The sequence below is a fragment of the Streptomyces sp. NPDC028907 genome, from assembly GCF_055564995.1.
The window spans coordinates 505535-563205 of sequence record NZ_JBVHVE010000005.1; the positions used below are offsets into that span (position 1 = coordinate 505535).

At 70.2% G+C, this 57671-nt stretch carries 46 protein-coding genes (2 of these 46 running past the window's edge); 19 read left to right on the plus strand and 27 right to left on the minus strand.

Translation table 11 applies throughout. From position 1 onward, the window contains the following. The 7 genes from ACZ4UU_RS18300 to ACZ4UU_RS18330 form a co-directional block, all read left to right on the plus strand. On the plus strand, positions 1 to 840 hold the 3' portion of the coding sequence (locus ACZ4UU_RS18300; protein ID WP_391200447.1) for a carbohydrate ABC transporter permease. The gene continues 114 nt to the left of window position 1, outside the view; the window shows 840 of its 954 coding nt (coding positions 115–954); the start codon falls outside the window, past its left edge; it ends in the stop codon at positions 838 to 840. Then, a complete protein-coding gene (locus ACZ4UU_RS18305; protein WP_468040926.1) occupies positions 837 to 1703 on the plus strand; it encodes a carbohydrate ABC transporter permease in 867 nt (288 codons plus the stop codon). The genes ACZ4UU_RS18300 and ACZ4UU_RS18305 overlap by 4 nt, the downstream gene beginning before the upstream one ends. A 10-nt stretch (positions 1704 to 1713) precedes the next feature. Continuing rightward, positions 1714 to 5127 (plus strand): Tat pathway signal sequence domain protein, encoded by a 3414-nt coding sequence (locus ACZ4UU_RS18310; protein ID WP_468040927.1) that lies wholly within the window; start codon positions 1714 to 1716, stop codon positions 5125 to 5127. An 87-nt stretch (positions 5128 to 5214) separates the two neighbouring features. Then, positions 5215 to 6363: an alginate lyase family protein gene (locus ACZ4UU_RS18315; protein ID WP_468040929.1), complete on the plus strand. Its 1149-nt coding sequence runs from the start codon at positions 5215 to 5217 to the stop codon at positions 6361 to 6363. A gap of 11 nt (positions 6364 to 6374) precedes the next feature. After that, positions 6375 to 7967 (plus strand): glycoside hydrolase family 43 protein, encoded by a 1593-nt coding sequence (locus ACZ4UU_RS18320; RefSeq protein WP_468040930.1) that lies wholly within the window; start codon positions 6375 to 6377, stop codon positions 7965 to 7967. Continuing rightward, the gene (locus tag ACZ4UU_RS18325; RefSeq protein ID WP_468040932.1) at positions 7964 to 8752 is read left to right on the plus strand and encodes an alpha/beta fold hydrolase; all 789 of its coding nucleotides are present in this window, start codon (positions 7964 to 7966) and stop codon (positions 8750 to 8752) included. Before ACZ4UU_RS18320 ends, ACZ4UU_RS18325 begins: the two co-directional genes overlap by 4 nt. Before the next feature lie 73 nt (positions 8753 to 8825). Next, entirely contained in the window at positions 8826 to 9398 is a 573-nt protein-coding gene (locus ACZ4UU_RS18330) for a TetR/AcrR family transcriptional regulator (protein WP_392000407.1), read from the plus strand. 338 nt (positions 9399 to 9736) lie between these two features. Here the strand turns inward: ACZ4UU_RS18330 and ACZ4UU_RS18335 are convergent, their stop codons facing one another. The 6 genes from ACZ4UU_RS18335 to ACZ4UU_RS18360 form a co-directional block, all read right to left on the minus strand. Continuing rightward, positions 9737 to 10984, minus strand: a complete 1248-nt coding sequence (locus ACZ4UU_RS18335) for an NADH:flavin oxidoreductase/NADH oxidase family protein (protein WP_468040933.1) — start codon at positions 10982 to 10984, stop codon at positions 9737 to 9739. An 86-nt stretch (positions 10985 to 11070) separates the two neighbouring features. Next, a complete protein-coding gene (locus ACZ4UU_RS18340; protein WP_468040935.1) occupies positions 11071 to 12540 on the minus strand; it encodes an amidase in 1470 nt (489 codons plus the stop codon). A gap of 242 nt (positions 12541 to 12782) precedes the next feature. Further along, positions 12783 to 13643 carry an SDR family NAD(P)-dependent oxidoreductase gene (locus ACZ4UU_RS18345; protein ID WP_392000411.1) on the minus strand — a complete coding sequence of 287 codons (861 nt, stop codon included), beginning with the start codon at positions 13641 to 13643 and terminating at the stop codon, positions 12783 to 12785. Between the two features lie 196 nt (positions 13644 to 13839). Continuing rightward, complete coding sequence (locus ACZ4UU_RS18350) at positions 13840 to 15138, minus strand: sensor histidine kinase (RefSeq protein ID WP_468040936.1); 1299 nt, start codon at positions 15136 to 15138, stop codon at positions 13840 to 13842. A gap of 111 nt (positions 15139 to 15249) precedes the next feature. After that, entirely contained in the window at positions 15250 to 17307 is a 2058-nt protein-coding gene (locus tag ACZ4UU_RS18355; protein ID WP_468040938.1) for an RICIN domain-containing protein, read from the minus strand. Positions 17308 to 17573: 266 nt separating this feature from the next. Further along, complete coding sequence (locus ACZ4UU_RS18360; protein WP_468040940.1) at positions 17574 to 18638, minus strand: LacI family DNA-binding transcriptional regulator; 1065 nt, start codon at positions 18636 to 18638, stop codon at positions 17574 to 17576. Positions 18639 to 19132: 494 nt separating this feature from the next. Here ACZ4UU_RS18360 and ACZ4UU_RS18365 point away from each other — a divergent pair, with 494 nt between their 5' ends. From ACZ4UU_RS18365 to ACZ4UU_RS18385, 5 genes are all read left to right on the plus strand, one after another. After that, positions 19133 to 20443: an ABC transporter substrate-binding protein gene (locus ACZ4UU_RS18365; RefSeq protein ID WP_468040941.1), complete on the plus strand. Its 1311-nt coding sequence runs from the start codon at positions 19133 to 19135 to the stop codon at positions 20441 to 20443. Continuing rightward, positions 20440 to 21462 carry a carbohydrate ABC transporter permease gene (locus tag ACZ4UU_RS18370; protein WP_468040942.1) on the plus strand — a complete coding sequence of 341 codons (1023 nt, stop codon included), beginning with the start codon at positions 20440 to 20442 and terminating at the stop codon, positions 21460 to 21462. The genes ACZ4UU_RS18365 and ACZ4UU_RS18370 overlap by 4 nt, the downstream gene beginning before the upstream one ends. After that, positions 21459 to 22346, plus strand: a complete 888-nt coding sequence (locus tag ACZ4UU_RS18375) for a carbohydrate ABC transporter permease (RefSeq protein WP_468040944.1) — start codon at positions 21459 to 21461, stop codon at positions 22344 to 22346. Before ACZ4UU_RS18370 ends, ACZ4UU_RS18375 begins: the two co-directional genes overlap by 4 nt. A 44-nt stretch (positions 22347 to 22390) precedes the next feature. Then, positions 22391 to 24427: a beta-galactosidase gene (locus tag ACZ4UU_RS18380; RefSeq protein ID WP_468040945.1), complete on the plus strand. Its 2037-nt coding sequence runs from the start codon at positions 22391 to 22393 to the stop codon at positions 24425 to 24427. A 163-nt stretch (positions 24428 to 24590) separates the two neighbouring features. Next, positions 24591 to 26717 (plus strand): glycoside hydrolase family 2 protein, encoded by a 2127-nt coding sequence (locus ACZ4UU_RS18385; protein ID WP_468040947.1) that lies wholly within the window; start codon positions 24591 to 24593, stop codon positions 26715 to 26717. A gap of 93 nt (positions 26718 to 26810) precedes the next feature. Here ACZ4UU_RS18385 and ACZ4UU_RS18390 read toward each other — a convergent pair whose 3' ends face one another. The 4 genes from ACZ4UU_RS18390 to ACZ4UU_RS18405 form a co-directional block, all read right to left on the minus strand. Continuing rightward, the gene (locus tag ACZ4UU_RS18390) at positions 26811 to 27809 is read right to left on the minus strand and encodes a sugar phosphate isomerase/epimerase family protein (RefSeq protein ID WP_468040948.1); all 999 of its coding nucleotides are present in this window, start codon (positions 27807 to 27809) and stop codon (positions 26811 to 26813) included. 26 nt (positions 27810 to 27835) lie between these two features. Continuing rightward, positions 27836 to 29032 (minus strand): Gfo/Idh/MocA family protein, encoded by a 1197-nt coding sequence (locus ACZ4UU_RS18395; RefSeq protein ID WP_468040950.1) that lies wholly within the window; start codon positions 29030 to 29032, stop codon positions 27836 to 27838. Positions 29033 to 29164: 132 nt separating this feature from the next. Beyond that, positions 29165 to 30025: a sugar phosphate isomerase/epimerase family protein gene (locus ACZ4UU_RS18400; RefSeq protein ID WP_468040951.1), complete on the minus strand. Its 861-nt coding sequence runs from the start codon at positions 30023 to 30025 to the stop codon at positions 29165 to 29167. 4 nt (positions 30026 to 30029) lie between these two features. After that, positions 30030 to 31043 (minus strand): sugar ABC transporter substrate-binding protein, encoded by a 1014-nt coding sequence (locus ACZ4UU_RS18405; protein ID WP_468040953.1) that lies wholly within the window; start codon positions 31041 to 31043, stop codon positions 30030 to 30032. 170 nt (positions 31044 to 31213) lie between these two features. Between ACZ4UU_RS18405 and ACZ4UU_RS18410 the strand changes: the two genes are divergently transcribed. Beyond that, entirely contained in the window at positions 31214 to 32251 is a 1038-nt protein-coding gene (locus ACZ4UU_RS18410) for a LacI family DNA-binding transcriptional regulator (protein WP_468040954.1), read from the plus strand. Between the two features lie 54 nt (positions 32252 to 32305). Here ACZ4UU_RS18410 and ACZ4UU_RS18415 read toward each other — a convergent pair whose 3' ends face one another. Further along, on the minus strand, positions 32306 to 32881 hold the full coding sequence (locus ACZ4UU_RS18415) for a hypothetical protein (protein WP_468040955.1): 576 nt from the start codon (positions 32879 to 32881) through the stop codon (positions 32306 to 32308). Between the two features lie 19 nt (positions 32882 to 32900). Next, positions 32901 to 34199, minus strand: coding sequence for an MFS transporter (locus tag ACZ4UU_RS18420; RefSeq protein ID WP_468040957.1), 1299 nt, complete (start codon positions 34197 to 34199; stop codon positions 32901 to 32903). A gap of 162 nt (positions 34200 to 34361) precedes the next feature. Between ACZ4UU_RS18420 and ACZ4UU_RS18425 the strand changes: the two genes are divergently transcribed. Then, on the plus strand, positions 34362 to 36413 hold the full coding sequence (locus tag ACZ4UU_RS18425) for a phosphocholine-specific phospholipase C (RefSeq protein ID WP_468040958.1): 2052 nt from the start codon (positions 34362 to 34364) through the stop codon (positions 36411 to 36413). A gap of 30 nt (positions 36414 to 36443) precedes the next feature. Here ACZ4UU_RS18425 and ACZ4UU_RS18430 read toward each other — a convergent pair whose 3' ends face one another. Continuing rightward, positions 36444 to 37454, minus strand: coding sequence for a DMT family transporter (locus tag ACZ4UU_RS18430; protein ID WP_468040960.1), 1011 nt, complete (start codon positions 37452 to 37454; stop codon positions 36444 to 36446). Continuing rightward, entirely contained in the window at positions 37451 to 38257 is an 807-nt protein-coding gene (locus tag ACZ4UU_RS18435; protein WP_468040961.1) for a phosphatase PAP2 family protein, read from the minus strand. The genes ACZ4UU_RS18430 and ACZ4UU_RS18435 overlap by 4 nt, the downstream gene beginning before the upstream one ends. Positions 38258 to 38463: 206 nt before the next feature. Between ACZ4UU_RS18435 and ACZ4UU_RS18440 the strand changes: the two genes are divergently transcribed. After that, positions 38464 to 39078 carry a TetR/AcrR family transcriptional regulator gene (locus ACZ4UU_RS18440; protein WP_468040963.1) on the plus strand — a complete coding sequence of 205 codons (615 nt, stop codon included), beginning with the start codon at positions 38464 to 38466 and terminating at the stop codon, positions 39076 to 39078. Between the two features lie 161 nt (positions 39079 to 39239). Here the strand turns inward: ACZ4UU_RS18440 and ACZ4UU_RS18445 are convergent, their stop codons facing one another. From ACZ4UU_RS18445 to ACZ4UU_RS18455, 3 genes are all read right to left on the minus strand, one after another. Continuing rightward, positions 39240 to 40229, minus strand: a complete 990-nt coding sequence (locus ACZ4UU_RS18445) for a DUF2510 domain-containing protein (protein ID WP_468040964.1) — start codon at positions 40227 to 40229, stop codon at positions 39240 to 39242. Positions 40230 to 40316: 87 nt separating this feature from the next. Beyond that, entirely contained in the window at positions 40317 to 41471 is a 1155-nt protein-coding gene (locus ACZ4UU_RS18450) for an anhydro-N-acetylmuramic acid kinase (protein WP_468040966.1), read from the minus strand. Positions 41472 to 41475: 4 nt separating this feature from the next. Continuing rightward, positions 41476 to 42798: an MFS transporter gene (locus ACZ4UU_RS18455; protein WP_468040967.1), complete on the minus strand. Its 1323-nt coding sequence runs from the start codon at positions 42796 to 42798 to the stop codon at positions 41476 to 41478. Positions 42799 to 43012: 214 nt separating this feature from the next. Here ACZ4UU_RS18455 and ACZ4UU_RS18460 point away from each other — a divergent pair, with 214 nt between their 5' ends. Further along, complete coding sequence (locus ACZ4UU_RS18460; RefSeq protein WP_468040968.1) at positions 43013 to 45688, plus strand: ATP-binding protein; 2676 nt, start codon at positions 43013 to 43015, stop codon at positions 45686 to 45688. Positions 45689 to 45712: 24 nt separating this feature from the next. Here ACZ4UU_RS18460 and ACZ4UU_RS18465 read toward each other — a convergent pair whose 3' ends face one another. The 8 genes from ACZ4UU_RS18465 to ACZ4UU_RS18500 all read right to left on the minus strand — a co-directional run bounded on the left by ACZ4UU_RS18465 (position 45713) and on the right by ACZ4UU_RS18500 (position 53005). After that, on the minus strand, positions 45713 to 46504 hold the full coding sequence (locus ACZ4UU_RS18465) for an SDR family NAD(P)-dependent oxidoreductase (protein ID WP_468040970.1): 792 nt from the start codon (positions 46502 to 46504) through the stop codon (positions 45713 to 45715). Between the two features lie 64 nt (positions 46505 to 46568). Next, the gene (gene pcaDC / locus ACZ4UU_RS18470; protein WP_468040972.1) at positions 46569 to 47687 is read right to left on the minus strand and encodes a bifunctional 3-oxoadipate enol-lactonase/4-carboxymuconolactone decarboxylase PcaDC; all 1119 of its coding nucleotides are present in this window, start codon (positions 47685 to 47687) and stop codon (positions 46569 to 46571) included. Further along, the gene (gene pcaB, locus ACZ4UU_RS18475) at positions 47684 to 48979 is read right to left on the minus strand and encodes a 3-carboxy-cis,cis-muconate cycloisomerase (protein WP_468040973.1); all 1296 of its coding nucleotides are present in this window, start codon (positions 48977 to 48979) and stop codon (positions 47684 to 47686) included. Before pcaB ends, pcaDC begins: the two co-directional genes overlap by 4 nt. Continuing rightward, positions 48976 to 49581: a protocatechuate 3,4-dioxygenase subunit alpha gene (gene pcaG / locus ACZ4UU_RS18480; RefSeq protein WP_468040974.1), complete on the minus strand. Its 606-nt coding sequence runs from the start codon at positions 49579 to 49581 to the stop codon at positions 48976 to 48978. The genes pcaB and pcaG overlap by 4 nt, the downstream gene beginning before the upstream one ends. Positions 49582 to 49587: 6 nt before the next feature. Then, a complete protein-coding gene (pcaH, locus tag ACZ4UU_RS18485; RefSeq protein ID WP_468040976.1) occupies positions 49588 to 50361 on the minus strand; it encodes a protocatechuate 3,4-dioxygenase subunit beta in 774 nt (257 codons plus the stop codon). An 18-nt stretch (positions 50362 to 50379) separates the two neighbouring features. After that, positions 50380 to 51582, minus strand: a complete 1203-nt coding sequence (locus tag ACZ4UU_RS18490; protein ID WP_468040977.1) for a thiolase family protein — start codon at positions 51580 to 51582, stop codon at positions 50380 to 50382. Further along, the gene (locus ACZ4UU_RS18495; protein WP_468040978.1) at positions 51579 to 52223 is read right to left on the minus strand and encodes a CoA transferase subunit B; all 645 of its coding nucleotides are present in this window, start codon (positions 52221 to 52223) and stop codon (positions 51579 to 51581) included. The genes ACZ4UU_RS18490 and ACZ4UU_RS18495 overlap by 4 nt, the downstream gene beginning before the upstream one ends. After that, positions 52223 to 53005, minus strand: a complete 783-nt coding sequence (locus ACZ4UU_RS18500) for a CoA transferase subunit A (RefSeq protein WP_468040980.1) — start codon at positions 53003 to 53005, stop codon at positions 52223 to 52225. Before ACZ4UU_RS18500 ends, ACZ4UU_RS18495 begins: the two co-directional genes overlap by 1 nt. Positions 53006 to 53214: 209 nt before the next feature. Between ACZ4UU_RS18500 and ACZ4UU_RS18505 the strand changes: the two genes are divergently transcribed. Next, the gene (locus ACZ4UU_RS18505) at positions 53215 to 53679 is read left to right on the plus strand and encodes a MarR family winged helix-turn-helix transcriptional regulator (protein ID WP_468040981.1); all 465 of its coding nucleotides are present in this window, start codon (positions 53215 to 53217) and stop codon (positions 53677 to 53679) included. A gap of 25 nt (positions 53680 to 53704) precedes the next feature. On the opposite strand, the gene ACZ4UU_RS18510 is transcribed toward ACZ4UU_RS18505, so the two are convergent. Continuing rightward, positions 53705 to 54664, minus strand: a complete 960-nt coding sequence (locus ACZ4UU_RS18510; RefSeq protein ID WP_468041139.1) for a DUF3048 domain-containing protein — start codon at positions 54662 to 54664, stop codon at positions 53705 to 53707. A 250-nt stretch (positions 54665 to 54914) separates the two neighbouring features. Between ACZ4UU_RS18510 and ACZ4UU_RS18515 the strand changes: the two genes are divergently transcribed. Then, complete coding sequence (locus ACZ4UU_RS18515; RefSeq protein WP_468040982.1) at positions 54915 to 56105, plus strand: zinc-dependent alcohol dehydrogenase; 1191 nt, start codon at positions 54915 to 54917, stop codon at positions 56103 to 56105. Positions 56106 to 56181: 76 nt separating this feature from the next. On the opposite strand, the gene ACZ4UU_RS18520 is transcribed toward ACZ4UU_RS18515, so the two are convergent. Next, positions 56182 to 57252: an ATP-dependent DNA ligase gene (locus ACZ4UU_RS18520; RefSeq protein ID WP_468040983.1), complete on the minus strand. Its 1071-nt coding sequence runs from the start codon at positions 57250 to 57252 to the stop codon at positions 56182 to 56184. A gap of 74 nt (positions 57253 to 57326) precedes the next feature. Between ACZ4UU_RS18520 and ligD the strand changes: the two genes are divergently transcribed. After that, a protein-coding gene (gene ligD / locus ACZ4UU_RS18525) for a non-homologous end-joining DNA ligase (RefSeq protein WP_468040984.1) crosses the window boundary here: on the plus strand, positions 57327 to 57671 show its 5' portion. 681 nt of this gene lie beyond the right edge of the window; only the first 345 of its 1026 coding nucleotides appear in the window; its start codon is at positions 57327 to 57329; the stop codon falls past the right edge of the window.

Sequence of the window (57671 nt, forward strand, 5' to 3'; positions counted from 1 at the left end):
TTCCTGCTCGGCTTCCTGGCCACGTACGTCGTGCCGATCGGCTACGCCTTCAGCCAGAGCCTGCGGGAGAAGAAGAGCAGCGGTCTCGGCTTCGGCCCGACCCGGGTCGTCTTCACCGGCTTCTCCAACTTCGCCTCCATCCTCGGTGACGGCGACTTCTGGTCGAGCATGCTGCGGACCCTGCTGTTCGGCGCGGCGCAGATCACGGTGATGCTGGGCCTCGCGCTGTTGCTCGCCCTGCTCCTGGACGGGGTGGCCGCCCGCGCGGTGCGGTTCTTCCGCGCGGCGCTGCTCATCCCGTACGTGGTGCCCGCCGTGGTGTCCACCGTGATCTGGCTGTTCCTCTACAGCCCGACGGGCTCTCCGCTGCTCGACCTCGCGCACGGCGCCGGCACGGACATCACCTTCTTCGGCGGCCTCAACACCTACCTCTCCCTGGGCAATCTGCTGACCTGGCAGGGGATCGGGTTCAACATGATCCTGATCTCCGCCTCGCTGCAGGCGCTGCCCCGCGAGCTGTACGAGGCGGCCAGGCTGGACGGGGCCCGGGAATGGCGGATCGCCTGGTCGGTCAAGATTCCCAACATCACCGGGATCCTGGTGCTGACCGGCATGTTCTCCCTCATCGGGCGGCTGCAGCTGTTCGCCGAACCGCTCCTGCTGCGGCAGATCGCGCCGGAGTCGATCAACACCGACTTCACTCCGATGATGGAGATCTACGACAAGGCGTTCAAGACCGGTGACTACCAGTACGCCGCCGCCGAGTCCCTGGTCCTGGCCGTGGTCACCGGCATTCTCGCCTTCGTCTTCTACCGGGTCACGAACAGGAAGATGTCATGAGCGCTGTCGCATCCGGGGGCGGCGTGCGCCCCACCCGCCGCGCGGTGGCGCTCACCACCGGCCTGCTGGTCCTCTTCCTGATCTACTCACTCGCCCCGACGTGGTTCCTGATCGTCTCCGCGACCAAGAACCAGACGGACCTGTACTCCACCTTCGGGCTGTGGTTCTCCTCCAACCACCTGGCGGACAACCTCCAGGAGATCTGGACCTACCACGACGGGGTGTTCACCCGCTGGATCGGCAACTCGATCCTCTACTCCACACTCGGCGCGGCCGGTTCCACCCTGGTCTCGCTCGCCGCCGGGTACGGGCTGTCGCGGTTCGACTTCCGGGGCCGGGGCGCGTTCTTCGCGGTCATCGTCGGTGCCTCGCTGCTGCCGAGCACCCTGCTGGCCTTCCCGCTCTATCTCGTCTTCGCCGAGGTCGGGCTGACCAACACCATCTGGTCCGTACTCATCCCTTACTTCATCAATCCGTTCGGGGTCTACCTGGGCAAGGTGTACGCGGACAGCTCCATCCCCACCGAACTGATGGAAGCGGCCCGTCTCGACGGCGCCGGGGAGCTGCGGATCTTCTGGTCGGTCGCGCTGCGGCTGATGCGGACCGGCGGCATCACCATCTTCATGCTCGAGTTCATCAACATCTGGAACAACTTCTTCCTGCCCCTGTTCATGCTCACCGGTGAGCGCACGTTCCCTGTGAGCCTCGGGCTGTACTCCTGGCTCCAGCAGGCGCAGACCGCCCGCGACATGAACACCCTCGTCCTCACCGGGTCCCTGTTGTCCATCGTTCCGCTCGCGGTCTTCATGTTCGCGCTCCAGAAGTACTGGCGCAGCGGAATCCTCATGGGCAGCCTCAAGTAAAGGATCAGCCGTGCCCAACGCACCCAGAAGACGTGATGTCCTCAAGTACGCCGGCACGACCGGCGTCGCCGCGGCCGGCCTCGGCCTGCTGAACTCCCCGTCCGCCGCCGCGGCCCCGGCCCTGGACGCCGCCTTCGAGCCGGCCGTCTGCAAGCCCCTGGACATCGTCGTCTTCGGCAACGAGAGATCCGAGTCGGCGCACGGTCTCACCGCCACGCTCTCCGACACGGTCACCGGAGGCCTCGGCCAGAAGGCCCGTGTCCTCAACCCCACCGAGCCGGCCACGTACTGGGGCGGCACGCTCGAGTTCGACGTAGTCGTCAGCCCGACCGACACCACCTACGTCACCGTTCGCCTGTGGGGCGACGACTACGACCCCACCTCGCAGCAGGCGGGTTCCGGCACGAACATGTGGCGGCTGCAGCTGTTCTGCGACGGCAAGCAGGTCGGCTACCAGGACGAGGGAGCCGTCGACAGCCTCGACATCCTGGACACCGCGCCGCGTACCCCGGGCCGGTTCTTCTTCCACACCCTGCCGCTTCCGGAGAGGCTCACCCGGGGCAGGAAGAAGGTGAAGCTGGAGATCCGCTCGATGGGCCGCATCTGGTCCTACGGCCAGAACGTCGACCAGCTGTACTACAAGATGACCACGCCGTCGCGGGGCATCTACCGCCTTTACACCCACACCGAGCCGTACTTCGTCCCGCCCAAGGGCGAGGTGCAGGGCCCCGCGCCGGTGCCGAAGGCCCGTACCGTCGAGGGCCCCGAGACCCTGGAGGCGGTGCGTCAACGCGTCGCCAAGGACCAGAAGCACTACCTGACCGGCGCCAACCCCGCCGGCATGGACGCCTTCGCCTTCCAGTCGCTCGCCGAGGGCTACCTCTGGTCCGGCAGCCCCGCGTACCACAGCCCGGCGGCGCTGGACCGCGTCCTGCGCGCGCTCGACGGCCGGTACATGGCGTGGAAGAACGACGCGACCGTGATGACCGGCTCCGACCAGCAGTGGCAGGGCTTCGGCCGGGTCGGGCTGGTGCTGGCGCTGCTCTGGGAGCATCTGGGCGACCGCCTGGACGAGAAGGTGACCGGCTCGCCGTACGAGATCTCCAACCCCGGTTTCGAGGAGGGCGGCGACACCCCCATGGGTTGGGAGGTGCCGGGCTGGGGGAAGACCGCCGACGCCTCCTGGTCCCGGGACACCACCGCCTCCCGGTCGGGCTCCGCCTCGCTCAAGGTGACGGCGAGCGCGGAGAACGGCTTCATCACCGTGTACAACTCGCCCAAGACCCGCGTGGGCAAGGGGAAGTACACCTACGGCGCCTGGATCCGGACCGACGGCGTCACCGGCACGGGCGCCCACATCGACGCGCTGTTCTTCGACGCGAGCGGCAAGCTCGTCGGCGGCGACCACCGGCAGTACGCCACCACCGGCACCCACGGCTGGGAGTACGTCTCCATCGACCTGGAGACGCCTGCCGGCGCCACCCAGATGGAGATGCACCTGCGCCTGTCCGGCCCCGGCACGGCCTGGTTCGACTCCGTCGACCTGATCAAGCCCACCGAGCTGCGCAACCCCGGCTTCGAGCAGGGCGCCGCCACTCCCGCCGGCTGGGAGGTGCCGGGCTGGGGGAAGACCGCCGACGCCTCCTGGTCCCGGGACACCACCGTCAACCGGTCCGGATCCGCGTCGCTGAAGCTGGCGGCCACCGCGGCGAACGGTTTCGTCACGGCGTACAACACGGCGAAGCTCCAGGTCGGCAAGGGGAAGTACACCTACGGCGCGTGGATCAGGACGGACGGCGTCACCGGCACGGGCGCCCACATCGACGCGCTGTTCTTCGACGCGAGCGGCAAGCTCGTCGGCGGCGACCACCGGCAGTACGCCACCACCGGCACGCATGACTGGGAGCAGGTCTCCATCGACCTGGAGACGCCTGCCGGCGCCACCCAGGTGGAGTTCCATCTCCGGCTGAGCGGCCCGGGCACCGCCTGGTTCGACGACCTGACCGTCACCCCGCCCGCGGACACCGGCACCCCCGAGCAGCCGGTGCGGCGCGCCGCGTACATCGACATGCTGAAGTCGAGCCGGGACTACTGGCGTCAGCACTTCCCGCACTACACCAACCAGTCGCAGATCTGCGCCATCGGCATCTACCAGGCCAACCGCGGCCTCGGCCTGCTCGCCCCGGAGCTCGCCCTGCCGGAGGAGAAGGCCCGCGACTACATGTACCAGTCGCTCGGCATGAAGCCCTACCTCGGCAAGGAGGACGAGGACGGCAACCCCACCAAGCCGCTCGGCGACAGCTACCACCAGGTCAGCCGGGCCGGTCTGACCCGCGAACTGGGGTACGTGGGCAGCTACGGCGAGGTCCACGACTGGCTGGTCATGATGTACGAGTCGGTCACGCGCGGATACCGGGGCAAGGAGGCGCCGGAGCTGCGCGAGCAGATGGTGAAGATCATCAAGGCCCGGGGGCGGTTCCGGGTGGTCGACGTCGACGAGACGGGCGCCCGCGTGTCCCGCATCGAGACGGTCGTCGGCTGGCGCAACGAGGTCTACCCCGGTGAGGTCGCCTACGCCTCCCGCACGGCCTGGGACTCGCACCCGCTGATGTCGGCGGTGGTGTTCAAGGACCCGGACATCGTCGGCTGGACCCAGGAGATGGTCGACGACGGGCAGTTCTACCGGCAGCTCGATCTGCTCGTCCACCACACCTGGACCCGCGTCGGCCTCGCCGCGCTGCGCCTGGTCTCCCGCGACTGGGACGCCTTCCAGGCACTCCCGGCCCGCCCGGGGCGCATCCCCACCGCCTGGGACCGGCCGGACTTCGTCTTCACCGACGAGGAGAACGGCGTCCTGGCCGTGAAGAACGGCACGGAACTCCTCTTCGCCTCCCTGTACTGGCGCGCCCGGCAGGGCGTCAACGACTACGCCCGCATCCACCACCTCACCCCCACCGACCAGCGCTCCGCGACGATCCGCCAGCGTTCGGCGGGCGCCACCGACGACACGTACACGGTCAACGACTGGATCCTGTGGGACTACGCGATCAACGACCCCGGGGCCGGGCACATCCCGCCCGGCGGCTTCCCGCCGCCCGGCGACACCCTGCACCAGTCGCTGGCCGGTGACGTCCACCACCTGGCCCCGGTCCCCGCGGACGTCCCGGACCCGGCGCTCGGTGTCCACTTCGAGGGCGTGGAGACCATGCTCGTCGGACGCGCGCCGTTCTATCTGTGCGAGTACGGCGACTACCTGATCGCCATGAACACCAGCACCGACCGGACGTACACCCTGCCCGCCCGCCAGGACTTCGGCCCCGCCCGCGACCTCGCCACCGGCGAGAACATCGGCGCCGGACAGCGTCCCAAGGTCGGCCCGCGCAGCACGCTCGTGCTGTACCGGGGCCGGCGCGCGGCCGGCTGACCGCCCCGGGGGAGCCGGGCCGACGCCCGGCTCCCCCCTCATCTGCCACCCCCCTAACACTCAACGTCGAGTGAAAGAGGAAGACGCATGTCCGAGTCACAGCCCACCACGCCCGCGTCCCCGAGCCGCCGCCGATTCCTGCAGATCACCGCCGTCGGTACCACGGCGGCCGCCACCGGGATCGCCGCGATCCCGACCGCGGACGCACTGACCTCCTTCATCCACCCCGGGGTGCTGCACAAGCTCTCCGACATCCAGCGGATGAAGACCCGGATCGCGGCCGGCACCGAGCCCTGGCTCAGCGGCTGGAACGTGTTCAGGACGAACGGGTACTCGCAGTCGAACTACGCCATGATGGGCCCGCTCACGACCATCGACCGCGGCACCACCGAGATCGGCAACTGGGAGTTCTGGAACGACTGCAACGCGGCCTACCAGAACGCCCTGATGTGGACCCTGACGGGCACCACCGCCCACGCCACCAAGGCATTGCAGATCATCAAGGCCTGGTCCGCCACCCTCACCTCGATCACCGGCAAGGACGCCCAGCTCGCGGCCTCCATCTACGGTTTCAAACTCGCGGCGGCGGCCGAGCTGATGCGGTACACCGCCCCCGCGGGGAGCTGGTCCGCGGCCGAGATCACCCAGACCGAGAACCTCTTCAAGAACGTCTTCGTGCCCCTGGTGAGGACGTTCGGCGACGCGGGCTGGGGCACCAACTGCATCAAGGCGATGATGGCGTTCGGAGTGTTCTGCAACGACACCTCCCTCTACAACGCCGCCGTCGACGCCTTCCACCTGCACGACTGCTGCAGGATCAGCCGGGTGATCAGGGACTCCGGCCAGTGCGTGGACAGCGGCCGCGACCAGGCCCACACCCAGCTCATCCTGGGCAGCATGGCCGAGGCCTGCGAGATCGCCTGGGTCCAGGGCCAGGACCTGTACTCCGCCTCCTCCAACCGGCTGCTGGCCGGCTTCGAGTACACGGCGAAGTACAACACCGGCAACGACGTCCCGTACACCGTCTGGGGCTCCTGCCAACTCACGTTCAACTCCATCTCCACCATCGAGCGCGGCAACCTGCGCCCGATCTACGAGATGGCCTTCAACCACTACGTCAAGCGCCGCAGCCTGCCCGCCCCCTGGACGTACGCGGCCATCGGGAACATCAGCCCGGAGGGCGCGGCGTTCCAGTGTGACCACGTGGGCTTCGGCACCCTGCTGTTCACCCTCTGAGCGGAGCTTTCGTGATCCACAACCCCGTCCTGCGCGGCTTCGAACCCGACCCCGTGATCCTCCGCGTCGGCGCCGACTTCTACATCGCCACCTCGACCTTCGAGTGGTACCCGGGCGTCCGGATCCACCACTCCAGGGACCTGGTCGACTGGCGGTCGCTGGGCGGGGTTCTGGACAGCAGGCGCCTGCTCGACCTCACCGGCGTCCCCGACTCCGGCGGCATCTGGGCGCCCGGACTGTCGTACGCGGACGGCCTGTTCCACCTCGTCTTCACCGTCGTCGACACCTACGCCGAGGGCTGGAAGGACCTCCCCAACTACGTCACCACGGCCGCCTCGATCGAAGGACCGTGGTCCGACCCGGTGCCGCTGCACGGCCGGGGCTTCGACGTGTCCCTGTTCCACGACGACGACGGCCGCAGCTGGCTGCTGAACATGCGGTTCGACTGGCGTCCGGACCGCGAGGGATTCGCCGGGATCGAGATCCAGGAGTACGACCGCCAGACCCGGGCTCTGCTCGGCGAACCCCGCACCCTCACCACCGGAACCTCCGTCGGTGTCGCCGAGGGCCCGCATCTCTACCGGCGCGACGGCTGGTACTACCTGGTGCACGCGGAGGGCGGCACCGGATACGAACACGGCGCGGCCGTGGCCCGCTCCCGCGACCTGCTCGGACCGTACGAAGCCGATCCGGCCGGCCCCCTGCTCACGTCCCGGCACGACCCGGCCCTTGAGTTGCAGAAGGCCGGGCACTGCTCCCTCGTCGAGACGGCGACGGGACAGTGGTACGCCGCCCACATCGCCGCCCGCCCCCACTCGGAGCGGGGCCGGTGCGTGCTCGGCCGGGAGACCGCGCTGCAACCGGTGACCTGGACCGACGACGGCTGGCCCCGCATCGCCGGAGCCGTACCCGCCGTCGCGGTACCGGCACCCGCGCTGTCACCCGCGCCCGTCGCCGAACCACCGGCGAACGACTGCTTCGACGCTCCCGTCCTCGGCCCCGACTGGTCCACGCTGCGCCGCCCGGCCGGCGACGACTGGATCGAGCCGGCACCGGGGCGGCTGCGCATCCGGGGCGGTCAGTCGCCGGTGGGCCGCCGCACGCCCAGCCTGCTCGCCCGGCGGGTGACCGCCCCGCGCTGCTCCTTCGAGACCAGCCTGACCTTCTCGCCCCGCACCCCCGACCACCTGGCGGGTCTGACGGCCTACTACAACACCCGCAACTGGCACTACCTGTACGTCACCGCCGAGGACGACGGCTCCCCGGTCCTACGGGCACTGAGCTGCGAGGCCGGCCGTCTCGTCGCACACGAGCCGGCCGTACCGCTGAAGCCCGGACGCCCGGTCGTCCTGCACGCCGAACTCGACGTTCCGGCCCTGCGCTTCTCGTACGACACCGGTGGGGGAGTTCAGGCGCTGCCGATCGAACTCGACGCCACCGTCCTGTCCGACGAGCACGCCGACGAGTTCCACGACGGCCAGTTGCGCGTTCTCGGCTTCACCGGCGCCATGTTGGGACTGTGGGTGCAGGACCTGGACGGCGCCGGTGTCCACGCGGACTTCGCCTACGCCACGTACCGGACCTCTGAGGACGTTCGCGCATGACGATCATCGACCTGAAGCGCGTCCACCTCTTCTGCACCGCGTTCGGGCCCGACCGGGCGGCTCCGCTGCTGCTGGTGCACGGCTGGGGTGGAGACGGCCGGGAGTGGTCCGCGCACGCCGAGGCGCTGGCCGACCGGTTCCGCGTGATCGTCCCCGACCTGCGCGGGCACGGCCGGTCGGACGTCCCCGACGAGGGCAACACGCCGACGGAGATGGCCGACGACCTCACCGCGCTGCTCCGGCACCTGGGCACCGGGCCGGCGATCGCCGTGGGCCACTCCATGGGCGGCCAGGTCGTCAACCTGCTCGCGGTACGGCATCCGGAGCTGGTCCGCTCGGTCGTCGCCCTCGATCCGGCTCACGGAGCGCACGGCGCGGAAGTCGAGGGGATCCCGGCCCGGCTGGCGGAGTACCGGGAGCGCGGGGCGCGCGCCGCGGCCGAATTCATCGCCGGCGCCTTCCCGGCAGGCGCTCCGGCCGGACTGCGTACGGCACATGTCCGCACCATGCTCGGCACCCCGGACCACGTCATCGCCCAGGCGTACTCCGGCATGTACACCGACTCCGGCGCGGTCGGCGTCCGCCCGCACAGCGAGGCGTATCTGCGCCGGCGCACCCAGCCCGCGCTCACCGTATGGACCTCGGCGCAAGCGGCCACCTGGGAACGCGGCACCCTGCATGTCCCCGGCTCCCGCGTCGAACACTGGCCTGACACCGGGCACTACCTGCACGAGGAACATGTCGGACGCACAGTGCGCCTGTTGGAGGACTGGGCGACGCGTTAGCTGTCAGTTATAATATTATGTGCGTCAGGCTTTGGCCTGGGGTCGTGCGCGTGCGAGACGATGGAGGAAGCCTGTGGCGCGCTACACCAAGGAACACAAGCAGGTGACGCGGCAGCGGATCATCGAGAAGGCGGGCCATCGGTTCAAGCAGGACGGCATCGACGGCTCCGGCATCTCTACGCTGATGTCGGATGCCGGGCTCACCAACGGAGCCTTCTACGCCCACTTCAAGTCCAAGGAAGACCTCGTCGCCAATGTCGTCGCAGACCAACTGCGCGCACAGGTCGCGACGTACGGCACGCTACGGCCCGGACGTCAGGGACTCGAGGACCTCATCCGCGACTATCTGTCGCCCGAACACCGGGATCATTCGGATGCCGGATGCCCCTCCGCCGCACTGCTCGGCGAGATCGGCCGCTGCGAGGACGGGATCAAGCATGCCTACGCCGATGGAGCGATGGCCATCGTGGAAGAGATCTCCGCCCGCCTGGCCCCTGAGAATCCGCGATCGGCTCGCGGCCAGGCCATAGGGCTCTTCACCATGATGGTCGGGACGCTGCAACTGTCCCGCGCCCTCAGCGACCGGAAGGACGCCGATGACGTCCTCGAACGGGGAATCGAGAACGCCCTGGCATTCATGGCCTGAGAAGGACGACGACTCTCGCGTGGGCGTCGGCCTCCCGGGGCCCCGCCTGCCCCGTCGCCGCCTTTGAGAGTCGTCATCGGGTCGACTACGGCTTCCGCGACGAACCGCTGCTCGATCGGGAGCCGTGTTGTCGGGGAGAGCTGGTGCTTGACGATTCGGCGTAGGTGATCCGGTCCCCACCGAGAACGATCGCCGTGCGCTCCGGGTACCGGGACGCAGAGTCGGTCAGCAGCCGGGACACGTTCCGGCTTGAACCGTGCATCATCTCCCTCTCCTGGTTCTCGGAATGTTCGTGAAGTCAAAGTCCTACCGGGCCACTTGGCGACGCTTGAAGGTCCTCATGACCCGCCTCGCTTGGAGCGGAACGAGGTACGGCCGTTTCTCCGCACCATCGCGATGGTGGTGGCGAGTTGACCGCGACTCAGGTCGGGGAGCAGGCCGCTGCCCAGGCGATGCATCTGGTCCGTGTGCCAACTCAGGTCCAGCGCCCCGTCCAGTGCCTTGATGTCGGCGATTCTGCCGAGCATGCTTCTCATGCCGTAGCGCATCTGGTGTGCGGTGAGCATCTCGGCCCGCTCGTCGAGGATGAGCCGGGCCGCGTCCGGCGTGGTGATCGCCGGCCTGCCGATGCCGACCACGTCGCACTCACCGGCCTGTACGGCTCGCCGCATGCTTTCGCGGGTGCGGAATCCGCCCGTGACGGCGAGCGGGATGTCGCCCACGAGTTCGCGTACGGTACGGGCGTACTCCAAGAAGTACGCCTCGCGTGCCCTGGTACTGGGTGCCGCCTCGCCGCTCATGGCCCTGGACTCGTAACTACCGCCGCTGACCTCGATGAGGTCGATGCCTTCGGTGGCCAGCGCGGACAGTACGGCGCGGGATTCGTCCTCGCTGAAGCCGCCACGCTGGAAGTCCGCGGAGTTGAGCTTGACGGCCACCGCGAAGCCGGGTGCGACGCGGGCACGGATGCGTCGGACGACCTCCAGGACGAAACGCATCCGCCGCTCGGGGTCGCCGCCCCAGTCGTCGTCGCGCCGGTTGGACAGCGGTGACAGGAACTGTGAGATGAGATACCCGTGGGCTCCTTGCACCTCCACGCCGTTGAAGCCGGCTCGCTCGCACACGGCCGCGGCCGTCGCGAAGCGCTCGATGATCTCCTCGATCTCCGCCGGTCGCAGCTCGCGCGGCGTCCTGGCTCCGGGCAGCTTCGGTGCGACCGGGCTGGGTGCCACCGGCGTGTGTCCGAGTGCCATGGGGTTGGTCTGGCGCCCGGGGTGGTTGAGCTGCGCCCAGATCGGGACACCGGCATCCTGGGCCGTCCCGGCCCAGCGTGAGAGGGCGTCGGCATCGCGCTCGTCCTCGATGACGATGTTGCCCGGTTCGCCGAGGTGGGCTCGATCGACCATGACGTTGCCGGTGATCAGCAGGCCGTAGCCGCCTCGGCTCCACGTCGAGTAGAGACGTCCGAGCCGCTCGTCCGGTGCGTTGTTCTTGTCACCCAGCGTCTCACTCAGCGCCGACTTCATCAGACGGTTGGGCAGCACCTGGCCGTTCGGGAGGGTGAGGGGGGTGTCCAGGGTGTTCATCGGGGACTTTTCCTTGGAGGTGGGTTCGGCGCCAGGCAGGGTTTGCCTGTTGGCTCGGGTTCAGGGCGGCACGGATCGGTGGATCCTCATGCGAAGGCTGGCGGGGGCTGGTAGCCCTCCAGTTCCTGGCCGAGGAGCTCGGCGAACTTGATCGTGGTGAGGTCGCCGCCGCTGGGCCCCATCACTTGCAGCCCGACAGGCAGACCGTCCCGGGCTGTTCGGACCGGGACGGTCGTCGCCGGAGAGCCGGCCACATTGGCCACAGCGCTCCACTTGACCTGGTCCCAGTAGGGCCGGGACCGCCCGTTGACCTGGATCCGACGTCCGAACCTGTCGATCGGTTTGTTGTGATGGGGCGGTGCCGTGGTCGGCGTGACCGGCATGAGCACAACATCGAACTCCCGGAAGAACTCGACCCATCGCTCCCGGATCTCATGGCGTGCGACGTCCGCCTGCAGCCAGCTGTAGTGCGATTGGAAGGTTCCTCGCAAGGCATACCGCGCTTCTGCGCGGGGACGCTGGGCGGCGCGCGCGAGGAGCGCGGCGTTGGAGGCTGCCGTCAGTCCGGACCGGTCGTAGGTGAACGCCCCGAAGAGCAGGCGCAGGAAGACGTCGTGACTGGTCGCCATGGAGACGGGGAGGTCGGCGGGCTGTCGCCGGACCTTCGCGCCCGCCGTCTCCAGGGCGGTCAGGGCGTCGTCCACCGCGGCTTCGACATCGTGGTCGACGGGACACAGGGCATCTTCGGTCCACACCGCGACCCGGAAGTCACCCAGCTTGTTCGCCCGGGGCGGTGCGAGTGTGTAACTGAAGCCACCGTCACGCTCGGGCGGTCCGACCGTCGCAAGGAGAAGGGGGACAAGATCGCGCGCCTCGCGGACCTGGGCGCCCGCACAGGCGAGGTCGGACTCCCCCCACCGTCCGACACCCGGAGCGCCCGGCACATGGCCGATGAGCGGGATGGACCGCCAGGTCGCCTTGTGTCCGTAGAGGCCGTTGAAGTGCGAGGGAATCCGGGTCGAGCCACCGATCTCCGAGCCGAAGTCGAAAGCGGTCAGCCCCGCGGCTGTCGCCACGGCGCCACCGCCGGCCGAACCCCCCGACGTACGGGCGGTGTTCCAGGGATTCAGCGTTGGCCCGAACACCGGGTTGTCGGCCTGGACGTCCTGGTTTCCCGCGGGCATGTTGGTCTTGCCGATGATCACCGCGCCGGCGGCGCGCAACCGGCGCACCGCCTCGGCGTCCCGATCGGGTACGTAGTCCTTGAGGTCAGGGCGACCGCAGACCGTGCGCAGACCGGCGGTCTCGTAGCTGTCCTTCACCGTGATCGGCAGACCGTGGAGGGGGCCGAGTTCTGCTCCGCTCGCGCGTTTCGCGTCGGCATTCCCGGCCTCGCGCCGCGCCCGCTCGACGTCGAGGGTGACGATCGCGTTCAGCCTTTCGTTGTGGGCGCCGATCCGGCTCAGGTAGACCTCGAGCAACTCAGCGCTCGAAATCTCACCCGAAGCCAGCGCACTCAACTGGTCCGCGGCTGACTGGAACGGGAGGTCACGCACGGAGAGCCTCATTTCTGTACGCGCTGATTCGACGGGCTCAGAGGTTGGGAGTAGTCGCTCTCGCCCACACCATTGGCGTACGAAGATAATATTACGATCGTACTTCAATGTCCAACCTCCGCGCCCGCGGTATCCGCCACTGCCGGCGAAGGCTCCAACGCCGTTGCCTCGCCGGGCGGTGTCATGTCGGCATCGGCGCCGATGTGGACGATCGCGGCCCGCCAAAGGAACGCGTGGCCGCTTCAGGAGGTCAGAAGATCTTCGCCTTCGCGGGCGTCAAGGCTTGCGACGATGCTCTGGACCTTGCCGTCGCCTGCCATTCGGGCGTCCATCACGGGGGCCAGTACGCCTCGCACGGCCGAGACCGCGGACCATCGGCGCGGGCGAACGACACGTGCGTCCCCGCGGCGCAGTCCGGCGACGATCGCGTGCGCCGCCTCCTCGGGGCTGATTCGCTTGTGGAGCATCTTCGGCAGGCCGTTGAGGAGCGCTCGCGCCGCCGGATCCTCATCGACGCTCTGCCGAATCATGTCAGTGTCGATCAGGGCGAAGTAGGCCGTGGTGACACTGACTCCATGAGCGGCGAGTTCGACTCGCAACCCTCTGCCGAGCTGCTCGACAGCCGCCTTGCTCATCGCGTAAGGGACCGTTCCTGTGCCGTTGACATAGGCGAACACTGACGACAGCAGCACGAGGCGGCCCTTGCTCTCGATGATGCGCGGCAACGAGGCATGGACGGTGTTGAGCACACCGCGAACATTGACATCGAGGAGCTGATCGATCCTGGGAGGCGCCGAAGCGCGAAGCGTTGCACCCCTGGCCGCCACACCCGCGTTTGCGATCACGATGTCGAGGCGCCCCCCTTTCTCCACTGTCTCCTCGACGGCTCCTGACATGGCGGCGAGGTCGGTGACGTCACCGCGCAGCACGGTGACCCGCTCGTCGATGCCTTGGTCGGCGCCCGGGGAGTGGAGATCGACGACGAAGACCCGGGCGCCCTCGTCGGTCAGGCGGCGTGCCGTCGCAGCACCCAACCCCCGTGAGCCGCCGGTCACGAGTGCGACCTTCCCCGCCAACGAAGCGATTCGCTGTGTCCCTGCCATGGCGCTCCTCCTGAACATCCTTGTCCAGGCCCTGGGGCGAAACGCCGACGGGCCGGCTGAGCATTGCCTGCCGAACATAATATTATGAACGTAAGCTATTGACTAGGGGAGCACCGCGGTCGGAGCAGTCTGCCGACGGGCGGTCATCTTCACGTCGAGTGGGGCGGAGCGGAGCGGCAGCCCCGGCGGTCAGACCTCAGTCCGGTGCCGGGGAGCGGGTGGACTGCGGGAGTTGGCGGCGCCCTTCGCGATGCCCGGCCCTGCCGGGGTCCGCTGGTCTCACGGCGGGGAGGAGGGCCATGACCTCCCAGCCGTGGTCCTTGCGTGGGCCGGTGCGCAGTGTGCCGCCGAGTGCGGTGACGCGTTCGGTGAGGCCGACGATGCCGAAGCCTCCGCCGCGGGCGGCGTACGGCATCGGGGCGCCTGCGCGGCCGTTGTCGCGCACCGTCACGCGCAAGGTGTCGTCGGCGTGAGCGAGGGCGACGGTGACTTCGGTGGCGTCGGCGGCGTGGCGCCGTACGTTCGTGAGGGCTTCCTGGACGACACGGTAGGCGGCGGCCTGCACCTCGTGGGGCAGATCCGAAGGCACTGAGGCGTCGCGGTGCAGTTCGGCCTTCGAGCCGGTCGGACCGCCGAATCGGTCGACCAGCTCCGCGAGGGCTGTCAGGTCCCCCACCGGGCGGCTCTCGCCCGGCTCCAGCCGGGCCGTGCCCTGCGGGCCACCGCGCAGGATACCGACGGTCAGCCGCATGGAGGCGAGCGCCTCGGTCGCCGCGTGCTCGATTCCCGCCAGGACCGGGTCCAGGCGATCTGGTTCGCTGCCGACCATCATGCGGGCCATCTGCGTCTGGACCAGGATGCCGGTGACATGGTGGGCGACGAAGTCGTGCAGGTCGGCCGCCATGGCGAGGCGCTCGGAGCGGCGGGTCTCGGCGACCGCGACGCCGCGTCCGTGGTCCAGGGAGCGCAGATAGCCGCCGAGGCCGGCGAAAACACCGGTCAGCAGCGCCAACGGCAGCGCGAACAGCAGCGCGTCTTCCTTGGCGATGACATCGTGGAAGCGCAGCGGCAGCACAACGGTTGCCCCGCCCGTGAGGACGGCGCACAGCAACGCCGACCGTGGTGAGCAGGTACGGACGGCGATCAACAACAGGCAGAGCAGCACCGCCACTTCACCGGGGCCGAGTGTCCGCACGGGCTCGGTCGTCGCGGCCACGGCGGTCAACGCCAGGGAAGCGCCTGCTGGTACCTCGGCCCGCAGCTGGGGGGTGAGCCACGCGGGCCGCCGGGCGGAGGGCCACAGGACGGCCGCGAGCCCGAGCGACAGGGGCAGGAGCACCGGCCAGAGGATCTTGCCGTTGGCGACGGCGATGAGCACGTCCGCGGCGGCCAGCAGGACCAGCGTGGTGAAACCCACCGCACGCAGACAGCCCTGCCGACGGGTCCGCGTCGTGGGGATGTCGTCCGTCGCAGGCAGGAGGTTCACATCGGTCACTGTAGAGAGGAGCGGTCGGCCGCGCCGCGGCCGGTCGGCCGGCACGGACGGCAGGCGCGGGAACCGCTTCGCCGGCGGTTCCCGCGCCTGGTCATGGCATGGTGGGAGCTGTCAGTTGACGCGGACGATCTTCCAGAGCTGGTCGTCGAGGCTGGCACTGCCCCACTGGATGACTGCTGCCCCGTTGGCGGTGGAGGACTGGGCGACTCCGGCGACGAGGGTGCTGTTCACGTTCCGGAGTTTGAAGTAGCCGCCGCCCGCGTCGGTGAGGGTCCACTTCTGGGAGTCGGCGCTGGAGGCGGTGTTCTGGACGATGGCCGCGCCCGCGGCACTGGAGGAGCCTTGGATGTCCAGGTTGAGGTTGCTCTTGGCGTTCTTGATGTTCCAGGCGCCGCTGCCGGCGGACTGGAAGGTGAAGAGCTGGCAGGCGCAGAACGTGTTCTGCCACTGGCCCGCGGCGGTGCCGGCGGTGGTGGAGCCGTTCGGGATGTCGAGGTACTTGCCGCTGTTCTTGTTCACCAGGACGTACTGGCCGGTGCCCAGGGGCGGCAGGGCGGTCTGGGTGAGGTTCCAGCGCTGGCAGCCGCAGGTGGTCCCGCTCCACTGCACGGCGGCGGTGCCGACGGTGGTGGAGGCGCTGGGGATTTCGAGGAACTTGCCGCTGATGCGGTTGGTGATGCTGTACCCGCCGGCCGGGTGGGGTGCGATGGCCCACTCGTGGTCGAGGGTGCCGTTGTCATCCCACTGCAGGACGGTTGCGCCGTCGGCGGTGGACTGGTTCTGGACGCCGAGGACCTTGCCGCTGGCGCCGTTGAAGATCTTGAAGTAGCCCGAGGACTGCTGCTCGAAGCGCCACTGCTGGTTGGTGGAGGTGGTGGGGCTCTGCTGGGTGGCGGTGGTGCCGTTGGTGGTGGAGCCGCCCGCGATGGTGAGGTTCAGGGCGCTGTTCGCGTTGGTCATGGTGTAGGTGGCGCCATCGGAGATGCTGCCGCCGAAGTCGACCGTGCTGTACGTGACCGGGTTGCGGCGGTTGTCGCCGCCGAAGCCCGCGCTGAACACCATCAGACTGTGGCCATCGGCCAGCGGAAGCAGACCCCGGCTGTAGCCGCCACCGACGTTGGAGGGCATCCGCGTCCAGGTGTCCGCGGCGCCGTTCTGCGTGTTGACGAACAGGTCGTCGCTGCTGTGGGCGGTGGTGACGAGGGTTCCGTTGGGGCCGCCGGTGGGCAGCCAGGTGATGTAGGGCGTGCCCTGGGGAACCAGGCCGTCGGTGGTGCGCAGCGGGATGCCGGTGACGGAGTCGAACGCCTCCGGGTCGGAGGAGATCTTGTAGTGGACGGCGAAGTTGCCCGCGGCGGAACCGCCGAACTCGTACGTCATGATGTATTTGCCGTTGGGCATCCTGGCGACGGTCGGCATGCCGGGGCGCTGGCTGTAGGTGGGCATCGCCACGTCGTCCACGACCGGGCCCCAGTTGCGGACGTCCGTGGAGACCTGGTGGACGATCTTCTGCCCGTGGTCGGGGTCGCGCTGGTCGGAGTAGTAGACGATGAGCTTGTCGCCGGAGACCAGGAAGAACGGTTCCCACACGGGGGTGTTGCCGTTCACGTCAGTGGCTTTACCGCCGGTGGCGATGTTGGTGACGAAGGTCCAGCTCTGACCGCGGTCGGTGCTGGCGTACAGGTCGATCTTGCTGCCGGACCGGTCGTAGGGCACCGAGTCACCGGCGGCCAGGATGGTCCCGGCGGGGAAGTCGCCCATCGCCTTGGGGAGTTCGAAGAGCTCGGGCTGCCAGCGCATGCCCCAGCCGTTCTGGGTGTCGGCGACCTCGGAGAGCTTCGTCCAGGAAACGCCGTTGTCGGTGCTGCGGTAGATCGGGAAGACGGGCATGTCCACGCGGTACTGCTCGAACGTGGCGAGCAGGGTGCCGTTGGCCGAGCCGTTGTGCTGCAGGCGCATCGCCCGCGGGTAGTAGCTTCCGGGGGAGAGGGCGTCGGAGGGCGGGGTGTAGAGCGTCTGGGCGGGGCGGGAGAGGGCGTCCGCCCTGCCCGCGCCGGGCAGGACCAGCGTCGCTGCCGCGACGGCCAGGGCCAGCAGCAGGAACAGGAGAGTGGCGGGGACGGAACGCGGAGCGGCGCCGGGTCTGGCGCCTGTTCGTGCGGGGGACATGTGCGGCTCCGATGGCGGGGCGTGGTTCTTTCTACGGGCCCGCCGCCCCCGGATGACCAGGTGGGGGCGGCGGGGTTCAGGGGCGGGTCGGTCGGCGGCAGGGCCGGGTGACCTCGCGACAAAAGGGCATGGTCAGCGGCCGTGTGATGGGACGGCGGCGCGGTAGCCCTGGGGTGGGACGGCTGCGGGATCGATGGCCGTTGGGCGCGGGGTGCCGCGGTGCGTGCGGCGTGTTCCCCGCGTCGGCCGGTTGCTCGGGGCGGTGCTCAGGCGGTGTGCAAAGGGCTCTGGCCCTTGTGGGACGGTGGCGGTGCGGTCGAGCCGCGGACGACGAGCTCGACCGGTGGCTCGATCGCCGGCGGCAGTTCCGTGTCCGGCTTCTCGATGGCGTGGACGAGCAGTCCGACTCCCTGCCGCGCCGCGGCGTCGAAGGGCTGACGCACGGTGGTCAGCGGCGGAGAGACGTAGGCGAAGACCGGGTTGCCGTCGAACCCGACGACACTGATCTCCTCCGGCACCCGACGCCCTGCTTCACGCAGGGCGTGGATCAGGCCGATGGCCATCTCGTCACCCGCCGCGAACACCGCGGTCACCGAGCTGTCCGAGGCCAGTTCGCGACCCGCCGCATACCCGGAGGCGGGCGACCAGTCACCGTTGAGCAGAGGCGGCTCGTGCGCGCCACGCGCCGCCAGTGCCGCCCGCCAACCCTCGATGCGGTCCTTGGTGGCGTACCAGCGCCGCGGGCCGGCGAGGTGATGGACGGTCGCGTGACCCAGGTCCAGCAGATGCTCGGTCGCCGCCCGCGCCAGTTCGTGTGCGCCCACACCCATGGTCACGGTGCGGGTGGCGGTGAAAGCGGGCGGTGCCCCCAGGAAGAGGACGGGAACGTCGACGCGGACGCTGACGTCCCCTTCCACGATGGGTTCGGAGACGATGACGCCGTCCACCCCTTGCTCGAGCAGCGACTCCACCGCCCCCGCGATGCCCACGGGATCGCCGTCCGGCGTGTTGACCACCCGGAGCGCGTAACCCGCGTCGCGCACGGCCCGCTCGACGTGCACGAGCAGTGAAGCGGTCCCGTACCCGGCGGTGCCCAGGGCGACCACGCCGATCGAGCCGGTACGCCCGGAGACCAGTGTCCTGGCCGCCTGGTTCAGCCGGTAGCCGAGTTCTTCAGCGGCTGCGAGGACCTTTGTGCGGGCCTCCTCGGAGACATACGGCTCGTTGTTGAGGACCCGGGACACCGTCTTGCGTGACACCCCGGCCAGGCGGGCCACGTCCGCGCTGCGCGGCACAGCGGAGCCCTCGCTCCGTCCCACCACTGCTGCCATGAAGTCTCCCGACGGCCGTACGTCTGCATAGAAGGAGGTCAACTGTATGACCACGCGGTCTGACCGCGTGGTCATGTCTACGTAGCCGACAGCTGTACGTCAAGTGTTCCGGCGGTATCGATTCCGATGGGCGGATGCGGGTTCGTCGGAGGGTGGCCGGTCGGCGAAGGGGGTCGCAGCCGCCGTGAGAAGGGCACGTACGGCGAGTATATTTGCTGGTCAAGCGGCACAATCGCGCTCTCGGTCCCGCTCGCGGAACGCGGTCGTCGTTCCCCTCCGGCGGTAGGCCGGCCGTCCTGCCGACATGTACGGTCAGCCCTGAGCTCGGGTCGAAGGGGCTTGACAGCGACTCCCTGGAGCGTTCAGTCTTCCTCGCAACCGCCGGTCGGATTTGTTCGATCGTGTTGAGTCTTGGTCGCGTGGGCGACCGCTTCCCCGTCACACCCCGCGGGCCGACGTGCCGCCTGGGCACGGCCGCCCTGTCAGGAGCCGAAATGCACTCTTCCTCCCTCGGTCGGCCCATGCCTGCCGCCAGCCGCCGCACCGTCCTGCGCGGTATTGGTGGCGCAGCCGTCCTCGGCGCCGGCGTACCGCTGCTCAGCGCCTGCGGCGGCAGCGGCACGGCATCCGACCCGAAGACCGTCAGCCTCGGGTCGAACGCGTCGGACGCGGTGCCGAAGAAGGCGTTCGCCGAGATCTACGCGGCGTTCACGAAGCAGTCCGGGATCACGGTCGACGTGAACACCAAGGACCACAACACGTTCCAGGAGCAGATCAACTCCTACCTCCAGGGCACCCCGGACGACGTGTTCAACTGGTTCGCCGGCTACCGCATGCAGTTCTTCGCGGCCAAGGGCCTGGCCTCCCCGATCGACGACGTGTGGCAGAAGATCGGCGGCAACTTCCCCGAGGCGATGAAGGCGCTCAGCAAGGGCGCGGACGGCAAGTACTACTTCGTGCCGATCTCCACGTCCCTCTGGGGCGTCTTCTACCGCAAGAGCGTCTTCAAGAAGTACGGCTACGAGGTCCCCACCACCTGGGACCAACTCGTCGCCCTGTGCAAGCAGATGAAGAAGGACGGCCTGATCCCGTTCGCCTTCGGCGACAAGGACGCCTGGCCCGCGCTCGGCACCTTCGACCAGATCAACTTCCGTACCAACGGCTACGACTTCCACGTCGAGCTGATGGCCGGCAAGGCGTCCTGGACGGATGCCAAGGTCCGCACCGCCTTCGACCACTGGGCCGAGATCCTCCCCTACCACCAGGAGGGCGCGGTCGGCCGCACCTGGCAGGACGCGGCCCAGACGCTGATCTCGAAGAAGGCGGGCATGTACCTGTTCGGCAGCTTCGTGGCGCAGCAGTTCACGAACAAGGCCGACCTGGACGACCTCGACTTCTTCCCCTTCCCGGAGATCGACTCCGCGCACGGGCAGGACACCGTCGAGGCCCCCACCGACGGCTTCATGCTCTCCAAGGCTCCGAAGAACAAGGCCGGCGCGCTCAAGCTCCTGGAGTTCCTGGGCACCCCGGAGGCCGAGGAGATCTACCTGAAGTCCGACTCGAGCCTGGTCGCGGCGTCCAACAAGGCCGACACCTCCTCGTACACCGCGCTGCAGAAGAAGGCGTACGCGACGATCGCCGGCGCCAAGCACCTCACCCAGTTCATGGACCGCGACAGCCGCCCGGACTTCACCTCCACGGTGATGCAGCCGGCCCTGCAGAAGTTCGTCCGTGACCCCAAGGGCGTCGACAGCCTGCTGACGTCGATCGAGCGCCAGAAGAAGACGATCTTCGCGTCCGCATGACCGCCACCACGAACACCGGTACCGGGACCGGCACCACCAGCACCCCGGGGGCGGCCGAAGTGCCGCCCCCGGGCAACCCGAAGAATGTGACCAAGAATCAGACCAAGCGGCCGCGGGCCCCCTTGGGCCACCGACGGCTGCTCACCCGACGGGACCGCACCACGCTCGGCCTGATGGCCGGGGTGCCGACGATCCTGCACGTCATGCTCGTCTGGCTCACCGCTCTCGCCTCGATCGCGCTGGCCTTCACCACCTGGGACGGCATCGGCTTCGACTCCATCAAGTGGGTCGGCCTGGACAACTTCAAGGAGCTGTTCACCAACAACCCGCAGTTCTGGCCGGCGGTCGAGCACAACGTCGTCTGGTTCGTCGTGCTCATCCTGATCCCGACTCCGCTGGGCCTGTTCCTGGCCGTGCAGCTGGACAAGAAGATCCGGTTCAGCAAGGTGTACCAGACCGCGTTCTTCCTGCCCGTCGTGCTGTCGATGGCGGTCATCGGGTTCGTCTGGCAGCTCGTCTACAACCCCGACACCGGCCTGATCAACAGCATCATCGGTGCGAACGAGCCCGGCCACTACATCGACTGGATCGGTGACCCGGACCTCAATCTGTGGTCCGTGCTCATCGCCGCCTCCTGGCGGCACACCGGCTACATGATGATCCTGTACCTGGCGGGTCTGAAGGGCGTCGACCCGGCCCTGCGGGAGGCGTCCTCGCTGGACGGCGCAAACGAGTGGCAGACGTTCAGGAACGTCATCTTCCCCACCCTGCGCCCCACCAACACCATCGTCCTGGTCGTGACGATCATCGAGGCGCTGCGCGCCTTCGACCTGGTCTTCGTCTTCAACAAGGGCGCCGAGGGCACGGAACTGCTGTCGATCCTGGTCACCAACAACATCATCGGCGAGTCCAGCCGGATCGGATACGGCTCGGCGATCGCCGTGGTCCTGCTGTTGATCTCGCTCGCCGTGATCATCCCGTACCTGATCGCGACCTTCCGGAAGGAGCGGCGCGCATGAGCACCGTGAGCGCGCTCGGAAAGCAGCGCACCCCCGTCCGCCCCGCCCGGATCCTGCTGCACCTCTTCCTCGCCGGTGCCGCGCTGGCCTGGCTGGCGCCCCTGCTGTGGGCGATGTACGCGGCGATGCGGCCGTACGCCGAGACCAGCACCAAGGGCTACGTGTCCTGGCCCGACAAGCTGAGCCTCGACAACTTCACCAACGCGTTCGAACAGTCGGACATGCTGCACTACTTCGGGAACACGCTGCTGGTGGCGATCCCGGCGGTGCTGCTGACGCTGTTCCTGTCGTCGTGTGTGGCCTTCTACGTCAGCCGCTTCGACTTCCGGGTCAACCTCTTCCTGCTCCTGGTGTTCACGGCCGGCAACCTGCTCCCGCAGCAGGTCATCATCACCCCGCTGTACCGGCTGTACCTGCTCATCGACCTGCCCGGCATCACCATGAGCGGCAAGCTGTACGACTCGGCGCTGGGCCTGGTGCTGATCCACGTGGCGTTCCAGTCCGGCTTCTGCGCGTTCGTGCTGGCCAACTACATGCGCTCGCTGCCGCACGAGCTGACCGAGGCCGCACTGGTCGACGGAGCCTCGGTGTGGCGCCTGTACTGGCAGATCGTGCTGCCGCTGTGCAAGCCGGCGATGGCCGCCCTGGCCACGTTGCTGTCCATCTGGATCTACAACGACTTCTTCTGGGCCATCGTCCTGATCTCCACCGGCGAGAACATGCCGATCACCTCGGCCCTGAACAACCTCTCCGGCCAGTACTTCACCGACCCCAACCTGGTCGCCGCCGGCGCCCTGCTCACCGCGATCCCCACCCTGATCGTCTACTTCCTGCTCCAGCGCCAGTTCGTCAGCGGTCTCACGCTGGGCGCCAACAAGGGCTGAAGCACGCCTCCCACTCGTTCCCCACACCTCCCGGAGTACCACCAGTGACCACCGAACGCCGTCTCCGCCTGCCCGGAATCGCCTACGGCGGCGACTACAACCCCGAGCAGTGGCCCGAGGAGGTGTGGGCCGAGGACATGGCCCTGATGCGCGAGGCCGGGGTGACCATGGTCAGCGTCGGCATCTTCTCGTGGGCCCTGTTGGAGCCCGCGGAGGGCGTCTACGACTTCTCCCGCATGGACAAGATCCTCGACCTCCTCCACGAGAACGGCATCGCCGCCGACCTTGCCACCCCCACGGCCTGCCCGCCCGCCTGGTTCTTCCGGGCCCACCCGGAGGCACTGCCGGTCGACCGCGACGGCCGCACGCTGTCGTACGGCAGCCGCCAGACCTTCTGCCCGTCCAGCCCGGCCTACCGCACGGCCGCGCTGCGTATCGCGGGTGCGCTGGCCGAGCGGTACGCCGACCACCCGGCCGTCGCGATGTGGCACGTCCACAACGAGTACGGCTGCCACAACGCGGAGTGCTTCTGCGACACCAGCGCGGTTGCCTTCCGGCGCTGGCTGAAGGCGAAGTACGGCAACGACCTGGACGCGCTCAACCACGCCTGGGGCACCACCTTCTGGAGCCAGTGGTACTACGACTGGGAGGAGATCATCCCGCCCCGCGCCACCGGCGCCGACCCCAACCCGACCCACCGGCTGGACTGGCGCCGCTTCTGCTCGGACGAACTGCTGTCGCTGTTCACCGCCGAACGCGACGAGCTCCGCCGAGCCGCCCCTCACATCCCCGCCACCACCAACTTCATGGTGATGCACAACTTCGACGCCATGGACTACTGGCGCTGGGCTCCCGAGCTGGACATCGTCTCCAACGACCACTACCTGCTCGCCACAGACCCGGAGTCGGAGATCGACATCGCGCTCTGCGGCGACCTGGTCCGCTCCCTGGCCGACGGGCGGCCCTGGCTGCTGATGGAACACTCCACGGGAGCCATCAACTGGCAGCCCGTCAACCGGGCCAAGCGGCCCGGCGAGATGCGCCGCAACGCACTCGCCCACGTCGCGCACGGCGCCGACGGCATCGCCTACTTCCAGTGGCGCGCCGCGAAGGCGGGCGCCGAGCAGTGGCACTCGGCGATGCTTCCGCACGCGGGCACCGACAGCCAGATCTGGCAGGACGTCGTGCGGCTCGGCGCCGATCTGCGGGCCCTCGCCGAAGTAGGCGGCAGCACCAGCCCCGCCAAGGTCGCCATCGTCTGGGACTGGAACGCCCGCTGGGCCATGGAGCTGCCCTCCCAGCCCAGCAGCGAACTCCGCTTCCAGGACCTGGTGAGGGACTGGTACACACCGCTGTGGAAGGCCGGCGTGGCGGTCGACTTCGTACGTCCCGACAGCCCGGACCTCGACCGCTACCGGCTCGTCCTGGCCCCCAGCCTGTACCTGGTCGACGACGCGGGAGCGAGCAACCTTGCGGCGTTCGTCGAGCACGGCGGCACCCTCGCCGTGGGCTTCCACAGCGGTGCGGTGGACGAGAACTGCCATGTACGCCTGGGCGGTTACCCGGGCGCGTTCCGGAAGGTCCTCGGGGTGCACGGCGACGAGCCGTTCCCCCTGCTGCCCGGACAGTCGGTCGGCCTGGGCGGCCAGGTCCCGCAGGACGCGACCGCCGACCTGTGGACCGAACGCCTCCGGCTCACCGGAGCGGATGCCGTAGCCACGTACGCGGACGGACCGCTGGCCGGCGTCCCGGCGATCACCCGCCACGCGTACGGCAGCGGCACCGCCTGGTACCTCGCCACCCACCCGGACACCGCCACTCTGGACGCCGTCCTTGAGCGCATCCGCGAGGAGGCCGGAGTGCGCCCGGAGCACGACGCACCAGCCGGAGTGGAGGTGGTGAGGCGGCGGGGCGCGGAGGCCGACTACCTCTTCCTGATCGACCACGCCGGCCACGGCGCGGAGGTCCCCGCCGAAGGGGTCGAACTCCTCACCGGCAAACCGGTCGTGGGCTCCGTCACCGTCCCCGAGGGAGGCGTCGCAGTCGTCCGCGAGGCGACGCGCGAACCGAGTGGTGGATGAGACATCCGGGGTTGCCCCAGCGAGGTGGGACCGAGTCACTTCTCTCGGTTGCTTGAGGCGGGCCGTCAGCCCGATCCGGGTGCCGCCCGGCCCGCCACGGGCGTAGGCACAGCGCCGCGCCAACGGAATTTCCTGCTCCGACTCCACGGAAGTGAGTTCTGACATGACAGGTTCGCCCAGCCGCCGACAGGTGCTCGGCGGGGCGGCTGCGGGAGTGCTGGCCTCGCTGGCCGGGATTCCGCTTGCCGGTTCCGCGTCCGCCGCCACGACGTACACCGCACCCGATCCCCGTGTCTGGATCCACCTCAACAACGGGTGGCGATTCATCAGATCGGACGTCGCAGGCGCGCAGGCGCCCGCATTCAATGACTCCGGATGGACGTCGGTCAACACGCCCCACACCTGGAACGCCGCCGACGGTGCCGACGGCGGCAACAACTACTACCGCGGAGTGGGCTGGTACCGCCGCCACTACACCGTGCCGTCCGAACTGGCCGGGAAGCGGCTGTACCTGCAGTTCGCCGGGGTCAACCAGGTCGCCGACGTCTGGGTCAACGGCACGTACCTCGGGCAGCACAAGGGCGGGTACTCCCGGTTCAGGTTCGACGTCACGGCCGTGCTCGTCCCGGGCGGGGACAACGTGATCGCGGTGAAGGTGACCAACGCCCGCGACACCGACATCGCCCCGGTGGGCGCGGACTACAGCTTCCAGGGCGGCATCTACCGCAATGTGAGCCTGTGGGCCGTCGACGACCTTCACGTGCGGATGACGGACTACGCGGGCCCTGGAATCTACCTGCGCCAGAGCAATGTCACCGCGGCGTCGGCCACGGTGACCGTGACGACGAAGCTGTGGAACGACAGCAACACCACCAGATCGGTGGTCGTGCGCAGCGTCATCGCCGACCAGAGCGGGACCATCGTCGCGGAGGCCGCCGGCACCGCGCAGACCGTCCCCGCGGCCACCGGCAAGGAGATCCAGCAGACCCTCCGCATCGACAACCCCCACCTGTGGAACGGCCTGGCGGATCCCTACCTCCACAACGCCAGCGTCGAGATCCATGACGTCACCGGGGGCGGGGACAAGATCACGGACGTGGTGACCGAACGCCTCGGTCTTCGCTCCATCGCCGTCGACGCCGACACAGGCTTCCGCCTCAACGGCAGCCACCTCCACCTGCACGGCGTCAACCTGCACCAGGACCGGGCCGGCAAGGGCTGGGCGATATCCGACGCCGATCACACCCAGGACTTCGACCTCATCAGCGAGATCGGCGCCAACGCCATCCGGATGGCGCACTACCAGCACGACCAGAAGGACTACAATCTCGCCGACGAACGCGGCATGGTCGTGTGGGCGGAGATCCCCCTCGTCGACATCGTCACCGACTCGGCCGCCTTCACCACCAGCACCCAGAACCAACTGCGGGAACTGATCCGGCAGAACTACAACCACCCGTCGATCGCCTTCTGGGGCATCGGCAACGAACTCCTCGACTACAACGGCACCGCCGCGAACAAGCTGCTCGCGTCACTGGCCGACATCATCGAAGCCGAGGACCCGGACCGATTCTCCACCTACGCCGTACGCGGCGAGGACCCCGACAACGCGCAGGCGGGCCTGCACACGCAGACGACGGGCTTCAACAAGTACTACGGCTGGTACTACGGCTCCAAGGACAACGACCTCGGAGCATGGGCCGACAACCTGCACGCGAACTCGCCCTCTCGCAGGATCGCGATGTCGGAGTACGGCGTCGGTGCCAGCACCACCCAGCACGCCCTCAACCCGCCGAAGCCGGCTCCGGGGGGATCCTGGCACCCCGAGGAGTACCAGTCGCTGTTCCACGAGGCGGCCTGGAAGCAACTCGCCGACCGTCCCTACATCTGGGGCACGTTCGTCTGGGCCATGTTCGACTTCGCCTCCGACGGCCGCAACGAAGGGGACCGGCCCGGAATCAACGACAAGGGTCTGGTCACCCGCGACCGGCAGATCCGCAAGGACGCCTTCTACTGGTACAAGGCCAACTGGGCCGACACTCCGACCCTCTACATCACCAGCCGTCGCTGGACCCAGCGCACCGACGCCGCCACCGAGCTCAAGGTCTACTCCAACGCCGGTAGCGTCACCGCCACCCTCAACGGCACCTCTCTGGGAACCGTGACCAGCAACGACCGCATGTTCCGGTGGACGGGTGTCACCCTGAGGCCGGGGCTGAACACGGTGGTGGTGACCGCGACCATCAACGGCTCCACCCACACCGACACCGTCAACTGGACGCTCGGCTGAGAACCTCGGTCTCGACCCAGGTGTGCGGGTGGGCCTACGCCGCGGCAGGCGTCGCCGTAGAACAGGAGTGGGTACGGCGACGCCAGAGGGAGGTCAGAGCGACGCCGCCGCGCTGTGCAGGTTCTTCGCGGCCAGGGCGAGGCCCTCCGCCCGGGAGTAGGCCGCGTCCTCGTGCTCGATGTTCACGGCCATGTCGGGGTCGACGTCGGCGAGGGCACGCAGGAAGTCGGTCCAGAACGGGACGTCGTTGCCGAGGCCGACGGCGACGAACTTCCAGGCCGGATTGTCGGGCCAGGCGTTGCACCAGAAGCCGTAGCCGGTGGGGACCCTGTCGTCGGCGTCGGCGGGCACGCGGGTGAACGACGTGTCCAGCACGCCCCGGATGTCGGCGCCGGGACAGAGGACAGCGTCCTTCGCGGCGGCGTGGAACACCAGCGGGCCCAGCCACTTGACGGACGCGATGACGTCCATGCCCTGCCACATCAGGTGGGACGGGTCCATCTCCGCGCCGACGTTGGTCAGACCGCCCTCGTCGACGAGGCGCTTGAGCGTGACGGGGGAGAAGACCACGTTGTGCGGGTGCATCTCGATGGCGACCCGGACGTCGTGCTCCCGGGCGAGGGCGTCGATCTCCTTCCAGAACTCGACGGCCACGCCCCACTGGTAGTCCAGGACGTCCATGTACACGCCGTCCCACGGGTTCACGACCCAGGAGGGGTACTTGGCGTCCGGGTCGGAGCCCGGGGTGCCGGACATGGTGACGACATGCTTGACGCCGAGCAGGCCCGCGAGGCGGATCGTGCGGCGCAGGTCGTCGGCGTGCTTCGGGCCCACCCCGGGAAGCGGGTTGAGCGGGTTGCCGTTGCAGTTGAGGCCGGTCAGTTCCATGCCGCGGTCGGCGAAGGTCGCCAGGTACTCCTCGCGTGCCTCGGCCGAGGACAGCAGCAGGTCGACCGGGCAGTGCGGGGAGGGGATGAAGCCGCCGGTGTTGACCTCGACCGAGGTCAGCCCGTTGTCCTTGAGGATGTCGAGGGCCTCGGTGAGGGTGCGGTCGTGCAGACAGGCGGTGTAGGCGCCGAGCTTGAGAGCCATGAGTCGTATTCCTTCCGTGCGGGGGGTCAGGCGACGGGCGGGACCGCGACGGCGGCGCCGTCGTTGCGGGAGGACTCGACGACGGCCTGGATGATCTCCATCGTGCGCAGCGCGTCGGCGAACGTGGCGCAGGCCGGCAGCGGCTCGGCGACGCCCGCGACCTGGTCGAGGAACGCCCGTGCCTGGTAGGTGAAGTTGTCGCCGTTGGCGGCGCCCACACCCGGCGCCTCCATCGGGACACCGCCCGCGAAGTACGGCATCTGCGGTCCGGCGATGATCTGCCGGGCGCCCCGCGTACGGGCATCCGGCTGAGCGTCGTCGAAGAGGTACTCGGCGGGCCGGTGCTGGTCGAACGCGGCCCGGCCGCCGACGCCCAGGACGTCGAAGGCGAGCCCGTTGGGCAGGCCGAAGCCGGTGCGCGTCACCGAGAAGGTGCCGACCAGCCCGGACTCGAAGCGGGCGGTGAACGTGGCGGTGTCCTCGTTCTCCACCTCGCCGAACTCGTCCGAGACGGGAACCGAGTTGTGGCCGACCACCGCGCCCAGCGGCAGCGGCCGCTTGGTGATCTGTGTCGACAGCGCGGCACCGGACACCGAGGCGATGGGCCCGGCGACGTACTCGGCGGCGTCGATGACGTGCGAGCCGACGTCACCAAGCGCCCCCGAACCGGGGCCGCCCTTGAACCGCCAGCTCAGCGGCCCGTTCGGGTCGGTGGCGTAGTCGCACCAGTAGCGCCCGCTGAACAGGGTCAGGTCACCCAGCTCACCGCCACGCACATGCTCACGGATCGCGGCGATTCCGGGAGCGCGGCGGAAGGTGTAGCCGACGGCGGTGACGACCTCGGCGGTGCGCTCCAACTCGGCCATCGCACGGGCGTCCTCCATCGACCCGGCCAGCGGCTTCTCGCACAGCACATGCTTGCCGGCGGCGACCAGCGCCTCGGCGATCGTGCGGTGCAGAGCGTTGCCCACGACGATGCTGACGGCGTCGATCGTCGGGTCCTCGACGACGGCCTCCCAGCTCGGGAGCGCCTTCTCGAACCCGTAACGGCGAGCCGCGTCCTGCCCGAGCGCGACGTTGGCATCGGCGACGGCGGCCAGCCGGACCGGCGGAAGACCGGCCCCGAACACGGTGTTGACGTTGCGGTATCCGGCGGCGTGACTGCGGCCGGCCATGCCGGCTCCGATCACCGCGACGGAGAGGGGGCGGTTGGAACTGGTCATCGGGATGCCTTTCCTTTGCGGCAAAGGATTCAGAGGAGGATTCAGAGGAGGATTTGGAGCGCTTTAAAAATGAGGTGACGGGCGGACGGCCCGCGCGGCGACGGCCCGGTGCTCACCGCGCCCGTCAGGACCTCAGGACGGCCACGCGGCCAGATACTCGACGATCTTCTCGCGCATGAGGACGGACGACTCCTGCGCCCGCTCCTCCCAGGCGAACACGCACGCCGTGAGCGTGCCGTCGAAGCCGAGCGCCTGCAGTTCGCGGAAGAGCTCGTCGAAGTCGACCTCGCCCTCACCCATGTCGAGGTGCTGGTGGACGCGGGCCGGGGTGCCGGGCGGGTTGAGGATGTACCGGTTGCCGGAGGACGCGGTGTGGTCGAAGGCGTCGGCGAGGTGGACGTGGGTGAGCAGGTCACCCGCGTGCTTGATGATGCCGGGGGCGTCGTTGCCGATGTGGAAGGTGTGCGGGGCGCAGTAGAGGAAGCTGACGCCCGGGTGGTTGATGCCCCGGATCAGGTTGACCGCGTCGTGGCCGTTCTCGACGAAGTCGTCCGGGTGCGGCTCCAGGGCGAGACGGATGCCCTCGCGCTCGAACAGTGGCAGCAACTCGTCCATCGACTTCCAGAACTGCGCCTCGCTGCGGTCGGGTTCCTCAGGGCGGCCGTTGAACTCCGAGACGATGCTGTCCACCCCGAGATCCGCGGCGATCTGGATCGAGCGCTTCCAGTACCGTACGGCGGCCTGCCGGGCGTCTTCGTCCGGGCCGGACCAGCGGAACAGCGGGAGCAGGGAGGAGATGCCGACGCCCGCCGAGTCCAGCGCCTTGCGGAACCTGCGCACGGTGGCGTCGTCGACGCGCGGGTGGCGGAAGAAGGGGATGAAGTCCTCCCTGGGGGAGAGCTCGATCCACTCATAGCCCAATTCGGCCACCACGGGCGGGAGTTCGAGCAGCGGCACACTGCGGATCATGTAAGGGTCGAGTGCGATCCTCATGTCGTCACCGGGTGCCCTTCGAGGCGAACGCGCTGATGGTGTCGACGTTGGACTTGTCGACGAACGCCGGACCCGTCAGGATCGGCGCCTCACCGCCACCGCTGTAGTTGCCGTTGTTCTTGTAGAGCCACAGGGAGTCGACCGCCAGGTAGCCCTGCAGGTAGGGCTGCTGGTCGACGGCGAACTCGATCGAGCCGTCCTCGATGGCCGAGATCAGCTCCTTGTTGAGGTCGAAGGTGGCGATCTTCGCCTCGCTGCCCGTCTCGTCGACCGACTGCGCGGCGGTCAGCGCGATCGGGGCGGCGAGCGTGACCACCTGGTCGATGGAGGAGTCCTGCTTGAGCTTGGCGGTGATCGTCGACTTCACGGACGGCATGTCGGCGCCGTTGACGTACAGCTTGGTGGTCTTGCCCTTGAAGCCCTTCTCCACACCGGCACAGCGCTGCTCAAGGTTGACTGCGCCCTGGACCTGGACCACGCACAGGGCGTGCCGGGTGCCGGTGGTGTTGAGCTTGGTGCCCAGCGCCTCGCCGGAGACGGACTCGTCCTGACCGAAGAAGGACAGCAGGCCCTGCTTCTTCCAGTCGGACATGCCGGCGTTGAAGCCGATGACCGGGATGCCGGCCTTGACGGCCTTGGCGACGACGTCCTTCAGGGCGTCGGGCTTGGCGAGGGTGACGGCGATGCCGTCGACCTTCTGGTCGATCGCGTTCTGGACCAGGTTGGCCTGGTCGGCGGCGGTCTCGTCGTTCGAGTAGATCAACTGGACGTTGTCCTTGGCGGCGGCGGTCTCGGCGCCCTTGCGGATGGTGTCCCAGAAGGTGTCGCCGGAGGGCGCGTGGGTGACCATCGCGATCGTCATGCGGGGCGTGGTGGCCTTGCCGGCGGCGGCGCCGCCGCCGGCGTCCTCGGCCTTCTTGCCGCCTGAGCTGCTGGAACAGCCGGCGAGGACCAGTGCGGTCGCGGCGGCCACGGCGGGGGCGAGTCTGCGGGAGCGGGGGAGGGGTGTGCGGTTCATGCGGATTGCACCTCACTGTGCGAGGGGGGCGTGGACCGACCGGGAGGCGGGAGTCGTCGGCTTTGTCGGAACAACCGAACCTTTTAAAGCGCTTTAAGTGCTGGTACTATCAGTCCGGTTTCACGGGCGTGTCAAGGGTGTTGCGCCAACGGATTGCCGGGGAGGTTCACGTGGCCGATGTCGATTCCGGGCGTCGGCGCGGTGGCGCCGGCAAGCGCCCCCGGCTGGAGGACGTGGCGGCCCGCGTGGGCCTGTCCACCGCGTCCGTGTCCCTCGTGCTGCGCGGCGTGCCCGGCCCCAGCGAGCGCACCCGGCAGCGGGTGCTCAAGGCGGCCGCCGAGATCGGTTACCAGGTGGACCGGACCGCCAGCACCCTGGCCAGCCGCCGCAGCCGGCTGCTCGGTGTCATGGTCAACGTGCACAGCCCCTTCCACGCCGAACTCGTCGAGCATCTGCACACGGCCGCCGAGGAGGTCGGCTACGACCTCGTCCTGAGCACCCTGACCCGCACCCGCGACGAGCACACCGCCGTCGAGACGCTGCTCGCCTTCCGCAGCGAGGCCCTGATCCTGCTCGGCCCGACCGCCCCCGCCGACACGCTCGCCGCACTCGACGGCAAGGCCCCCGTCATCGTCGTCGGCCGCCGGATCGCCGACGGGGAGCTGGACGTCGTGCGCAGCGCGGACGACGAAGGGGTCGGCCAGATCGTCGACCACATGGTGGGCCTCGGCCACCGCGCCATCGCCTACGTCGACGGCGGCAAGGGCGTGATCGCCACGGACCGGCGCCGCGGGTACCGCACGGTCATGCGCCGGCACGGCCTGGACGCGCACATCAGGGTCCTGCGCGGGGACAACACCGAGGAGGCCGGCGAACGAGCCGCCCGCCAGCTCCTCGACTCCGGCGACCTGCCCACCGCCGTCGTCGCCTACAACGACCAGTGCGCCATCGGTGTTCTCACCGCCCTCCAGCGCGCCGGAGTGGCCGTGCCCGGCCAGGTGTCCGTGGCCGGCTACGACGACGACACGCTGTCCCGCCTGAGCTGCTTCAACCTGACCACGGTCAGCCAGGAGGCGCGGGAACAGGCCCGGTACGCGGTCGCCGCGGCGGTGGAGCGCCTGGACCAGGACCGCGCCGAGCCCCGCGAGGTGGTCCTCACCCCGCAGCTCGTCGTACGCGGCACCATCGCCGAGCCGTGCGAGGGCTGATCCAGGACCCGGGGGTGCCCGCGTGAAAGCCGACGGGGCGACGTCGTGCTCGGCTCATCCCAGCGGCGGTCCGAACGCGATGCCCAGGTGCCGCAGGAGACCTTCACGCTGCTCGGCCGTGGCCAGGACCATGTAGTCGTCGTCGAAGTGCGGGCCTTCCTGCTCGACGCAGCGGAAGTCCCTGGGGTCGCCGTCGGGGCTGAGCGCTTCGACGGCCTCCTGTGCCGCTCCCATGTCGAGGTAGTCGTTCGACTCCTGCTCGACGCCGAAGGAGAGCGGCTTGCCGTTGCAGGTGAAGTGCATCGTGCCCAGGCCGCAGTCCTCGTCTTCGGGGCGGGCCTTCTCGAAGCGGTAGCCGGAGACGGTGACCTTTCCGCCGGTGAGGGCCGCGGCCTCGTTCAGGAGCCACTCGTAGTGCTCGTCGGCGAAGTCGACGTCCTCGGAGTGGATGGCCACGGCCACGCCGAACGATTCGAGGGCGTCGGCGACTTCGTGGCGTCTCCTGATCGGCTCTCTCGCGTAGGAGGCGGCCTCCTCCAGGACCCTGTGGGCCTTGTCCTGAGTGATCATTCCGAGGTCGGTGAGGACTTCGGCTATCCGTACATACGTAGTCACCTGGGTTGTCGCCACACGGTCATCCTGCCAGTTCTCATCGTTGCAGCGGCTTGTGCGCGGTCTCCGGAAGACGCAGATACACCAGTGAGGAGCCCAGGCACAGGACGGCGACGTACCAGGGGAACAGGTCCGCGTGGCCCAGCTCCTTGAACAGCGTGCCGACGTACGGCGCCGTACCGCCGAACACCGCGACCGTCAGCGAGTAGGGGAACCCGATGCCTGCCGCACGTACCCGCGGCGGGAACAGCTCGGCGTTGACGGCCGCGCTGATCGAGGTGAACCCGGTCAGCAGCACCATGCCCGCGCACTGAACGAACAGCAGCGTCACGAACGAGTCGTGCAGAGTGTGCAGCAGCGGGACGGTGAGGAGGGTGAAGCCGAGGCCGAAGAAGAGCAGGAGGGGGCGGCGGCCGAAGCGGTCGGAGAGGAGACCGCCGATGGGCTGGAGCAGACCGAAGAAGGCCAGTGAGATGGTGCCCGCGAGCAGCGCGTCCGACTTCTCGATGCCCGCGTTGAGTTCGGCGTACGTCGGCAGGTACGACGTCCAGGTGTAGTACGCGATCGTGCCGCCCGCGGTGATGCCGCAGATCAGCAGGGACTGGCGGGGATGGCGACGCAGCGCCTCCAACAGGCCCGGGCGCGGGGCCTGTTGCTGCTCGGCGCTCCTGGTCTCCTCGGCGCCCCGCCGGATCCAGAAGCCGACCAGGCTGAGCACGGCACCGAGGACGAAGGGCACCCGCCAGCCCCAGCCGTTCATCTGCCCGTCGCTCAAGGTGTCCACCAGCAGCGTCGCGATACCGGACGCCACGAGCTGTCCGGCGGTCGTCGACACGTACTGGAAGCTGGAGAACAGCCCGCGCCGGCCCGGCCCCGCCGACTCCACCAGGAACGTCGTGGACGCCGCGAACTCGCCGCCCACCGAAAGTCCTTGGAGGAGGCGGGCCACCACCAGGATCACCGGGGCGAGGACGCCCACCGTCTCGTAGGTCGGGGTCAGGCCGACCAGCAGGCTGCTGCCGCCCATCAGCAGGATGGTGACCGTCAGGGCGGAGCGCCGGCCGCGGCGGTCCGCGATGGCGCCCATCAGCAGCCCGCCCACCGGCCGCATGAAGAAGCCCACCGCGAAGACCGCGAACGTCGAGAGCAGCGGCACCAGGGAGTTGTCCGCGCTCTTCGGGAAGACCTCGGCCGCGATATAGGTGGCGAGGAAGGTGTAGGCGTACCAGTCGTACCACTCCACGGCGTTGCCGACCGAGGCGGCGAGGAGCTGGCGTACGGGCCGTGAGGTCGGCGGGGAATCCGTGCGCGTCGTCTCTGTCATGATCGCGACCATCCCCGCACCCGAGTCACGGCACACCTCCCGTACCGACGACTTTCACACGAGCGCCACCGGACCCTTCCCTGACGTTTGGTGCTCCTGGAACACTCCTTCCGCGCGGCTTCCGTCACCAGTCGGCCGGTCAAACCACCCTAGATGGGAAGAGGTCCCCCACTCATGCCCGAAGTCAATCGCCGCAGATTCCTTCAACTCGCGGGCACGACCACGGCGTTCACGGCTCTGTCCAGCAGCATCCAGCGGGCCGCCGCCATCCCGGCGAACCGCCGCACGGGGTCCATCGAGGATGTCGAGCACATCGTCGTCCTGATGCAGGAGAACCGTTCCTTCGACCACTACTTCGGCAAGCTGCGCGGCGTCCGCGGCTTCGGCGACCCGCGCCCGGTGCAGCACGACGACGGCAGGACGATCTGGCACCAGTCGAACGGCGGCAAGGACGTCCTGCCGTTCCACCCGGACGCCGACGACCTGGGTATGCAGTTCCTGGAGGGCCTCCCGCACGGCTGGACCGACGGCCAGCAGGCCTACAACGGCGGCAAGTACGACCAGTGGATCCCCGCCAAGGGCACCACGACCATGGCGTACCTGACCCGTGAGGACATCCCGTTCCACTACGCCCTCGCCGACGCGTTCACCGTCTGCGACGCCTACCACTGCTCCTTCATCGGCTCCACCGACCCGAACCGCTACTACATGTGGACGGGCTACACCGGGAACGACGGCACCGGCGGCGGCCCGGTCCTCGGCAACGACGAGCTCGGCTACGACTGGACGACCTACCCCGAGCGCCTTGAGCAGGCGGGCGTCTCCTGGAAGATCTACCAGGACATCGGCGACGGCCTGGACGCGGCCGGCTCCTGGGGCTGGATCCAGGACGCCTACCGCGGCAACTACGGCGACAACTCGCTGCTGTACTTCAACAAGTACCGCAACGCCAAGCCCGGCGACCCCTGGTACGACAAGGCCCGCACGGGCACCGACGCCAAGAGCGGCGAAGGCTACTTCGACCGGCTGAAGGCCGACGTCAAGGCCGGCAAGCTGCCGCGGATCTCCTGGATCGCCGCCCCCGAGGCCTTCTCCGAACACTCCAACTGGCCGTCCAACTACGGCGCCTGGTACATCGCCCAGGTCCTGGACGCCCTCACCGCCGACCCGGAGGTCTGGTCGAAGACGGCCCTGTTCATCACCTACGACGAGAACGACGGCTTCTTCGACCACGTGGTGCCGCCGCTGCCACCGAAGGACGCCTCCCGGGGCAGGTCCACGGTCGACGTCTCGCTCGACCTCTACAAGGGCGACAGCAGCCGCCCGGCCGGCCCCTACGGCCTCGGCCCGCGGGTGCCGATGCTGGTCGTCTCACCGTGGAGCAAGGGTGGTTACGTCTGCTCCGAGACGCTCGACCACACCTCGATCCTGCGCTTCATGGAACGCCGCTTCGGGGTGAAGGAGACCAACATCTCCCCCTGGCGCCGGGCCATCTGCGGCGACCTGACCTCGGCCTTCGACTTCTCCCGCACGGACAGTCGCCCCGCAGCGCTGCCGGGGACGGACGAGTACGAGCCGCCGGACCGCGAGCGGCACCCCGACTACAGGCCGACCCCGCCGGCCGACCCCGACATGCCCCGCCAGGAGCGCGGCCTGCGCCCGACCCGGCCGCTCAAGTACACCCCGCACGTGGACGGCTCCGTCGACGCCGCGGCCGGAAGGTTCACGCTGGCCTTCGCCTCCGGCGCCAAGGCCGGTGCCGCCTTCCACGTCACCTCCGGCAACCGCACCGACGGCCCCTGGACGTACACCACCGAGGCCGGCAAGAGCATCGCGGACACCTGGAACTCGGCCTACTCGAACGGCTCGTACGATCTGACCGTGCACGGCCCCGGCGGCTTCGTGCGCTGGTTCAAGGGCTCGAACAAGACGGCCGGTCCCGAGGTCACCGCGCGGCACACCGGGGACGACGTCGAGCTGACCCTCACCAACAAGGGAACGGCGACCGTCCGCCTGCGGATCGCCAACGGGTACGGCGGCCGCGCCAGGACGGTGACCGTGCGGCCCGGCGCCACGGTGTGCCGGACGGTCGACCTCGCGGGGAGCCGGCGCTGGTACGACCTGACCGTCACCGCCGACACCGACCCGGCGTTCCTGCGGCGGTTCGCCGGGCATGTAGAGAACGGGCGGCCGGGCGTGAGCGACCCGGCGATCATCACGGACTAGCCCGGTTCGGAGCCGCTGCCACAAGGGCGGTCACAGCGGTGTGAGGTGCCTCGGCTCCGGTTGCCGGGGCACCAACGCCGGTTCCTGCGCGGGTGCGACGACGGGGGTGCCGCGTCGGATTGTTCGTCGGGTGCGGCTGTGCCGTGGTTGGTCGCGCAGTTCCCCGCGCCCCTTGTCCGGCGCTGCCGTGCGGGCAGTCTGCTGAGCCTTCACGGCGTCCGGTTCGGGAGCCGCCCGGCTGAGCAGCACCACGCCCCAGGACGCCAAACCCGCCCCGGCCAGCGCGAGGAGCACCCCCTCCGCGCCGCCCTGCAGCCGCTCGCCGAGCAGGACGAGCCCGATCACCGCGGCCGCCATCGGGTTGGCCAGTGTCACCATCGCCAGCGGTGCGCCGAGGCCGCCCTGGTAGGCGGTCTGCGACAGCAGCAGCCCGCTCGCCGCGAGGGCCGCGACCAGCAGCGCCACTCCGATCACCTGCGGGCTGAGCAGCGGGGCGGAGTGGTCCGTCATGGCCACGGTCACGGTCTGTGTGAGCGCCGAGCCCACCCCGGAGGCGAAACCGGACGCGGTCGCGTGCCGCAGCCCCGGCCGGGCGCCCGGCCGTGACAGCATGCCGATCAGCGCCACCGTCACGGCAGCGACCGCCACCGCCTCGGACGTGCTCAGCACCTCCTCGGGCGCGGGCCCGGACGCCGTCACGAGGATCGCCGCCAGTCCGCCGAGCGTCAGCGCAGTACCGCGCCACTCGACCGAGCTGACCCGCCGGCCGGCGATCCGCGCGCCCAGCGGCACCGCGGCCACCAGGGTGAGCGCGCCGAGCGGCTGCACCACCGTCAGCGGACCGTACTTCAGGGCCACGACGTGCAGCAGGGCGCCGGAACCGTTGAGGAGGACGGCCCCCCACCAGGCGCCGGACCGCAGCAGCCGGACCAGGCTCGATCCCGGGGCGCGGGAGGCCAGCCGCTCCTGGGCCACGGCCGCGGCGGCGTAGGCGACCGCGGAGAACAGGGACAGGGCGACGGCGATCAGGGTGGCGTTCATCGGCCCGCTCCCACGAGTACGGATTCCTCGTCCCGGGCCGCGGGCACGAGCTTGTCGGCGCCGCGTCCGGCCGTCGTCGCCGTGCGCCGCGGCGGGTGAATCACCGCGAGCGCGATGCCGAGCATGGCCGTCGCCACGATCGCGTCGAGCCAGTAGTGGTTGGCCGTGCCCACGATGACCAGCAGGGTCAGCAGGGGGTGCAGCAGCCACAGCAGGCGCCAGCGGGAGCGGGTCGCCACGATCAGGCCGATCGCCACCATCAGGGCCCAGCCGAAGTGCAGCGACGGCATCGCCGCGAACTGGTTGGAGAGGTGGTCGGTCCGGGGCGGGCCGTACACGGAGGGGCCGTAGACCCGGCCGGTGTCGATCAGGCCGGTCGCGGCGAGCATGCGCGGCGGGGCCAGCGGGAACGTCAGATGGACCACCAGGGCGGCGGCGGTGACAGCGGCGAGGACGCGGCGGGCCCAGACGTAGTGGGCGGGGCGGCGCAGGTACGTCCAGACCAGGAAGGCCGCGGTGGCCGGGAAGTGCACGGTCGCGTAGTAGGTGTTCGCGAGGTGTATGAGCGTGTCGCCGTGCAGCAGAAGGTGCTGCACCGCACCCTCGCCGGGCAGATGGACGGTTCGTTCCAGGTTCCACACGCGGTTCGCGTTGCGGAACGCCTCGGCGGTGTGGCCCGTGGCCAGCTGCCGGCCGAACTTGTAGACGAGGAAGAGCCCTGCGACGAGCAGGAGCTCCCGGACGAGCGGAGGCCGCGCTATCGCGTCGGTCTCCGTCCGATCAGCCTCGGTGCGGCCATTCATTGCCCCCGGCCCTTTCGCCGAACGGTGGGTGGTGCTGGGTGGTACCCGGCGACTCATCGATACGGCGACGTACCGAAACGTCGATGTACCGAAACGCCACTGTACCGATACGCCACTGTACCGATACGACGGCGTTCCGGTACAGTGGCGTATCGATAGACGTACGACACACTGGACACGGCACACGGAAGTGAGGGGAAGGGCCGATGACGTCGCAGGCCGCCGAGGGACCGGAGACGGTCGTCGCCTCGCGCCGCTCCAAGATCACGCCTGAACGTGAGCAGGAGTTCTTCGACGCCGTGCTCGAACAGATCCGCGCGTGCGGTTATGACGCCGTCACCATGGAGGGCGTCGCCAGCAGCACCCGGTGCAGCAAGTCCACGCTGTACCGGCAGTGGAAGACCAAGCCCCAGTTCGTGGCGGCGGCCCTGCGCGCCAGCCGGCTGAGCCGCTTCGAGGGCATCGACACCGGCACGCTCGCCGGTGACCTGCGCGAGGCGGCACGGGCCGCGGGGGCCTGGTCCGGCAAGGACACCCGGCTGTTCCAGGCGCTGGGACACGCCGTGATGGAGGACCCGGAACTCAAGTGCGCGCTGCGCGAGGCGCTCATCGACCCCGAGATCGACGCGCTGCGGCAGATCCTGCTGCGCGGGGTCGAGCGCGGGGAGGTCGCGGCCGGCCATCCCGCCCTGGAGTACGTCCCCGCCCAGATCTTCGGCGTGCTGCGGGCCCGGCCCGTGCTGGAGGGCGAGGACGCCGACCCCGACTATCTCGTCCGGTTCGTGGAGGCCGCCGTGCTGCCCGCGCTGGGCCTCACCTGAGACTCAGGACGCCGTCCACGGGATGACTGGACGGTGACCTGATCCGCGCCGCACCGTGGGGACGGGGGCGGCGCGCACCCCCCGGCCGGGTGGGGTTCCTCTTGAGCGGAGGGGCGCCCCACCCGGCCGCATGACGTCCGGTTGTTTCCGGTCGGAGTGCGTCAGACGTCCTGGCCGTTGCCGCCGCCGGTGGACACCTTGATGCCCTTGGCGATCTCGTCCAGCACCGCCTGGCCCTGGTCGACGTCGACGCCGACGCGGACCACGACGATCTGCCGCTCGCTCGCGGGCGAGGGGAAGGCCAGCGACTCGACGTAGCCGTCGGCGCCCTTGCTCGTAATCGCCTTCCAGCGGACCAGGTAGCCCTTCTGCCCGGCCACGGTCACCGCCTTGGAGGCCAGCACGTCGTGCGAGGTGATCTCGCCGTACCCCTTGCCATAGGACTCCTCGGCGTTCGCCGCGATGTCCGCCTTCGCGACCTCCTCGGCCGTGTCGCCCTTGGTGCCGAGCGCGAGCGCGGGCGCCGAGTACGCGCCGCCCTTCATACAGGTCTGCGAGGTGTCGGAGGGGCACTTGTACGTCTCGTCCGACCCGACGTGGGCGCCCCAGTTGATGACCTGGCCGTACCAGCCGTCCGGGATGGGCAGACTGATCCCGCTCACGGCGTCGGTCACCGACCCGCTGTCCACCTTCGGCGCCTCGGACTGGTCGGGCGAGGGCGACGCCCCACCGGAACCGCCGTCCCCGCCGCCGTTGCCACCGCCCCCGGATCCGCCGTTCCCGCCGAAGGGCCCGCCCTGCCCGCCTCCGGGCCCGCCCTGCTGGGAGTTGACGCTGCCGCCCGAGCCGTCGTCGGCGGTCAGCGCGTACACGCCGACGCCGATGCTCGCGAGGACGACCGCGGCGACTCCCACGGCTATGCCCGTGCGCAGCCCGCGCCGACCGCCCGACTGCAACTGGCCGGGATACCCCGGATGCACCGGATACGCCCCGCCGGCCGCCAACTGCTCCGGAGGACCCCATACGTCCGCCGACCCCACGGGCCGGACCTGATCCGTCCATGCCTTGCCGTCCCACCAGCGCTCGGTGGGCGGACCGTCACTTTTCTGCCCCGGGTCGGGGTACCAGCCGGGAGGAGTCACCTGCGTCATGCGCCCACCGTATGAGGTGTCGGTGAAAGTCGGATGAGAGGAACCGGCCCCGGAACCACCGGATCCGGCTCCGGAAGGCCCGCCGCCTCACTCCAGGACCAGCCGTACCGGTCGATTCTCCGCAGGTGGGGGAAGCCGCAGCCCGTTCCGGCCGGGTGTGACCGAGCCGAGTACGCGTGCGTGCCGGGCGCCCGTGGCCGCGGGGACGCCGCCGGGCAGGGCGTGGGCGGTCAGGAAGCCCAGTACGGCGAAGGCGTACGCCTCCTTCGCGGCCGCCGGGAGCCCCAGCTCGTCGGAGGTGCGCAGGGACACCCCGGGCAGGCGCTGTGCGAGCATCGTCATCAGGACCGGGTTGCGGGTCCCGCCGCCCGAGGCGATCACCTCCGTCGCGCCCGCCGCGCGCACCGCTTCGGCGACCGTCCGCGCCGTGAGCATGGTCAGCGTGGCGACGACGTCCTCGGCGGGCAGGGTGCCGAATCCGGCCAGCGCGTCCCGCAGATGGCCCAGGTGGAAGAGTTCCTTGCCGGTCGTCTTGGGCGCGGGCAGCGCGTAGTACGGCTCCTCCAGCAGTCGCAGCAGCAGCGGTTCGTGGACGCCGCCGCGACCGGCCAGCGCCCCGTCCACGTCGTACGCCAGCCGTCCGCCACTGAACCCCCGCGCCGCCGCGTCGATCAGGGCGCAGCCCGGGCCGGTGTCGAAGGCGGTGCCGTCGGGTGCGGTGAGGTTGGCGATCCCGCCGATGTTGAGGGCGACGGGTGTGCCCGGCCGGCCGCGCAGCCACAGCAGGTCGACCAGGCTGACCAGCGGGGCGCCCTGTCCGCCGGCGGCGATGTCCCGGGGCCGGAAGTCCGCGACCACGGGCAGCCCCGTCGCCTCGGCGATCCACGCCGGCTGCCCGAGCTGAAGGGTGCCGTACACCTTCCCGTCCTCGGCCCAGTGGTAGACCGTCTGCCCGTGCGAGGCGACCAACGCCGCCCGCCCCTCGCACAGTTCACGGTCCGCGCGCACGGCGGCCGCCGCGAAGGCCTGCCCGATCCGCGTGTCGAGCCGGCACACCTGCGCCATCGAGGTCGTCCCCGGTGGCAGCGCCGCTGCGAGCGCCTCCCGCAGCACCTCGTCGTACGCCTCGCTCACCAGCCCCAGCGGCCTGAGTACCAGGCTGTCGCCGACGAGGCTCAGATCGGCGGCCGCGGCGTCGATGGCGTCGTACGACGTGCCCGACATCAGGCCGATCACCCGCATGCGCTCACTCCGCCTTTCCCGCCGCTTCCGTCGCCTCGTCGACCGCGGCCGTCGGCTTCCGCACCGACGCCCTCGATACGGTGGCGAGCGCCAGGACGCTCACCGCGCAGGTCGCGGCCGCGTAGTACGCGGGGATGTCCACGTTCCCGGTCCGTTCGATCGTCTCCGTGATGATGAGCCCGGCACACCCCGAGAACACCGCATTGGACAGGGCGTAGGCGAGCCCCAGCCCCGTGTAGCGCACGTTCGTCGGGAACAGCTCCGCGAGCATCGCCGGACCCGGCCCGGCCATCAGCCCCACCACCGCGCCCGCACCCCACACGGCCACACCCTTCACGGTGAGGGAAACGCCCGGGTCCTGGAGAAGGTTGAGCAGCGGCACGGCGAGGACCACCACCAGGGCCGCCCCCGCCAGCATCACCGGCCGCCGCCCGACCCGGTCGCTGAGCCACCCCGCGGGCACGATCGTCATCGCGAAACCGAGGTTGGCCAGCACCGTGGCGATGAGCGCCTGCTGGAAGCTCGCGTCCAGCGTGGACTGGAGATACGACGGCAGCACGACCAGGAAGGTGTACCCGGCCGCCGCCCACCCCATGATCCGCCCGGCGCCCAGTGCGATCGCCCCGGCGACCTCACGCCCGCGCGGCGGCTGTGCCTCCCGCTCCTCCCGGAACGCCGGCGTCTCGTCAAGACGCAGCCGCAGCCACAGGGCACCCAGCCCCAGCGGCAACGTCAGCAGGAACGGCAACCGCCAGCCCCAGTCGCCCAGTTGCCGCTCGGTCAGCACCGTGGCCAGCAGCGCCGCCGCCCCCGCACCGCCCAGCAGTCCCAGCGCCACCGTGAACGACTGCCACGACCCGTACAGCCCGCGCCGCCCGGGTGGCGCGAACTCGGTCATCACCGACACCGCGCCCCCGAACTCCCCGCCCGCCGACAGCCCTTGCAGCACCCTCAGGAACGTCAGCAGCCACGGGGCGAGGGCGCCGACCGTGTCGTACGTGGGCAGCGCGCCGATCAGCGTCGTCGCCCCGGTCATCAGCGCGATCACCAGGATCAGCACCGGACGCCGGCCGATCCGGTCGCCGAGCCGGCCGAAGACGGCCGCGCCGACCGGCCGGAAGAAGAACGCCAGCGCGAACGACGCGTACGTCTTCACCAGTGCCTCGACCTCGCTGCCGCCCTCCGGTGTGAAGAACCGCGCCGCGATGATCGTCGCGAAGTAGCCGTAGACACCGAACTCGTACCACTCGATGAAGTTGCCCACCGATCCCGCGACCAGTGCCCTGCGGGAGTGGACCCTGCCACGGTCGGGGAAAGTCGACGTCATGCACGCGCCTCCTGAATCACGAATTCCGGTCGAGAGGCCGGTTTTTGACTGTTGGTAAGTTCCGGCCGTGCAGGTCGCGGGCCCTGCGCGTCGCCCGCGCGCGCCGGTTGTCACCCGTCACGGCAACAGGTGCCCGGACCCGCCTCCACTTAGGCAATCGGACGGCTACGCTCGAGCTCTGTACGTCGTTCGGGCGACTTGGGGAGGTAGCGGGATGACGGAGGTACGGCCCACACAGGCCGCCTCGGCCTCCCTGTGGGAGCGCGACGAGGAAGTCGCCGCCGTCGAGCGGGCCCTCGACGCCCTGTGTGCGGACAAGTCCTCGTCAGGCAGCCTTCTGGTGCTCCGCGGCGAGGCGGGACTCGGCAAGACCGCGCTGCTGGCCGAAACCCGCCGTATCGCCGAGGCCCGCGGCTGCACGGTGTGGTCCGCCCGGGGCAGCGAGACCCTGAGCTCTGTCCCCTTCAACGTCGTACGGCAGCTGCTCCAGCCCGCCCTGCTGTCGCTGATGCCGGAGGAGGCCCGCGAGTACCTCGGCGACTGGTACGACATCGCCGGACCCGCCCTCGGCATAACGGGACCCGGAGAGCGCCAGGCCGACCCGCAGGGCGTGTGCGACGGACTGGTGGCCGCCGTACGCCGACTGGCCCGGCGCGACTGGCCGCTGGTGCTGCTGATCGACGACGCCCACTGGGCCGACCAGGAGACCCTGCGCTGGCTCGCCGCCTTCGCCGAACGCCTCGGTGAGCAGAGCGTCCTGGTCGTCGTCGCCCGCCGCCCCGGCGAGGTCGGCGGCGACAGCGCCCGCCACCTCGACGCGGTCGCCGCCGCGGGCAGCTCCGTCGCCACCCTGAGCGCCCTCACCCCGGACGCGACCGCCGGCCTCACCCGCGCCACCCTGGGCGCCCACGCCGACGCCCCGTTCTGCCGCGAGGTCTGGGCCGTGACCGGCGGCAACCCGTACGAGACCGTCGAGCTCCTCGCCAAGGTCCAGGACAGCGAGTTCGAGCCCACCGAATCAGCGGCCGCCGAGCTGCGCGCCCTGAACCGCTCGGCCCGCGGCGGCGGCCTGGTCGCCCGCCTGGAGACGCTCGGGATCGAGGCCACCCGGTTCGCCTGGGCCGCCGCGATCCTCGGCACCGGTATCTCCGTCGACCTGGTGGCCGAGCTCGCCACCATGAGCGTGGACGACGCCGTGCGCTGCGCCGACCTGCTGCGCGCCGCGCGCATACTCACCGAGCCCGACCCGGCGGGTGCCCAACCGGACGACGGCGACCTGGAGTTCGTCCATCCACTGATCGCCAGCGCCGTCTACAACTCCATCCCCGACGCCCTGCGCACCGCGATGCACGGGATCGCCGCCCGTGTCGTCACCGACAACGGCCGCGGCGCCGCGGTCGCCGCCCGCCACCTGCTGGAGGTGCACCCGGACAGCGACGAGGAACTCGTCGAGCAACTGCGCGAGGCCGCCCGCGAACACCTCGCCGTCGGCGCCCCCGACGCCGCCCGCCGCTGCCTGGAGCGTGCCCTCGTGGAGCCGCCCCCGCCCGAGGCCCACGCGCGCGTGCTCCACGAACTGGGCTGCGCCACCCTCCTCACCGCGCCCGCCACCACCATCGACCACCTCCAGAGCGCCCTCGCCATGCCCGGCCTCGACGGCGACGAACGCGTCGACGCCGTCTACCGCCTCTCCCAGGCCCTGCTCCACAACGACCAGCTGGAGGAGGCCGTCCGCACCGTCGAGGCGGAGGCCGCCCGGCACGAGGCCGGCCCCGCAAGGCTGCGGCTCCAGGCCGTGCAGTTCATGTGGGAGGGCCTCCACGCGGGCGAGGCCACTTCCCCGGGACGCTCCACCCGCCTAGCCGAACTCGCCGCCACCTGCTCCGGCCGCGACAACTCCGAACGCGCCCTGCTCATACTGCGCGGCTTCGACGCGATGGCCCGCGGCGAGAACGCCGAGGAGGTCGTCGAACTCTGCGACCGCGCCCTCGTCAACGGCCGCCTCGCCCCCGGACTCGGCTGGACCGACCCGGAGTGGGGCCTGGAGCTGCCGATGATGCTGGCCAGCTCCTACGCCTACACCGACCGGCTCGACCGGGCCGAGACCCTCTACAACGAGGCCCTGCGCGCGTACGAGTCCGCCGGCTGGAGCGGCGGCCACCTCTCCCTGGCCCACGCCTACGTCGGTCTCGGCCACCGCAGGCGCGGCCGGCTCCGCGAGGCCGAGGCGGCCCTGCGCAGGTCACTGGCGCTCGCCGAGCGCGTCGGCCGCCGGCTGCCCCTGCACTGGTCCGCGACCTGCAACCTCGTCGACACGCTGCTCGCCCGCGGGCACGTCGACGAGGCCTGGGAGATCGCCGAGCAGTACGGCTTCGCGCCGCCCTATCCGTCCACCATCGTCCTGCCCGACCCGCGCTCGGTCCGCGGCCGCCTGCTCCTCGCCGCCGGCCGCACGAAGGACGGCGTCAACGAACTGGAGGCGGCGGAGAAGGCGGCCGACGCCCGCGGCCACCACAACCCGGTGCTGGTCCCCTGGGCCGTCGACCTGGCCCGCGCCCTGGCGGGCGAGGACCCGGCACGCGCCGCCCGCCTCGCCACCGATGTCCGCCGGCACGCCGAGCGGCTCGGCACCGACACCGCGATCGGCGAGGCCCTGCGCTGTGCCGCCGCCCTGGAGACCGGCCAGCGCGCGGTCCGCCTCGCCGAGCAGGCCGTCACCTACCTGGAGGCCTCGCCCTGCCAGTACGAGCACGCGGCGGCCCGTGTCGAGTACGGCATCGCCGCCCGCTCGGCCGCGGAGCTCCGGCGCGGGCTGACGCTGGCCCGCTCGTGCGGCGCGGACGGGCTCGTCACGCAGGCGGAGACGGCGTTGCTGTCGGGCGTCGTGTGAGCTTCGGATGTGGTGTGAGAGGGGTCAGAGGCTCAGCAACTGCTCGGTGACCGCGGCCAGCCGCTTGCGCACCTCGGGGTCGTACGTCCCTTCGTGCGCCCGGGACGGGCTCGTGCCGTCGAAGTAGCCGCCCGTGCCCAGCTCCCGGGTGGCGAGGGCCAGGACGCCCGGTGCGCCGTCGGCGACCGTGTGCCGGGGTGTGAAGCCGCCCTCGCGGACCATCGCCGTGTCCATGTGGGTCGCCGGGTGCAGCACGTTCACCGAGACCCCGGTGCCGTCCAGTTCCGCGGCGAGGACGAACGTATGCGCCGCGAGGGCGAACTTGCTGCGGCAGTACGCCGAGAGTCCGTCGTAGCCGCGGGTCAGCTCGGGGTCGTCGAGGTCCAGGGGCTCCTGGCCGGCCGAGCCGACGTTCACGATCCGCGCGGGCGCGTTGGCGCGCAGCACCGGGAGCAGGGCGCGGGTCAGTACGACCGGCGCCAAGTAGTTGACCGCGAGGCGCAGTTCGTGCCCGTCGGCGCTGAGCTCCCGCTCGGACGGGTGGGGTCCGGCGCCCACCGCCGCGTTGTTGATCAGTACGTCGAGTTCCGGGTACGCCTCGGCGACATGGGCGGCCAGCTCCCGCACCTGCCCCAGCGAGGCCAGATCGGCGACGAACCCCTCGGCCTCGCCCTCGGCCCGCAGCTCCTCGACGAGCCGCTCGGTGCGGCCCGCGTCCCGACCGTGAGCCAGGACGCGGTGCCCCGAGCGGACCAGCTCGAAGGCGACGTAGCGCCCGAGCCCGGAGGTGGCGCCGGTGAGCAGAATCGTGGACATGCCTCCACCGTAGGCACGGCGTGCGGACATGTGCGAGGCGCTGCCGGTGGTACGACCAGCAGGGTCACCCTTCCTCTTCCGCCAGGACGCGCTGCGCCGCCGCGAACGCCGAGTTCGCCGCCGGAACCCCGCAGTACACGGCCGTCTGGAGCAGTACGGCCCCGATCTCCTCCGGGGTCAGCCCGTTACGCCGGGCCGCGCGGACATGCATGGCCAGCTCGTCGTAGTGGCCGTGGGCGACCAGCGCCGTCAGCGTGATCATGCTGCGCTCGCGGCGGCTGAGCGTCGGATCCGTCCAGATCTCACCCCAGGCGTAGCGCGAGATGAAGTCCTGGAAGCGCGCGGTGAACGGCGTCTGCCGAGCCTGCGCCCGGTCGACGTGGGCGTCACCGAGCACCTCGCGCCGCACCTCCATGCCCAGCTTTGCGCCGCCGCCGAAGTGCGCCCGCAGCGCCGTCAGCACCGCCCGCGGGCACTGCGCCGGCGCCAGATGCGAGGCCCCGGGAAGCTCGACGAGCGTCGCACCGGGTACGGCGTCCGCGATCTCCCGCAGATGCGCCGGCGGTGTCGCCGGGTCCTCACGGCCCGCGATCAGCAGGGTGGGCGAGGAGATCTCGGGCAGCCGTTCGCGCAGGTCGAAGGCTGCGAGCGCGTCACAGCAGGCGGCGTACGCATCCGGATCGGCGTCCCGGTGGTCCTGGACCAGCGCCGGCACGGTGAAGCCGGACGTGAACCAGCGGGAGTCCGCGCTCGCGGCGAGCCTCGCCAGCCCTTGGCTCCGCACCAGCGCGGCCCGCTCCTCCCACGGCTTCGCGCCGTTGAAGTGCGCCGACGAGCAGATCACGGCCAGCGAGGAGATCCGCTCGGGGTGGTGCACGGCCAGGTGCAACCCGACCGCACCGCCCAGCGACACCCCCGCGTACGCGAACCGCTCGATGCCGAACGAGTCGGCGAGCGCCAGCACCAGGTCGGCGAGGTCACCGACGGTCGCGCCCGCGCCGATGAGATCCGCCGCAGAACCCCCATGCCCAGGCAGATCCCAGCGGACCACCCGATGGGTGATCGACAACTCGGGCGCGACCTGGTCCCACAGGGCGTACGAGGTGCCGAGCGAGGGCCCGAGAAGCAGCGCGGGCGCGGAAGCGGACCCCTCGGCATGGTGGTTGAGGAGTTTGTCGGTCAACGTCGCTCCAGGGCACGGTCGGTGAGGGTGGCGGCGGAGCCGGTGTAGTGGGTGGGATCGAGGTCGACGTCCGTCAGCTCCGGCGCCTCGGCCAGCGGGCGGCGCTCGGACGCCAGTCGGGTGAGCAGTGCCTTGGCGCGGGCCCGGCCCAGCACCGGGGCCAGCTCGGCGGACAGCCGCTCGGACACGATCAGCCCATGGGTGAGGTCGAGGTGTTCGCGCATGACGTCGGGTCTGACCCGCAGCCCCTCGGCCAGTTCCACGGCGTCCCCGGCGGCTCCGCCGACCAGCCGCAGCAGCTCCCGCAGCGGCTCCCACTCCGCGTGCCAGGCGCCGGCCGGCCGCTCGTCCTCCGCCACCAGCGATCCGTAGAGGGTGGCCGCGAGTTGAGGTACCCGCCGCGCCGCGGCGGCGATCAGAGTGGACCGTACGGGATTGGACTTGTGCGGCATCGCGGACGAGCCCCCGCCGCTGCCCTCCGCGAGTTCCGCGATCTCGGTGCGCGAGAGGGTGAGGACGTCCGCGGCGATCTTGCCGAGCGCCCCCGCCGTGCAGGCCAGGCATCCGGCGAGATCGGCGACGGGTGTGCGCAGCGTGTGCCAAGGCAACTGCGGAGGACGAAGACCGAGTTCGCGGGCGTACACCGTGGGCAGTTCGACCGGATCGTTGGCGCCGTATGCCCCGAAGGCTGCCAACGTCCCCGCAGCGCCGCCCAGTTGGGCGGGCAGCGACTCCTGTACGGCCCTCACCCGGTCCCGTGCGTCCAGCACCAGCGACCGCCACCCGGCCGCCTTCAGCCCGAACGTCGTCGGCACGGCGTGCTGGGTGAGCGTCCGCCCCGGCATCGCGGTGTCGCGGTGCTCGGCGGCGAGCCGGGCCAGCGCCCGCTGGGTGCGGTCGAGGTCCGCGAGCAGGAGACCGAGGGAGCGGGCCGCCACCAGCATCGTCGCCGTGTCCAGGATGTCCTGGCTGGTGGCGCCCCGGTGGACGTACGGGCCGTACTCCGTGCCGACCGCCTTGGTCAGGTCGGCGACCAGGGGGATGACCGGGTTGCCGCCGCCGCGGGCGCGTTCGGCGAGGGAGCGTACGTCGAAGCGGCCGGCGTCGGCGGCCTCGGTCACCGCGGTGGCCGCCTCGGCCGGGGCCAGCCCCAGGGAGGCCTGCGCCCGGGTGAGCGCCGCCTCCGCGTCCAGCAGCGCCTGGAGATAGGCGCCGTCACCGGTCGCGTAGGCGGCGGGGGAGCCTGCCCACCCGGGGGCGAGCAGGCCGGTGTCCGGATCGGGAGAATTCACTGGTACTCCAGGAAGACCGTCTCGCCTTCGCCCTGAAGGCGGATGTCGAAACGGTAGGTGCCGTCGCGCTGCTCCCGCGCGATCAGCGTGTCGCGCCGCTCGGCCGGCACCCGGGTGAGCAGCGGGTCCGCGGCGAGGGCCGCCTCGTCGCCCGGCAGATAGATCCGCGTGTACAGATGCACCAGCAGGCCGCGCGCGAACACGCACACGCTGATGTACGGCGCGCTCCGCCCACGCGCACCCGGACGCAGCGTCCGCGCCGTCCAGTGCCCGTTCGCGTCGGTCTGGATACGGCCCCAGCCCGTGAACTCCACGCCGTTGCGGCCCAGATAGCCGCCGCTCGCCGGGTCGCGCCGGATCGAGCCGTCGACCCGCGGGACGTTGCCGTCGGGGTCGGCGCTCCACAGCTCCACGAACGCGTCGGGCAGCGGATTGCCCTCGCCGTCGTAGATGTAGCCCTGGAGGGTGATGCCGTCCGGGTGCCCGACGGGAGCGATGTCGCCGCCGCCGGGGAAGGGCAGGGCATGGCCGTAGAAGGGGCCGACCGTGTGCGACGGGGTGGGGAGCACGGTCTCCGGGCGGCTCGTGTCGATCTTCGTCATGGCAGGTCAGCGTCCCTCTTCGAGCCAGGTGGCGTTCGGTCCGTCGAGCACGATGTCCCAGTGGTAGCCCATCGAGAACTCCGGCACCGACAGGCTGTGGTCGTAGGTGGCGACCAGCCGCTGGCGGGCCGCGTCGTCCGTCACCGACTGGATGATCGGGTCGTACGGGAACAGCGGGTCGCTCGGGAAGTACATCTGCGTCACCAGCCGCTGGGTGAACGCCGTGCCGAACAGCGAGAAGTGGATGTGGGCCGGCCGCCAGGCGTTGACGTGCTGGCGCCAGGGGTACGGGCCCGGCTGGATGGTGGTGAAGCGGTAGAAGCCGCTGTCGTCGGTCAGGGTGCGGCCGACGCCGGTGAAGTTCGGGTCCAGCGGGGCGTCGTGCTGCTCGCGCTGGTGGGCGTAGCGGCCGGCCGAGTTCGCCTGCCAGACCTCGATCAGCTGGCCGCGCAGCGGACGGCCGTCACGGTCCAGGAGCCGGCCCTCGACGGTGATGCGCTCACCGATCGGCTCCCCGGTGTGCTGCCCGGTGAGGTCGTTGTCGATCTCGGTGATGTCCCGCTCGCCGAAGGCGGGGGAGTGCAGCTCCACCAGCTCCGGGTCCTTGCTGACGTCGATCTGGATCGGCGGCTGTTTCGGGTGGCGCAGCACCGAGGAGCGGTACGGGGTGTAGTCGCGGCGCGGGTGGTGCTCGACGGGGGCACCGTCGGCGACGCGCTTCTCGTACGCGGCGTGCTCGGCCGCGATCTCCTGGTCGATGTCGTGCTGAGTGAGAGTCATGGGGGATCCTGCGTTCCGTTAACGTTCGAGGACGAGGGCGAGGCCCTGACCGACGCCGATGCAGAGGGTGGCGACGCCGACTCCGCCGCCCTTGCGGGCGAGTTGGTGGGCGACGGTGCCGGCGAGACGGGCACCGGAGGCGCCGAGGGGGTGGCCGAGCGCGATGGCGCCGCCCTGGGCGTTGAGGATCGCCGGGTCGAACTCGGGCCATTCGGCGACACAGCCCAGCACCTGGGCGGCGAAGGCCTCGTTCAGTTCGAGGACCGACAGGTCGCCGAAGGCCTTGCCCGCCTTGGCGAGGGCGCGGTTGACGGCCTCGACGGGGGCGAGCCCGAAGTAGTCGGGGTCGAGGGCGTGGACGCCGGTCGCGGAGATCCGGGCGAGCGGCTCGCGGTCGGTGGCCTTCAGGCCCTCCTCGTCGACGAGGAGCAGGGCGGCGGCGCCGTCGTTGAGCGGGGAGGCGTTGCCTGCGGTGACCGTGCCGTTGTCCTTACGGAAGGACGGCTTGAGCTTCGCCATCGCGGCGAGGGAGGCGTCGGCCCGTACGGACTCGTCGGCGGCGAAGACGACCGGGTCGCCCTTGCGCTGAGGGAGGGAGACGGGAGCGAGCTCGGCGTCGAAGAGGCCCTGCCGCTGGGCCGCGGCCGCCTTGTGGTGGGAGGCCAGCGCGTACTCGTCCTGCTGCTCGCGGCTGATCTTGTGCTTCTCGGCGATGAGTTCGGCCGACTCCCCCAGCGGGACGGTCCACTGCGGTGCCATCTTCGGGTTGACCATGCGCCAGCCCAGGGTGGTCGAGTACAGCTCCGTGTGCGCGGCGGGGAAGGGCTTGTCGGACTTGGGCAGCACGTACGGGGCCCGGGTCATCGACTCCACGCCGCCGGCCACGGCGATGTGGGCGTCCCCGGCGGCGATGGCGCGGGCTGCCTGGATGACCGCCTCCAGGCCGGAGGCGCAGAGGCGGTTGACGGTGACACCGGGCACGCTGGTCGGCAGGCCGGCGAGGAGGGCGGCCATCCTGCCCACGTTCCGGTTCTCCTCGCCGGCGCCGTTGGCGTTGCCGAAGTAGACGTCCTCGATGCGGGACGGGTCCAGGTCGGGCGTACGGGCGAGGAGTTCACGCAGGGCGTGGGCGGCCAGGTCGTCCGGGCGGACGGGGGCGAGGGTGCCGTTGTAACGGCCGATCGGGGTGCGGACCGCGTCGACGATGTAAACGGTGTTCACAGCAGATTCTCCGCGACGGTGAGTTTTGCGTCGGTCTTGGCGATGATCTCGTCAACGCCCGCGCCGGGCGCGGTCTCGACGAGCACCAGGCCGTCGTCGGTCACGTCGATCACGCCGAGGTCGGTGATGACTCGGTTCACACACGCCTTGCCTGTGAGCGGCAGTGCGCACTCGGTGAGGATCTTCGGGCTGCCGTCCTTGGCGGTGTGCGTCATCACGACGATGACCGTGCGGGCCCCGTGCACGAGGTCCATCGCCCCGCCGATCCCGGTGATCATCTTGCCGGGGATGGCCCAGTTCGCCAGGTCACCGGTGGCGGAGACCTGCATGGCGCCCAGCACGGCGACATCGATGTGCCCGCCGCGGATCATCGAGAACGACAGCGCCGAGTCGAAGAAGGACGCCCCCGGCAGGACCGTCACGGTCTCCTTGCCGGCGTTGATCAGGTCCGGGTCGACCTGGTCCTCGGTCGGGTACGGGCCGGTGCCCAGGATGCCGTTCTCGGACTCCAGGATCACCTCCACGCCCTCGGGGAGGTAGTTCGGGATCAGCGTCGGCAGCCCGATGCCGAGATTGACGTACTGCCCGTCCTGAAGTTCGCGCGCGGCCCGCGCGGCCATTTCCTCGCGTGTCCAGGCCATCAGTTGCTCCCCGTCCCTCGCGCCGCGGGCGCGGAAATCGTGCGCTGCTCGATCCGCTTGTCGGCGGCCTGCTCCCGGGTGAGCGCGACGACCCGCTGCACGAAGATCCCCGGCAGGTGCACCGCGTCCGGACCGATCTCACCGGGCTCGACGAGTTCCTCGACCTCGGCGATCGTCACCCGTCCGGCCATCGCGGCCAGCGGGTTGAAGTTCCGGGAGGACTTGTTGAACACCAGGTTCCCGTGCCGGTCGCCCTTCGCCGCCCGCACCAGCGCGAAGTCGGTGCGGATCCCGCGCTCCAGCACGTACTCGGTGCCGTCGAACTCCCGCACCTCCTTCGGTGGCGAGGCCAGTGCGACCCCGCCGGACCCGTCGTAGCGCCACGGCAGCCCGCCGTCGGCGACCTGCGTGCCCACCCCGGCCGGGGTGTAGAACGCGGGGATCCCGGCGCCGCCGGCCCGCAGCCGCTCGGCCAGCGTGCCCTGCGGGATCATCTCCACCTCCAGCTCCCCGCCCAGGTACTGGCGGGCGAACTCCTTGTTCGCGCCGATGTACGAGCCGGTCACCCGGGCGATCCGGCCCGCCGACAGCAGCACCGCGAGACCCGACTCCATCGCCCCGCAGTTGTTGGAGACCACCGACAGCCCGCCGGTGCCCTGTTCGAACAGGGCCTGGATCAGCACGTTCGGCACACCGCTCAGCCCGAATCCACCCACCGCGAGCGACGCGCCGTCGCCCACATCGGCCACCGCCGCAGCGGCCGTGGCGACCACCTTGTCCATCCGAGAAGCCCCATCTCTTCCGAGCTCCCAGCACCCAAATTAATCAGGACACTGAGTATTTCCGCGAGGTTGCTCCTCACGCTGCCACCGGAGCGGGAAGCCGTCAAGGCCTCGGTAAATGCGAAATCCGCAGACCCTTCGGCCCTAGGGCAGTCCTGGTGGGGTCGGGTATTGTTCAGTGCACCGACGATTGCGAACAGGGAGTACGGATGGCCGCCGTGGATCTCACCACCCACCCCGGGCATCTGGCCCGGCGGCTCCAGCAGGCGCACTACCTGCTGTGGAACACGATGGTCTCGGAGGAGATCACCTCGCCCCAGTTCGCCGTCCTCAACGCGCTCGTCGCCGAGCCGGGCCTGGACCAGCGGACGGTGGGGGAGCGCGTCGGGCTCGACCGCTCCACGATCGCCGAGGTGATCAGCCGGCTCGGCCGCCGCGGGCTGCTCGACAAGGTCCGCGACCCCCAGGACGGCCGCCGCTTCCTGCTGCGCCTCACGGACGACGGGCTGCGCACGCACAAGAAGCTGACCGTGCGCACGGCTCGGATGAACCAGGTCTTCCTGGCTCCGCTCTCCACCGACGAGCAGGCGCTGTTCTTCGATCTGATCCGCCGCGTCGCGGACGCGGCCGAGGGGCTCCGCAACCCTTCGGAGCCCCTCGTCGCCCCATCCTGATCCCCGGTTCGAACTCCCCGGATCCTCAGGACGCCTTCGCGTACACCACCCACACCGGGCCGTGCTGGAAGTTCATCCGCTTCCCGTCCTCGGTCGTGAACCTGGTGCCGCCCGCGGCCTTCGGACGCGTCCAGTAGACGTCGTAGGCGCGCCCGTCACGCAGGACCCGTGCCTTTCCGGAGCCCACCGTCTCCGTGTACGGCGTGTTCTTGCCGAGGGAGTCGTGGAACGTGGACCTGCGCACCTTGACGTACTGCACGACGACCGTCCCGGCGCCGACCCGCTTCCCGTCCGTCGTCGTGGCGGCCTTGCCGTCCATGGCGACGAGCCAGCGGTCCTGGCTCCTGGACCAGGTGAAGGTGTAGCGCGCCAAGTCGTAGCGCACCGTCTGCGAGGTCGTGGCCTTGCCGCCGGCCGGGGCGGCGCCGTAGCGGAAGCCGGTGGTCAGGGCGTCCGCGCCGGGGGCGGAGCCCATCAGACGCTGGGGCCGCAGATAGAGGTTGTGCGGCGAGGGCCTGTGCCGGCTACGGAAGTAGGCGTCGGCCGCCTTGCGGGGCGGCACCGCCTTCAACGGGGCCTTGTCGATCAGGGGCAGGAGCTTGCTCTGCGCCCCGGAGAAGGCGAGCGTCGGCCGGTTGAACTGGCGCAGCAGCTCCAGGTCGCTCTCGCGTGCGCTGCGTACCGGCCCGACGGCCTTCGGCAGCTTCGTCGCGTACACCGCCATCAGCCGGCTCAGTCCGCCCTCGACCTGCTCGACGTACACGACGTCCGCGGCGTTCAGACCCGTGTGGGGCCGCGCGGCACGGGAGTTGTCGATCTTCACGGCGAGCACCGAGCGGCTGTCCGCCCGACTCTCGTTCCCGCTGCCGTTCTCGTGCGACGACGGCACGTGCGTGCTGCCGCGCCCGTCGTCGCGCTGGCCGCCGGACGTCGTACAGCCCGCCGCCAGGGAGGCCGTCAGCGCGGCGGCCAGCAGCCCCGCCATGGTCGTGGCGCGTCTCGTGCGCGCCCCTCGTTGCCTGCCCACCGTCGCCACCCGCAGCCACCCACCCAGTCCGTGTCGTCAATTGTGCGCTTATCTGTTCATAGATGCACATACCCGATCGATTGCCTTCAGCCCCGCAAATCCGCCGATCGGCCCACACACCGGTCCGCGCGGTTCGGCCGGCCGGCGCGGGGGTACCCGGCGCCCACCGCATCAGCGGACGCACACGCCACGGAGGGAGCACGGGGCGATGAGGGCAGTGACCTGGCAGGGCAAGCGCGACGTCCGCGTGGAGAACGTGCCCGATCCGACGATCCAGGAGCCGACGGACGCGGTCATCCGCATCACGTCCACCGGACTGTGCGGCTCCGACCTGCACTTGTACGAGGTGCTGACGCCGTTCATGACACCGGGGGACATCCTCGGTCACGAGCCGATGGGCATCGTCGAGGAGGTCGGCGCCGCGGTGCCGGACCTCCAGGCGGGCGACCGGGTCGTGGTGCCGTTCCAGATCGCCTGCGGCGACTGCTGGATGTGCCTGACCGGGCTGCCCACCCAGTGCGAGACCACCCAGGTCACCGGCGAGGGCATGGGCGCGGCCCTGTTCGGCTACACCCGGCTGTACGGCGCGGTGCCGGGCGCCCAGGCCGAGTATCTGCGGGTCCCGCAGGCGCAGTTCGGCCCGATCAAGATCCCGGAGGGCCCGTCCGACGACCGCTTCGTCTACCTCTCCGACGTCCTGCCCACCGCCTGGCAGGCCGTCCGCTACGCCGAGGTCCCGGAGGGCGGCAGCGTCGCCGTGCTCGGCCTCGGCCCCATCGGGGACATGGCCTGCCGGGTCGCCCAGGTGCAGGGCGCCGGGCGGGTGTTCGGCGTGGACCTGGTGCCCGAGCGGCTACGGCGGGCGCGCGAGCGGGGCGTCGAGACGTACGACCTGAGGAGCTTCGACGACGAGAAGGAACTCGTCGCCGCCATCCGCGACGTGACGGACGGCCGAGGTCCCGACGCCGTGATCGACGCCGTCGGCACCGAGGCGCACGGCAGCGCCGCCGCCAGGCTGGCCCAGTCGGCCTCGGCGATGCTGCCCCGCAAGATCAGCGGCCCGTTCGCCGAACGCTTCAGCGTCGACCGGCTCGCCGCCCTGTACACCGCCATCGACCTGGTGCGGCGCGGCGGCACGATCTCCCTGTCCGGCGTGTACGGCGGCATGGCCGACCCGATCCCGCTGCTCACCCTGTTCGACAAGCAGATCCAGCTGCGGATGGGGCAGGCCAACGTGCGCCGCTGGACCGACGACATCCTGCCGTTCCTGACGGACGAGGACCCCCTGGGCGTCGACGACTTCGCCACCCACCGCGTGCCGCTGAGCGACGCCCCGCACGCTTACGAGATGTTCCAGCGCAAGCAGGACGGCGCGGTCAAGGTGCTGATGAAGCCCTGACGCTGACGAAGCCCTGACCCTCGCCCCGCTCCCGATCCCGGTCGCGCGATCAGGCCTGGCGGACGACGACTCACGCTCAGGTCTGCGGCGCGAAGATCTCCGCCAGGTCGTAGCGGACCGGCTCCTCCAACTGCGCGTACGTGCAGCTCTCAGGGGTACGGTCCGGGCGCCAGCGGCGGAAGCGGGCCGTGTGCCGGAAGCGCACACCGTTCTCCATGTGGTCGTACGCCACCTCGGCCACTCGCTCCGGTCTGAGCGGCACCCAGGACAGATCCTTCTTCCCCGACCAGCGGCTCGGCGCCCCCGGCAGTCGCGCCGACTCGTGCGCCGCCTCCTCGGCCCAGGCCGCCCACGGATGCCCCGTGACGTCCGCCATGCGCAGCGGCTCCAGTTCCTCGATCAGCTCGGCGCGCCGCTTCATCGAGAACGCGGCCGACACTCCCACATGCTGGAGCGCTCCCTTGTCGTCGTGGAGACCGAGCAGCAGCGAGCCCACGACCGGTCCGCTCTTGTGGAGCCGGTACCCGGCGACGACGACGTCCGCCGTCCGCTCGTGCTTGATCTTGAACATGGCCCGCGCGTCCTGGAGGTACCCCAGGGTGAGCGGCTTGGCGATCACACCGTCCAGACCGGCCCCCTCGTACTGCTCGAACCACCCCTGAGCCGTGTCCACGTCGGTCGTCGCCGGCGCCACATGCACCGGCGCCGTCACCCCGGACAGCGCCATCGTGAGCCGCGCCCGCCGATCCGCCAGCGGGACCTCCAGCAGCGACTGGTCGGCCAGCGCCAGCAGGTCGAAGGCCACGAACGACGCCGGGGTCCGCTCCGCCAGCATCCGCACCCGGGAGTCGGCCGGGTGGATGCGCTCGGTGAGCGCGTCGAAGTCCAGCCGCCCCTCCCGCGCGATGACGATCTCCCCGTCCAGCACGCACCGCTCCGGCAACCGCTCCTTCAACCCCGCCACCAGCTCCGGAAAGTACCTGGTCAGCGGCTTTCCGGTACGGCTGCCGAGCTCGACCTCGTCCCGGTCGCGGAACACGATCGCCCGGAACCCGTCCCACTTCGCCTCGTACTGCATGCCCGGCGGGATCTTCGCCACCGACTTGGCGAGCATCGGCTTCACGGGCGGCATCACCGGAAGGTCCATGGTCCGATTCTGCGCGCATCCGGTCGCTGACGCCCGGTGTGCGAGGTGTGCGGGGTGCGCCTACCGTGGCTCGCATGGGCGAAGCGGTGGAACTTCAGGCGGGCGGCCGCACCGTGCGCCTGTCCAACCCGGGCAAGGTCTTCTTCCCCGAGCCCGGATACACCAAGCTGGACCTCGCCCGCTACTACATCGCCGTCGGCCCCGGCATCCTGCGGGCCCTGCGCGACCGCCCCACCACCCTGGAGCGCTACCCGGACGGCGTGACCGGCGAGTGGTTCTTCCAGAAGCGGGCGCCCAAGAGCATGCCCGACTGGATCCCCACCGCTCACATCACCTTCCCCAGCGGCCGCAGCGCCGACGAGATGTGCCCCACCGAGGAGGCCGCCGTCCTGTGGGCCGCCCAGTACGGCACGCTCACC

Excerpts from the sequence above, each read along its gene's own strand:
- ACZ4UU_RS18305 (WP_468040926.1), top strand. The coding sequence starts at position 837 with ATGAGCGCTGTCGCATCCGGGGGCGGCGTGCGCCCCACCCGCCGCGCG.
- ACZ4UU_RS18315 (WP_468040929.1), top strand. The coding sequence starts at position 5,215 with ATGTCCGAGTCACAGCCCACCACGCCCGCGTCCCCGAGCCGCCGCCGA.
- ACZ4UU_RS18325 (WP_468040932.1), top strand. The coding sequence starts at position 7,964 with ATGACGATCATCGACCTGAAGCGCGTCCACCTCTTCTGCACCGCGTTC.
- ACZ4UU_RS18335 (WP_468040933.1), bottom strand. The coding sequence starts at position 10,984 with ATGAACACCCTGGACACCCCCCTCACCCTCCCGAACGGCCAGGTGCTG.
- ACZ4UU_RS18345 (WP_392000411.1), bottom strand. The coding sequence starts at position 13,643 with ATGGCAGGGACACAGCGAATCGCTTCGTTGGCGGGGAAGGTCGCACTC.
- ACZ4UU_RS18355 (WP_468040938.1), bottom strand. The coding sequence starts at position 17,307 with ATGTCCCCCGCACGAACAGGCGCCAGACCCGGCGCCGCTCCGCGTTCC.
- ACZ4UU_RS18360 (WP_468040940.1), bottom strand. The coding sequence starts at position 18,638 with ATGGCAGCAGTGGTGGGACGGAGCGAGGGCTCCGCTGTGCCGCGCAGC.
- ACZ4UU_RS18365 (WP_468040941.1), top strand. The coding sequence starts at position 19,133 with ATGCACTCTTCCTCCCTCGGTCGGCCCATGCCTGCCGCCAGCCGCCGC.
- ACZ4UU_RS18370 (WP_468040942.1), top strand. The coding sequence starts at position 20,440 with ATGACCGCCACCACGAACACCGGTACCGGGACCGGCACCACCAGCACC.
- ACZ4UU_RS18375 (WP_468040944.1), top strand. The coding sequence starts at position 21,459 with ATGAGCACCGTGAGCGCGCTCGGAAAGCAGCGCACCCCCGTCCGCCCC.
- ACZ4UU_RS18385 (WP_468040947.1), top strand. The coding sequence starts at position 24,591 with ATGACAGGTTCGCCCAGCCGCCGACAGGTGCTCGGCGGGGCGGCTGCG.
- ACZ4UU_RS18390 (WP_468040948.1), bottom strand. The coding sequence starts at position 27,809 with ATGGCTCTCAAGCTCGGCGCCTACACCGCCTGTCTGCACGACCGCACC.
- ACZ4UU_RS18395 (WP_468040950.1), bottom strand. The coding sequence starts at position 29,032 with ATGACCAGTTCCAACCGCCCCCTCTCCGTCGCGGTGATCGGAGCCGGC.
- ACZ4UU_RS18400 (WP_468040951.1), bottom strand. The coding sequence starts at position 30,025 with ATGAGGATCGCACTCGACCCTTACATGATCCGCAGTGTGCCGCTGCTC.
- ACZ4UU_RS18405 (WP_468040953.1), bottom strand. The coding sequence starts at position 31,043 with ATGAACCGCACACCCCTCCCCCGCTCCCGCAGACTCGCCCCCGCCGTG.
- ACZ4UU_RS18420 (WP_468040957.1), bottom strand. The coding sequence starts at position 34,199 with ATGGTCGCGATCATGACAGAGACGACGCGCACGGATTCCCCGCCGACC.
- ACZ4UU_RS18425 (WP_468040958.1), top strand. The coding sequence starts at position 34,362 with ATGCCCGAAGTCAATCGCCGCAGATTCCTTCAACTCGCGGGCACGACC.
- ACZ4UU_RS18430 (WP_468040960.1), bottom strand. The coding sequence starts at position 37,454 with ATGAACGCCACCCTGATCGCCGTCGCCCTGTCCCTGTTCTCCGCGGTC.
- ACZ4UU_RS18435 (WP_468040961.1), bottom strand. The coding sequence starts at position 38,257 with ATGAATGGCCGCACCGAGGCTGATCGGACGGAGACCGACGCGATAGCG.
- ACZ4UU_RS18440 (WP_468040963.1), top strand. The coding sequence starts at position 38,464 with ATGACGTCGCAGGCCGCCGAGGGACCGGAGACGGTCGTCGCCTCGCGC.
- ACZ4UU_RS18445 (WP_468040964.1), bottom strand. The coding sequence starts at position 40,229 with ATGACGCAGGTGACTCCTCCCGGCTGGTACCCCGACCCGGGGCAGAAA.
- ACZ4UU_RS18450 (WP_468040966.1), bottom strand. The coding sequence starts at position 41,471 with ATGCGGGTGATCGGCCTGATGTCGGGCACGTCGTACGACGCCATCGAC.
- ACZ4UU_RS18455 (WP_468040967.1), bottom strand. The coding sequence starts at position 42,798 with ATGACGTCGACTTTCCCCGACCGTGGCAGGGTCCACTCCCGCAGGGCA.
- ACZ4UU_RS18460 (WP_468040968.1), top strand. The coding sequence starts at position 43,013 with ATGACGGAGGTACGGCCCACACAGGCCGCCTCGGCCTCCCTGTGGGAG.
- ACZ4UU_RS18465 (WP_468040970.1), bottom strand. The coding sequence starts at position 46,504 with ATGTCCACGATTCTGCTCACCGGCGCCACCTCCGGGCTCGGGCGCTAC.
- pcaG (WP_468040974.1), bottom strand. The coding sequence starts at position 49,581 with ATGACGAAGATCGACACGAGCCGCCCGGAGACCGTGCTCCCCACCCCG.
- pcaH (WP_468040976.1), bottom strand. The coding sequence starts at position 50,361 with ATGACTCTCACTCAGCACGACATCGACCAGGAGATCGCGGCCGAGCAC.
- ACZ4UU_RS18495 (WP_468040978.1), bottom strand. The coding sequence starts at position 52,223 with ATGGCCTGGACACGCGAGGAAATGGCCGCGCGGGCCGCGCGCGAACTT.
- ACZ4UU_RS18500 (WP_468040980.1), bottom strand. The coding sequence starts at position 53,005 with ATGGACAAGGTGGTCGCCACGGCCGCTGCGGCGGTGGCCGATGTGGGC.
- ACZ4UU_RS18505 (WP_468040981.1), top strand. The coding sequence starts at position 53,215 with ATGGCCGCCGTGGATCTCACCACCCACCCCGGGCATCTGGCCCGGCGG.
- ACZ4UU_RS18510 (WP_468041139.1), bottom strand. The coding sequence starts at position 54,664 with ATGGCGGGGCTGCTGGCCGCCGCGCTGACGGCCTCCCTGGCGGCGGGC.
- ACZ4UU_RS18515 (WP_468040982.1), top strand. The coding sequence starts at position 54,915 with ATGAGGGCAGTGACCTGGCAGGGCAAGCGCGACGTCCGCGTGGAGAAC.
- ACZ4UU_RS18520 (WP_468040983.1), bottom strand. The coding sequence starts at position 57,252 with ATGGACCTTCCGGTGATGCCGCCCGTGAAGCCGATGCTCGCCAAGTCG.